This is a genomic window from Noviherbaspirillum humi (assembly GCF_900188095.1).
Lineage (GTDB): Bacteria > Pseudomonadota > Gammaproteobacteria > Burkholderiales > Burkholderiaceae_D > Noviherbaspirillum > Noviherbaspirillum humi.
This window is the reverse complement of record NZ_FZOT01000009.1, coordinates 1-56262: the sequence shown is the minus strand read 5'-3', so window position 1 is coordinate 56262 and position 56262 is coordinate 1. Positions and strand designations below refer to the sequence as shown.

Below are 56262 nucleotides of genomic sequence, written 5' to 3'. Positions count from 1 at the left end.
CGAACTGGAGGAGTTGCTCGGCATGCCGGTGCATCTCCTGGCGCCGAGCGACCTGCCCCCGGAGGAAAGAGAACGCATGGCGACACGCGCGAAGCTGCTCTAGAACCCGCTCCAGTAATTGAATTGATTACAGGCTAAAGGAGAACCCACATGCCCAAGTTACACCACCACTCGCTGCGGTGCATGCTTGCCGGCGCCGTCTTGCTCGCCTCGCTGCAACCGCTCGCGGCCGCCGCGCAGGGCAATCATCCGCCGCAGGGGCGGGCGCAGAGCAGCGCCATGACCGGCGCGGACGAGGACAAGGCCCAGATCTCCAATGCGGACAAAAACCTGATGCGGGAAATGACGCAGGCCCATCTCTTCGAAATCAAGATGTCGGCCCTGGCCACTGCCATCTCGCGCAATGACACCGTGCGGACCTACGCCGAAAAGATGCTGAACGAACATGTCGATGCGCTGGAAGACCTGCGCAAGCTGGCGGCGAAGAGCCGGGTGGTGCTGCCCGGCGGCCTGGAGAAGGACCAGGCCGGCGCGCTGCACAAGCTGGCATTGGCGGCCGGCGATGAATTCGACAAGATGTACCTTACCCAAGCGGGTCCGGAGAGCCATCAGCAATCGCAGCGCCTGTTCCAGGAAGCGAGCGGTAAGGCGCAATCGGCCGACCTGAAGGACTATGCGGCGAAGGTGCTGCCGGTCGTCAACCAGCATTTGCAGATGGCGCAGAAGATGACGGCCGATCCCAACTCGGCGGCCGCCACGGCGAAGGCCAATGTGAGCGCCGGCAATGCCATGAACGCGCCTTCGCCAGCGGGCACCCAGCCGCCCTCCGGAGCTGCGCCGGCTCCGGCGAAATGATATGGCGGCCGCCAAGCGCGGCCGCCATGGGGCGGGTCTCGGCGAGGCCAGGGCAGGCCGCTTGGCGCTGCTCTGTTTTCCGCTGCGCCGGGGCTTGCGGGAAATTCTCGCGAAAGCGCTCAGGAGGCGCCGGCCGCGCCCCTGAACTGTCTGGTCCTTCGATAGCGAACCAGCGCCTGCGCCAGGCAGGCCCACTCCCACTCCTCGCGGTAAAGCTCGGCGCTGCGCTCTATATAGTGATAGACCCACCCGCACTCGCAGCATTCGGGGCAATCCAGATCGGGGATGGCTTGCGCCATGTAGGCCGCGAGCTGATGCAATTCTTCCAGCGTGATTTCTTGCTTGTCCATAAGCATTCCATGATGGTTCGCGTGTCGCCCATGCCTGTCAGACACCGGCAAGTGGCAGTAATTCATTGCCAACCTTTGTGTAGATCAAATAGGGACGCAAGGCCCGGCTTCAACTGAAATCTGCGCTTTGTAATTGCTGGTTGTGTTGTGGGGGCCTGACAATTACAAGCCGAGCCTGGATATCGACGCGAATTCGACTGACGCGCAATTTCCCCGTGTTAAGATCGCGAGACCTCCGCATCTCCCTCTCTTCCATCTTCATGATCGTCGGCGCAAACGCCAGAAGTTTTCAACGCAACAGCCTCATTCTTCTGTGCACCATCATCGGATTCAGCCTGGCGCTGCTCGTGGCGATCTGGCTGACGATTCATGCCCACCTGCTCAGGGAACGAGAGCGCACGATGCTCGCCACCTTCGCCGGCCTCGACAAGATCGTGCGCACCTACGAGAAGCAGACTCTGCTCTCGCTGCGCCAGTTCGACCAGGTGTCGAAATTCCTGAAATACGAGTACGAGCAATCCAACGGCAGCGTCGACCTGGGGCGCACGGTGCAACGGGCGGTGCTGGCGTCGGATGCGGTGATCCTGGCCTCCATCGCCAACGAGCATGGCGATATCGTGGCGGCCACGGCCGGCAACGCCTCGAAGCCGGTCAATATCCGCGACCGGGAGCATTTCCGCGTGCACTTGGGCACGAACAGCGACCGCCTCTTCATCAGCGCGCCGGTGATCGGCCGGGTGTCGGGCGAAGAAACCCTGAACATGAGCCGGCGTCTGAACCACGCGGACGGAAGCTTCGCCGGCGTCGTGGTGGTGTCGGTGAAGCCGTCCGTGCTGACGGACTCCTACAACGAGACCGACCTCGGGCGCGAGGGCATGCTCAGCGTGCTTGGCAAGGATGGCATCTATCGCGCGCTGCGGATCGGCGCGGCAAACCGGCGCAGCATGAAAATCGATTTCGACCGCTTCGTGGCGGCGCAACAGGATGCGGCACGCCGGTCGGCAGCCCTGACCCTCCCGGAGCTCGACCCGGTCAGCCGCTACTCGGTGATGCTGAATCTGAAGGAGTATCCGCTGGCGATCAGCGCCGCCATTCCGGAGGCGGACGTCATGCGGCAGATCGGACACGAGGCGGACAGCGAATACCGCTGGGGCCTGCTCGCCTCCGCGCTGACGCTGCTGTTCATGCTGGTGGCGATCACGCTCGCGCTCAAGCTGAACAGCCGCCAGCGGATGATGGAGCGCCTCGCCACCCACGATCGGCTGACGGCCCTGCCCAACCGCAGCCTGCTCAACAGCCACCTGGCCCGGATGATCGAGCGCACCGAACTGCGCCAGGAACAGGCGATCGCCGTCATGTTCATCGACCTGGACCGTTTCAAGGAAGTCAACGACACGCTCGGGCATGCAGCCGGCGATGAACTTCTGAGCGAGGCGTCGCGGCGGCTGCGTCGCGTCGTGCGCGATGCCGACCTGGTGGCACGGCTCGGCGGCGACGAGTTCAGCGCCGTCGCCTTGTGCTCGCATGGCCGCGAATCGGCCAGCGCCCTGGCGGAGAAGCTGCTGGCCGCGCTGGCCGCGCCCTTCAGCGTCGCCGGCCAGGAAATGTTCATCAGCGCCTCCATCGGCATCAGCCTCTTTCCCAGCGACGGCAGGGATAGGGAAGAGCTGTTCAAGAACGCCGACACCGCGATGTACCAGGCCAAAGCAGCCGGCCGCAACCGCTATGCCTTCTTCACGCCCGAGATGAGCATGGAAATGAAGGCCCATCTGTCGGTGGAACAGGCGCTGCGCCGCGCGCTTGAGCGGCATGAATTCGAAGTGCATTATCAACCGCGCATCGACCTGCGCAGCATGCAGATAGTCGGCATGGAAGCCCTGCTGCGCTGGAACCATCCCGAACTGGGGCGGGTGCCGCCGATGCAGTTCATTCCGATCGCCGAAGAGCGCGGCCTGATCGAGCCGATCGGCCGCTGGGTGCTGCAGGAAGCCTGCGCCCGTACCCGTTACTTCATCGACCGCTTCGGCCGGCCGCTGCGGGTGTCGGTCAACATTTCCGCCTGCCAGCTGCAGCGCTTCAGCCTGGTGGGCGATGTAAGGGCGGCGCTGGACGCGGCGGGCCTGCCGCACGGCCTGCTGGAACTGGAACTGACCGAAAGCGCGCTGGTGAACGACATGGAGCTCTCGGCCCGCATGCTGGCCCAGATCAAGAAGCTCGGCATCCAGATCGCGCTCGACGATTTCGGCACCGGCTACTCGGGGCTGGCTTACCTGCAGCGCTTTCCGATCGACGTGCTGAAACTGGACCGTTCCTTCATCAACCAGCAGGAGGGTGCCGAGAGCCGCAAGGTGATCGAGGCCTTCATCCGCCTGGCCCATGTGCTCGACCTGAAGGTGGTCGCTGAAGGGATCGAAACCGCCGACACCACCTCCATGCTGAAGGGCTTGGGCTGCGACGAAGGGCAGGGATACTTCCTTGGCAAGCCCATGCCGGCCGCCGAGTTCGAACGATTTCTGATGCAGACGCCCGGCTTGCGCTGCGCGGCCCCTGCTTTGGCGCATGGCGAAGCCCTATGACGCAGCCGCTTGCATTCCTTCCTTCGCCTTTAATTTTTGCAGCCAGGATTTGAACGGCATCGGTGGCGCCAGCAAATATCCCTGCAAGAAATCGCATCCCGCCGAATAGAGAAAGCGGGATTGTTCCGGCGTTTCAACGCCTTCGGCCACGACCTTGAGATTCAGGTTTTTGGCCAGAGACAGGATGGACTGGACGATGGCGGTGCCGCCTTGGTCGTCCGGCGTACACCGGACGAAGCTGCGATCGATTTTCAATTCATACAACGGCAATCGACGCAGGTAAGCGAGGCTCGAATAACCGGTCCCGAAATCATCGATCGAAAACCGGATTCCCATGTCGACCAGCTCATCCATCCGGGCAATCGTTTGATCGAGGCGGTCGATCAGAAGGCCTTCGGTGACTTCGAAAATCAACTGCGATGCGGGGGCGCCCGTTTCCCTCAGGATCTTGCCCACCATCTCGACGAATTCCGTCTCATGGAACTGGCGAGGACTGACATTGACCGAGACCGTCATCGGTCGCTCTTCGGTATGCAGCCTGAGGAGTGTTTGACATCCTTCCCTGATAGTCCATTCTCCCAGGCGGCAAATGAGGTCTGATTCTTCCGCAACCGGAATGAAGGCCGCCGGAGAGAGTATGCCTCGAACCGGATGCGTCCAGCGCACCAGCATCTCGCATCCCACCGGCCGGCCATGCATGGTGAACTGGGGTTGCAGATACATTTCAAGTTGCGATGTGCCGAGCGCATGAGCCAGCTCGTTTTCGAGCGATAGCCGCTCTTCCACCTGCATCTGCATCGAAGGTTCAAAAAACGCGATCCGATTGCGCCCCGCATGCTTGGCTCGGTACATGGCGGTATCGGCTTCGCGCAGCAAGTCTTCAGTGGTCTGGTCTGCTTTCGGGAAGAGAGTCACCCCTATGCTTGCCGCCGCGCCGTAGGGCTGGCCGTTGATCTGGAAAGGCAGCGTCAATTTTTCCTGAATTTTCTCGGCAGCCGCCATCGCCTGCTGCGCGCCTGCGAAGAGGTCGGTGGCGAGATCGGGCATCAGGATGACGAACTCATCGCCCCCGATTCGTGCGACGGTGTCTTCACTGCGCATCAGCGATGAGAGTCGATCGGCAACCTGCTTCAGCAATTCGTCGCCGATGGCATGCCCCCGCGCATCGTTGACGTTCTTGAAGCGATCGAGGTCGATGAACATGACTGCCCCGATCTGCTTGAGGTGCTGCGCCACCGCATGAAGCAGCGCCAACCGATCCATTAAAAGCCTGCGGTTCGGGAGGTGGGTCAATGCGTCGAAAAAGGCCAGCTGATGGATGTTTTGTTCTGCCTTGATTCGTTCGGTGATATCTCGCAATATCAGGCTGCAGATGGGTTTGCCTTCATCATCCTTATACACCGAGGCGGCCAACTCGGCTTCGAAACGGGTTCCATCGCCGCGCTTCATGGTCAGTGTGCCGCGGGCCTGCCCCGTTGCGTCACGTTCCTCGAGCAATGGCTGGAGTCGGGCATCCTCGGCAAACACTACATCATCCCGCGTACACTTGATCAGCTGGGCTTCGCTCATGCCAAAAATACTGCAGGCTGCGGGGTTGGCCTTGATTATTTTTCCAGCGCCGTCGGTTTGCAGAATCCCATCCAAGCTGTTTTCAAAGAGAAGACGAAAGCGATTCTCATTGGCGCGCTGGGCCTGCTCAGCCACCTTGCGATCGGTGATGTCCTGAATTGCACCGGAATAAAGGATAGGTGTTCCCTGCTCGTTTTTCTGCAGAAATCCATAAGCATCAATCCACCGGATCGTCCCTCCGGGCTGAACGAGCCGGTACTGCAAGCGAAGCGGTTCCCCGCCTGAGAACAGCCGTTCGCGATGCTTTTTCACGAGCTCCCGGTCATCCGGGAAAATCATCGATTGATATTGTTCGACGGTCAGCGGACCAACGGCGGGATCCAGACCCAGGATTTCGTAAACGATCGGAGATGCCGTGTAGAGCCGGGTTTGCAGGTCAAGTTGATAAAACCCCACGCGAGTGATTTGCTGTGCTCTGATCAATTGCTGCTGATTTTTTTCCAGCTTGGAAAGCATGCTGGAAAATCCTTCGTTTAACTCCATGAATTCAAGATTCTTGGCGACGGGTGTTGAACAGGCATTAAAGCTTTGCCCCTGTTCCACGCAACGCATGCGTTCGAGTAACTGTGCCACCGGTTTCGCCAAGCAGCGCTGGGCGAATAACCAGGCTGCCAGCAATCCTGCGAGAGATGCCAGCGTCATCAGTATCAGCTGCTGCCTGAAATGCCCATTGGCGACGGAAACGATATCTTCTTTACGCACGCTGATGGCGACCATCAGCCCATCCGGGCCGGTTCCGCCAATGGGTTTTAATGTGTGGAGCCATGCGTTACCCTGCTTGTCCGAAGCCATGAAATCGGCAGGAGCGTGGCGCAGGATCGCAGACTTCAACATCGGGTTCGAGACGGGCACGCCAAGCTTCTCCGTTGTATTGACGCTCGTCGCCAGGACGTTTGCATTGGCGTCCACGACACTGATGTGAAAGTATTCAGGCAAGGCGATCGACTGAAGCTGACGGTTGGTGTAGTCGAGGTCAAGCAAGCCGACCGCCACGCCGATCAGGTTGTCGGCATAGTCGTAGACTGGCATCCCGAAACCGATCGAATTTTTTCCGCTTGCCAGCCGAACAACATCTCGTCCCAAAGAAAATTCCTTGCCCGCGATGGCGTTCAGAAAGTAGCTGCGGCTAGCGGTCTGGGCATGGGGTAAAGATTCATTCGCTTGGCAAACCACATTCGCATGCATGTCCAGCAAGGATATGTTTGCATTGCCGGGCGATGCCACCAGGACATTCTGCAAAAACTCGATGCACAACGAATGCAGGTTCGAGCGCCTGAGCGATGGTCCGCTGGCGACAGTTGCCAGAATTTGCCGCTCACCTTCCACCAGCTGCTGTTGATTGGCAACGACCAGCTTACCGACAGATTCCAGTTCCAGCTTCGCCTTGCTCAATTCATCTTGTTGGATGGTGCTGGTGGTATAGATGAACAGCAGCAAGCCTGGCGCCAGGGCTATTACCGCCAGCAGGATCAGGAGCGACTGTAAGCGAAGCCTTCGATACGATGCCAGTCGGTCAAGAGCCGGGAAAAATGGGAGCTTACGCATTGTCGAGTACTTTCTGGCCTATCAGCTCTCCAGTCCCGTGAAAATCGCTACCTACGGTAAGAGGGTAGTGTGTCGCATTTCGTGATGAATCCGGGCAATGGCAAATGTTTTTTTATTGTCAGGGAGGAATGCAGACCGCTGGTGTGGCTTGCCTATCAAGAGGTAGCCAGCAGAGTGGTGCAGGGTAGTGCAGCGTGGCCCCGATTCATGTCGGCGTCTTAACGCAAATGTCTTGAATGCGCATAGGGGAGCGACAGCAGGTCGAGATACACGCTTTGCTGTCTGTTGCAGGATGGAAGCGATCCGGCTCATGGGTTTCAGAAACGAATGTCAGCGCGATCCGTCCACGGGGAATTAGTCTACCCCTTTAAGGCTGCATATACATAGGCCTCGCAACAGGCCCGAGGATAAAGTTTTGATGGAAGTCAGATTTGGTGAATACCGACCAACAATTTCGTGAGGCAATGCTTGAGGCGGATAACTGCTTCTCCCTGTCGTCGGCCGGAGCGGGCGATGGAATGCTACGCTCGATAATGAGCGGAAATGGATCGCCAAGCCAACGCTAACCGAACCCTATCTCCCACCCATGACGATCAAAACGGGAGTCGGCTTTTGGCCTGAAACCGCAAAGACGGGCAGCACCCGAGCCCAACCAGCGGACCTTGACGGAAAAATGATGAATGCATCTTTTCGCGGCGGGCGCTCTTCCGGTTTGTCATCCGGACAGGGACGCCGGAACAACGGAAAGATTGCCGCATTCGGTCCCTTCTTAGATCAGGCGGCCAGTTTGATCGGCTTGGCGATGATTTCCGGCACGTCGTTCGCCGGCACCGGGCGCGACACGTAGAACCCCTGGATTTCATCGCATTCGAGGCGCTTCAGGATGCGCGCCTGCTCCGGCGTCTCCACCCCTTCCGCCACCACCCGCATCCCGAGCGAATGCGCCATGGTGACGATGGCGGAAAAGAAGATTTCGCCCTGGCGGGTCTTGCCGAGTTCGGAAGTGAATGAACGGTCTATCTTCAGACCGTCCATTTCCAGTCGCTGCAGCTGCGAAAGCGAGGAGTAGCCGGTGCCGAAGTCATCCACCAGCACCTTGATGCCGAGCTTCTGCAGCGAGATGAATTCCTCGCTGATGGCATCGCTGTCGCCCATCATCGAACTCTCGGTGACTTCCACTTCCACCATGTCGGGCGCCAGGCCGTGGCGCTGCAGCGCCGCCGACAGTTCCGCCTGCAATCCGCCTTTCTGGAACTGCTTGGCCGACACATTGATCGACACCGGAATGCCCTTCGCCTGCTGACGCGACCACTGCTCGATCTGCGCGCAGACCTTGCTGATCACCTGGCTGCCGACATTGACGATCAGGCCGGTCTGCTCCGCGATGTCGATGAACTTGTGCGGCTCAACCAGGCCGGTCTCCGGGTCTTCCCAGCGGATCAGCGCCTCCAGGCTGGTCACCTGGCCGGTCTGCATGTCGACCCGCGGCTGGTAGTACATCACGAACTGGTCGAATTCGATGGCATCGCGCAGGCGCCGCTCGATATTCAGGCGGGCGCGAAGGCTGTCGTAGAAGTCCGGGCTGAAGAAGCGCCACTGGCCCTTGCCAGCCTGCTTGGCGGAGTACATGGCGACGTCGGCGTTCTGCAGCAGCTCCTCGGCGCTGGCGCCGTCCTTCGGATACAGGCTGATGCCGACCGAGGCGCCGATGCTCTGCATGCCGGGATCGAGCTTGAACTTCTCGCTCAGCAGCTCCACCACCCGCGCCGCGATCTGCGCCGCCTCCGTCTCGCGGATGTCTTCCAGCACCAGCAGGAACTCGTCGCCGCCGAGCCGCACCGCCTTGTCCTTGGGCCGAATGACCGATTCCAGTCGCGCCGCCGCCAGTTGCAGCAGCTGGTCGCCGGCAGCATGGCCCATGGTGTCGTTGACCGCCTTGAAGCCGTCGATGTCGATATAGAGCAGGGCGACGTGGCAATGCCCCTGGCGCGCCCGTTCGATGATGCCCGGCAGCGAGGCATGCAGCCAGTGCCGGTTGTGCAACCGGGTCAGCGCATCTTCATTGCCCTTGCGTTCGAGTTCATAGATGTGGCGCTTGGTATCGCTCACGTCCCGCAGGGTGACGGCAATGCCGTTGGCCGACTTCACCAGGCGCCGGTGCACCCAGCGGGTGGTCGATCCATCGCTCGAGTGGATGCAGAACTCATCCTCTGCCACGCCGCGCTCCATCACGCCATGCAGGATCGCCATGAAGCGGCGGAAGGCCCTGGCGGGATAAATGTGGGACAGCGGCTTGCCGAGAAAATCGCGGCGCTGCTTCCACAGGATGGCGGCGCCGCGTTCGTTGCAGTCGGCGACATGGAAGTCGACGACGGCGCCGCGCCCGTCCAGCACCGGTGCGAGGATATAAAAGCCGTCGCTCGACGCTTCGGTGGCCACGCGGTACACCTGACGGATGTCGGCCGCATGGCGCCGGCTGCGCGCCAGGCGGATGGTCGACATGGTGCCGGACGCGGTCAGCAGCAACAGCAGCAGGCTGAGCAGGACGCCGGTCTTGATGGTGATGGCGCGCTTGCCATAGTAGGCGCCGAGCTGTTCCTCTTCATCCAGCGCCACCATGGCCATGAAGGGATAGTCCGGAACCCGCTGCCAGCCGCCGAAGCGGTTCCTGCCGTCGGTGAACCATTTGTTTCCGTCGAGCGGCATGCTGCCGGCATAGTCGGTGATGCCGGGCGCCTGCTTGAAAATCGTGTCGGCATCCGCGCTGGCGTGGGCGCCCATGCGCGTGGCGCGCACCGCGGCGTCATCGCCCACCACCGCCAAAACGCCGTCGGCGCCCAGCGGGCTCGATTCGAAGGCCGAGACGAAGTAGGCAGGATTGATGGAAACCACCACCACGCCGGCGAAGTTGCCCTGGCGATCCAGCATCTTGCGCGAGAACTGGATCACCTTCTGGCCGGACATCCGCCCGACCAGCGGCTTGCTGATGAAAAGCCGGTCGCCGCCGCTGCTCCGCTGCACCTGGAAGTGCTCGCGGTCGCGAATGCTGACCGGCCGCTCCAGCGGCTGCGTGCTCGAAATCACCTCGCCCTCGGCATCGGCCACGGCCACCAGGATCAGGCTGGTCGACGGGAACAATCCCTTCTGCGCCATCTGCTGCAGCGACACCGCGCCGTCGGCCAGCGACCAGGCGAAGCGCACAGTGAGGGCGATCTTGTCTATCGATTCGAAGGTGCGGTTGAGGTGGTCGGCGTAGGCCTGCGCCAGGATGCCGCTTTCCTTCAGCGCGAAGCGCTCCATGCTGTGCCGCTCGTTGCCGAGATGGTTCAGCAGCAGCGACCAGCCGAGCACCAGCACCAGCAGGCAGCATATGGGCCAGCTGGCGATGGACAGGAGGTTGTCAAATTTCGGCTTTTTCGTCCCGCCGACCATGGACAGTTTGTTTTTGGAATCGTGCGCCATCCTTCTCCCCATGACGTCGCTCCTGCAACCATGGTTGCAAAAGTTGCTATTAAATAACGGCACAGAATGGGCTTTGGAGGGGCAAGCGCCGAAGAAGTTTTATGGAAACGGCGAGAAAGTGAAATATTTACATGCTTGCGGGAAAAATTTCTGTTTCGTCAATTTTTCCGCTTTGAGCTTGCTCAATGCCCGATGGCAAAGCGTCGAGACTTGCTGAACCGCATGCTACATTGGCACCCGGAAATGCGGCACACCGCGGATTACAGGCAGGTTCATTCACGAATTCTTCGAGACTTCCATGCCCGGTCACAACAACATCGCCAGCAACGGGACGACGTTGCCCGCCTTTCCCGCATCGACTTGGGAAGAGCAGAAGCTCGACATCGAAACTTTCGGCGATTGGCTGAAGATCAACACCGTGGATTACTTCATCCTGCCGCCGGTGACGATACTCGGCGCCGACGGCAGGGAGCGGATGGTATTCGTGCTGCGTCAGGCGGATGAAGTGGTCGGCGTGTTCGAGACGCCCCGTCAGGCGCTGCATGCGCTCGGCCGCAACACCCGGGCCTTCAGCGCCTTCCGGCTGCACAGCCAGCAGCAGAAAACGCGGGGCGCATGAGGCGCTTCCTCGCCGGAGGTGCGGCGCTTATTTCTTTCCGGCTTCCCTGATCACCTGATAGTGGATGCCGCTGGTGAGGCGCTTCAGCTCGGCGTAGGGATGCCTTTCCCAGACCACGCGCGTGGCGCCGTTCTGCTTGAGCGTCAGCATGATCAGCACTTCATCGCTGCCGCAGGTGATGGCGAAGACATTCTTCGCCACCGGCTCCGTCGGCGGATCGCAGGTCTCGCGCACCAGCACCGCCGGCTCGCTGCTCTTGCCTGCCGGCTTGCCTTGAGCAAAAGCCAGAACGGGAAGCAGCATCAGCAGGGCGGACAGGCGTTTCATGGCGTCCTCGCGGTCGAATTATCGGATTGTCGGCATGACGGGCAGATGCGGCACCAAGTACGGGCACCGCAGTGGAAAGCATGCGCCGCGGCCGCAAGGCCGGTTTGATCGCGGGTAAGCCGGATAAGGGAAGGCACTGCGCCAGCTCATGCGCCGGCAAGGCGGGGCAGCGGGCGCGGCGAGCCGGCGGGAACGCCTGCGCCGCGCCGCACAGGGGCGGGATTAATGAATGGCGGAGCTGAGGGGCGCCTGCAGCGGAACGAAGACGCGGTCACGCTGGCCGGTCAGCCCTTCGAAAGCCTGCTGGTAGCCGGTATGGGTCTGGGCGCGCTCGAAGGGGCGGGCCTGCTCTTCATTCAGTTCGGTATGGTCCCAGACCAGCGCTCCGTCGTGGGCCTGAACATAGATGCTGAGGATGTATTTTTTGTTCATCGGATGCCTGTGCAATGAAGGAAGAAAGATGCTTAGAGGCAGCCGGTGGCCCAAGTTCCCGGGGGAAATCGTTTTTTGCTGGCATTTTTTCGTCCGCATGACAGACGTACAAGACTTGCCCGGCGCGGCGAAGCGGCGATCAGCCGAAACGCCGTGCCGCATCAAGCGCCAGCCCGGCGCCGATGGACCCGAACAAATCGCCCTCGACATGGCGTGCCTCCGGCAGCAGTCCGCTGATGCGCCGGCGTAGGTAAGGCACGGCGCTGGAGCCGCCGGTGAAGAACACGGTGGCAATTTCCTTGCGGTCGATGCCGGCATCGGCCAGCAGGCGCAGCACGGTTTGCTCGATGCTGCCCACCAGCTGGCCGATGGCGTGGTCGAACTGCTCACGCTCCAGCAGCACGGTCTGCGGCGGCGACAGCCGTTCCAGTTCGAGCTCGATGCGCGTCGCTTCCGACAGGGCGATCTTGCCCTGCTCGACTTGAATTGCCAGCCAGTGGCCGGCGCGTTGGTCGATCAGATCGAGCAGGCGGTCGAGCTTGTCGCGCTCGACGGCATCGCGGTAGATGTCGCGCAGCTGGTTCTCCGCCTGGCGGGTATAGGCCAGGTTGATGGTATGCCAGGTGGCGAGATTGAAATAGAAGCCGGACGGCATCTCGCTCTGATTCTTCAGCCGGCTGCCCAGGCCGAGCAGCGGCATGACGTGGGACAGGCTGAGGTACTTGTCGAAGTCGGTGCCGCCGATGTGCACGCCGGCATAGGCCAGCACGTCGCCGCGGCGATCCGTTTTCCCGGCCGACTGCGGCGACAGCTTCACCAGCGAAAAGTCGGACGTGCCGCCGCCGATGTCCACCACCAGCACCAGTTCCTCGCGATCGATCTGCGACTCATAGTCGAAGGCGGCGGCGATCGGCTCGAACTGGAAGGCCACGTCGCGAAAGCCGGCGGCGCGGGCGATGTCGGCCAGCGTTTCTTCCGCCAGCTTGTCTGCCTTGGCATCGTCGTCGACGAAAAACACCGGCCGGCCGAACACCGCCTGGTCGAAGCCGCGCCCCGCCGCCTGCTCCGCCCTGCGCTTGAGCTCGGCGATGAACTGCGACAGCAGGCTGCGGTAGGACAGGGCGCGGCCCATCACCTCGGTCTGGCCATCGATCAGGCTGGACCCGAGCAGGCTCTTGAGCGAGCGCATCAGCCGCCCTTCATGGCCGGCGAGATAACCGGCCAGCGCCGCCCGGCCGAAGCTGACCGCGTTTTCCTCGGCGTTGAAGAACACGACCGAGGGCAGGGTCGCCTTGCCATCCTCCAGCGGCAGCAGGCTGGGTTGTCCGGGCCGGCGCCAGCCGGCAGTGGAGTTCGACGTGCCGAAGTCCACGCCTAGTGCATTGGTCATAAGCTTTGTCACGGTTCGGAAAGCCGGCAATCTTAGGCCAAGGCGGGCGGCGTGGCGAGACAATTTTCGCGCCGGTTGGGCTTTCCCCACGCTATCGAAGAAAGGCTTGACGCGGCCGCTTGCCGCCTCAGGCAGGCGCGGCTATACAGCAAGCTGGCAGGATAAGGGACCGGGTGATTTCATGCGAAAGCGGCAGCGATGATCGTGCGGGAAAGGCCGACGGGGTGGAAGCTGTTCCTCATCATGCGGGGATCGGTGCTGCCGCGCATCCGCAACGTGCTGCTGATAAACCTGGCGCTGTCGATCGCCGTGACTCTGGCGCACGGCGTGCTGTTCGCGCACAAGATCACGCTCACGCCCATCCCGTTCACCCTGATAGGCCTGGCGCTCGCCATCTTTCTCGGCTTCCGCAACAACGTCTCCTACGACCGCTACTGGGAAGGGCGCAAGTTGTGGGGCACGCTGGTGTATTCCTGCCGCAATCTGGCGCGCGAATGCCTCAGCCTGATCGACCCGACCGGACATGAGAGAGCCGGCGCTGCGCCGCTGGACGAGGTCGGCACGAGAATGATTTACCGCGCCATCGCATACGTCCACGCGCTGCGCCAGCGCCTGCGCGGCACGCCCGATGCCGGGCAGCTGCGGCCTTGGCTGCGGGAGGCGGAATGGCGGCAACTGAACGCGGAAGCGCCGGACCCGAATCAGCTGATGCTGGCGATGGGCCGCGACCTGCAGCAGTGCCTCGCCGACCAGCGCATCGATCCCTGCCTCGCTGCGAGCATCAATGCGACCCTCAACGACATGGTGGCCGCCGCCACCGGCTGCGAACGCATCCGCAATACGCCCATCCCGTTTTCCTACACCCTGCTGCTGCACCGCACCGCCTACCTCTACTGCTTCATGCTGCCCTTCGGCCTGGTGGACACGATCGGCTTCATGACGCCGGTGGTGGTATCCATCGTCGCCTATACCTTCTTCGGCCTGGATGCGCTCGGCGACGAGATCGAGGAGCCGTTCGGAACATCGCCGAATGATCTGCCGCTGGATGCGATCTGCCGTGCGATTGAATCCGAACTGCGCGCGGCCGTGGGCGATCCTTCTCCGCCACCGCCGCTGCAGCCGGTGAATTACTGCCTGCTTTAACAGAGCTCCTCTTCGCCTCTTGGCGGATCGAGAGCCGCCCATGGAGGGTGGAGGTGCCCAATGGCGAAAACCGGACGTTGCAGCGGCCAGGTTTTCGCCATTCGTATCGCCGGCTCAGGTGCCGAGCGCGCCCGGTTCAGTATTGTCGGGATTGGTCGCGCTGAAGCTGTCTAGCGCGGTTGGCTCGGCGGTGTCGGACGATCCCGCGATCAGGGCGGCGACGGCGGCGAAGAATCCATCGCTGCTGCTTGCTGCCGTGCCGTTGTTACGCCCGCTGGCATTGCCCGACGCCGAAGCGCCCGCACCATTGCTTGCGACGGCGGTGTCATCGCCGCCGCAGCCGGCCAGCATCAGCGCCAGCAAGCCCGCCGTGGCAAGGTATCGTTTTTTCATGATGTGTTCCTTATGAATCAGGGTTGCGCTCATTGACCGGCCTGGTTGCCGGGGATGGGCGTAGTCAGATAGGGGAAACGGTTCAGGTAGTCCTGCGCCGTCTTGCGCACGCCGTCCGTCAGCGCCAGTCCGCCTGCGGGGGCATCGGCGGGCTTGCAGCCGACCTGCAATGCGTCATTGGCGCCCGTCAGCACGCATAAGGCGCCCATCGACACGCGCAGGGACAGATCGACCACGTCGTCCGCCGGGCGCCTGCCGTTCGGGAAGCCGGCGTTGTCGCCAGCCGCGACGCCGAGCGGATTCTGCTGACCCTGTGCCGTCGGTGCAATTGACGTATTCAGGCGCATCATTTCCGAAGCGACCACGTTCTTCGGCTGGTTGACGCCGGGCAGCCCTTTCAGGAATGCGGTGACCAGATCGGTGCGGGGGAAATTGGTCGGCGCTTTCGCGGATGGGAAGAGCGTCTCGATCAAAGCCGGCAGGGCCGGGTTGGTGACGTAGTCGGCAAACTGGCCGTCATTGCTCGGACGGGAGCTGTTGAAGCGGTCCTTGTCGTCGGTGCCGATCACCACTTCGTTCACCAGGGGCATGCCCAGCCGCGATACCTGAGTCCAGGCGCCGCCTTCCTTCGTCGCATTGTTCAAGCCGGATCCGGGATTGGGATTGATCAGCCGGCCCTGCCGCACGCTGGCGGTGGTCCAGGCGCCCACCACCGGATCGGATTGGCTGGCAACACAGGAAATCGGAACCTCCATCGAGATCGAACTCACGTTCTTGCCTTCCAGGTTGTTTTCATTGCCGCCGACTTCGGCGCCCAGCGGGTTGAGGTTGAACAGGTCGAAGGTCTTCCCGACGGCAATGTAGAACGGCTCCTTGCGCTGTCCCACGAAGACGCGGGCCGGCGTATCGCAGCTGGGGATGTTGACGTTGTAGATGTGCTGGTCGGCGTATTTCGCGTAGCCGTCGGCGCCGCCGAATGTCTTGTCGCCGATGTTATCCACCGGCTTGTCGAATTCCGTTGCGCCTCCGGACGCATTGGTCACCGATGCCCGGGTACCGCTGCGCCTGTCGCCGCGCACCAGGTCGATCGTATAGGTTTCCCGGTTGTTCAGGGCAGCGTCGTTCACGCTGCTGATGGGCCCTGAATTAATCAGGGGAATCGGTATCTGCTTGTTGCCGATGGTGAGGGCGGTGCGCTTCGAAGTGTTCTTGAACCGGAACTGGAAGGTCAGGTCTTCCTTGGCGTCGCCATTGGTGTCGAAGTGGATTTCATACAGGGCGTTCTGATCGAACTGATAGAAGTTGGGACCGCCGAAGGGATCCTGGAATGGGATGTAGTTGGCCACGACCGTCACGTAGCCTTCGCGTCCCGGCTCATAGCTTCGGAACAGGTAGAGGTCGGTGGCGTCCACCTTCGGCTGGCCGGTCAGGAATGGCGCCTCGCGGTGGCTGGAAGCGACCGAGACCGATGGCGCCGCGATGAGCGTGCTCGTGGCGAGAAGCATGAGGCTCAATGCGTTGGTTCTTTTCGAAAGCATGATGACTTCCTTTGAATAGGCAGAGACGAATGGCGTTTAGGGGAGGGATCTGCAGCCTGCGGTCAAGCGGCGTGACAGATTGATGCAATACGCAAGAGCGTTTGCATGTCGGGTTGGCGCATGGTTTAGCAGGCGGCCATTGGTTTGTACGCAAGGAGCGTTCCGCTTGACTGGCGGAAAATCTGCCGGGTAGAGCAGGGCTGTCCAACCCGAAAAGCCGAAAATGAACCGTGTTCTCGGCAATATTCTGAATTTGTCTATGTAATGTCCATTACAAATTTAGAAAATTTTTCAATCTTCCTTGCGTGTACCGTCAGTCACCGATTTGCCATCCTGGCGCTGCGTATTTTCGCCTTGAGGCAAGGAAAAGGTCAGGTTGCCCCAGAAGCTGTCCCAATCGGCTAGCTCCTTCTGCTCGGCCGGGATCATGTGGACGACGCTGATCATCCAGTCGCCCGTGAAGGGAAGCATGAAGCTCGCGTTGCCCCCGTTGTCGGTTCGGGCGCGCAGCATCGTCGTTTGCCGCGGGGATCGGTGCCATGCCTTCACGAGGGCATTCTGCAGCGGCTTTCCATCGAAACGCACGGCCAGCCGGAGAGAGGAGGGCGGCTGGCTTTCGAAGGGGTCGTTCTGCGGCACGATCTCCAGCCTTTGTCCCGTCTGCAGCGCATAGGTCTTGTCCGTCACCCCGCCGATGCGGATCAGGTGCTTGACGTTCCGCCGGTATCGTTCCCGCCCGGGGCGGGCTTCCTGCCCCGCGTCCTTGCGCTGTTCGATGATGCGGTCCAAGCCTTCATCATGAAGATAGGCGTGGAATTTATCCGCCGGCAGTTCGATGAAGCTCGGCTGGCTGTCATAGGAGACCAGATGAATGCCAGCGGGCAGGGCAGGCAAGGGGAATGTGCCCAGCACGCCTTGCTGGGGAAGCTTTTGGCCAAGGTCGGCGCCGCCGTTGAGGGAGTGCAGCTTCAGGTCGGCAAGATACTGGCAGCCGAAGCCGATCCGGTCGCCTTCGAAATTCTCTCCGACGAAGAGCTGAAGGCCCATCTCCTGTCCCGGCCCGGCACCTGGGGAAGACTGCATCCAGAACTCATGCGCGTGAGCCAAGGCACCGAGCATCATCGCGGCCAGGCCGCACAGTTTGAAGCAGCGTTTCATAAGAGGGGATGGAAGTTGGTCGGAAATTTGAGAACGGAGCAAAAGCCGTGACAGCTCGATGCGATAGTCTCCCTCAGGCAATGCGTTCAGCGTAGCGGCTGTTTCGACACGCATGGTCCTGTTCCAGCAAGCTTCTCTCATTAAGGGCCGCTGGCCATATCTACATTGGTTCCGCTAACCAGGGATCGTTATCGCAGTTCCTCAAATTTCTTTCGTGGGGCTGCTTGTACTGCTAGTCGCCTAGGCTCTTTGACCCTGGCGGCCAGCTTGTCGATGTCGAACGGAATCTCCAGAATCGGGATGCCATGCGCGCCGCCGGCAATGCCTGCATGCAGCATGATCCAACTGCCCCTCACTTCCACCACCATCCCCCGCTGGTGGCTTTCGGCCGTGCCGTGCAGGCGGTGGCGAAGGAGACGGCGCTGTCGAAGCCGACGATGGTGAAGGTCTTGTCGAGGTCGTTGTCGATGGTCTTGGGCACGCCGACCACGCGCAAGCCCTTGCGGTGCAAGGTATTGGCGATCGTCAGCGAGCCGTCGCCGCCCACAGATGGCGGAAAATCTACCCCAACGACCGTCCGCGGCCGCGGCGGAGAAGATTGAAACCGGTCAGGGGCTCGCGGTCGTTATTGCCAGGTCGGCCATTCGACGAACTGCTCCAGTTCCTGCGCACTCAGGGGCAAGGCGGCGCCGCCCTTGTCATGGCCGGGGATGAGCAGGTACATCACGGGCGTGTCGGGCTGGGCGGCATTGCCAGCCGGGCCGGCCGGCTCAAGCGCCATTTCGGTACGAATTTCCATCGCTGCTCTCCTTGAGTCGATCGAACGATTGTCTCCCTGCCATGGAAACGCCGGTCCGGGAAAGAGGCGGCTTTTGTCCCCACATTTCCGTGCTTTGCGATGGCAACAAAAAAATGCCCGGCTCATGGCCGGGCGAAGTTCGACTTCCTGGGAGTCCCTGCGGGGACAGCGCATCATACGAGATGCAGATTAAGCCAATCTTAAGGGTTGGCTGGTGATACGGGAATAAACGTCACGGTACGACGTCAATGGATTAAAGGACGTCGGCCGGCAGCCGAGCCGGTTTCCTCCAGGTTCAATCGGCTGCGGTTCACCATTCAATCGATGACGCGATCGGCGCCTTTCAGCAGCGCGGCCAGAACCGTGATGCCCAACGTGCGGGCGGTCCGCTGGTTGATCGCCAGCACACGGCGCGACACTACCTCGAAAGGCGTATCGGCCGGCCTCGGGCCTTTCAAAATCTTGTGTTCGGTCGCGAAGCCGGGAAGGCGTTCGAGCTGGCTGTACGGAAAGCGCGCTTCATGGGCGACATCCGACCCCTCGACACAGCCGGATTGCGCCATGCCCTTGCGCAGCCCTTCGAACGCCGGATTGGGTTTCCCCTCGACAGTTGCGGCTCCATTCATCAGTACGCCGATCCGGTACACCTTGCCGATCTGCTGGGCATGCGAAGTGCCGCTCGTTAAGACGAAGCGTGCAGCAATAACAGCGGCACCCCTGCCAAAAGTGTGCGTCGGTCCATGGTATTGCTTCCACGTGGCTGCTGCATTGTCGGCCCACCATGTTCATCTTGGAGCGCTTGCCGCAGTTCGCTTGGAGACCAAGCAAAGGCTGTTCAACCCAAATCAATCGGCGCCGACTTTCCGCCTGTCTGCAACCGGTGCCGATGCCAGTGGCGACCGTTCCACCGCCGGACCGACGCAGCGAACCCTGGCGCGCAATGGGGAGCAGCGTGCCGGCGCAAGCGAGCGGCTGACCGCTTTTGCGGGGGACGTGTTGGAACTATCTCGCCGGCGCGATTACAAACCGGTTTTCTTCATCGCCAAGGAGACAGCCATGATGCCGGTAGGACAGATCAGGGAACGCCTGGTGAAGATAGAGACGGTGATCGATGATGCGGCGCGCGCCTGCCAGACCGGGCAGAACGTGCCGGACGAATTACGCCGCACCATCGATGAGCTTGAACGGGAATCGGACAGCGCCAAGCAGATGGCGCAGACGGAAAGCGCGGAAGACCGCTTTCTCGATTGCGTCGACCGTCTGGAAGAAATTGGCGACCGCGCCAAGCGCTACTGCAACGAGGCCCGGGTGCTGGACCAGCGGGTGCAGCAGGCCGTGACGCAGGCGCACGACATGATTTCCACGCTGAAGCACGAACTGCATTGAGGCGATCCGGTTCGGACCTGCATTGCGCAGGGATGAATCGGGTCATTACCGGGTTGAAGGGCCGACGGTGATTCGCCGGCCCGTCGTCGTGCCCATCGATCCGGCACGTCGTCTTGGACAGGAGAATCTCCATGGCAGAACAGCAGCCGGATGCAGCCAGCCCGTCGCGGACCGGCGGCGACTTGCCCATGCAGGAGGTGCCGCCGCAGCCGGTCAGCCTGCGCATCAACGGCAAGACCTACTCATTCATGCTGGAGCCGCGCGTCACGCTGCTGGATGCCTTGCGCGAGGTGGTCCGCCTGTCCGGCACCAAGAAGGGATGCGACCGCGGCCAATGCGGCGCCTGCACCGTGCTGGTGGACGGCCAGCGCATCAATGCCTGCCTGACGCTGGCCATCATGCAGGAAGGGCGCGAGATCACGACGATCGAAGGCCTGGCCAATGACCATGGCCTGCATCCCATGCAGCAAGCCTTCCTCGACTGCGACGGCTTGCAGTGCGGCTATTGCACGCCGGGACAGATCTGCTCGGCAGTGGCCCTGCTGGAAGAGGTGAAGGCAGGACAGGCCAGCGCGATCGATCCGCGCAAGGCCGCCGATGCGGCCAGCTTGTCCGACGAGGAAATCCGCGAGCGCATGAGCGGCAATATCTGCCGCTGCGGCGCCTATCCCAACATCGTAGCCGCCATCCGCATGGCGGCCGGCGCCAGCCGCTGACGGAGGCCAACATGCATGCCTTCCACTACGACCGTGCGGCCGACATTGCGCAGGCCCTGCGCCTCGGCGCGCAGCCGGGCGCGAAGTACATCGGCGGCGGCACCAACCTGCTCGACCTCTACAAGAGCGGCATCGAGCGGCCGCTGCGGCTGGTGGACGTGAGCCGCCTGCCGCTGGCCGGGATCGATGTCCTGCCGGACGGCGGCCTGCGCATCGGCGCCATGGCCAGCAACACCGCCGCCGCCAATCATCCGCTGGTGCGGGAGCGCTATCCGCTGCTGGCCGAGGCGCTGCTGGCGGGGGCATCCACGCAGCTGCGCAATATGGCGACCGTCGGCGGCAACCTGCTGCAGCGCACCCGCTGCTACTACTTCACCGACCCGGCGCTGGGGCCGTGCAATAAGCGCACCCCCGGCGCCGGCTGCGCCGCGCGCGACGGCTACAACCGCATCCACGCGATCCTCGGCGCGAGCGAGACGTGCATCGCGGTGCATCCCTCCGACATGGCGGTGGCGCTGTGCGCGCTGGATGCGGTGATCCAGGTCCGGAGCGAGTCCGGCGAGCGCGCCATCGGCATCACGGATTTCCATCGGCTTCCGGGCGACGCGCCGCAGCAGGACACCACGCTCGCGCCCGGCGAGCTGATCGTCGCCATCGACCTGCCGCCTTCGCCCTTCGCGGCCCATTCGCACTACCTGAAGGTGCGTGACCGGGCCAGCTATGCCTTCGCGCTGGTCTCGGTCGCCGCTGCGCTCGACCTGCAGGATGGCAAGGTGCGGGAGGCGCGCATCGCGCTCGGCGGCGTGGCCCACAAGCCGTGGCGCGCCGCGAGCGCCGAAGCCGAGCTGCGCGGCCAGGCGCCCACCGATGACGTCCTGCGCCAGGCGGCGCAGCGCGCGCTGGAGGGGGCCCAAGGCTTCCGCCACAATGCCTTCAAGATCGAACTCGCGCAGCGCGCCATCGTGCGCACGCTGCGCCTTGCCGGAGCCAGCGCATGAGCATCATCGGCCAACCCATCAACCGCACCGACGGCATCGCCAAGGTGACGGGCAGTGCAGCCTATGCCGCCGACCATGCGCTGCCCGACCTGGCGCACGCGGTGCTCGTCACCAGCAACATCCCCAGCGGCCGCGTCAGTCGGATCGATGACGACGCGGCGCGCCAGGTGCCGGGCGTGCTGCTGGTGATGACGCATGAAAACGCGCCGCGCCTGCCGGACCGAACCAAATCCGGCAAGCTGCAGCCGCCGATCGGCCGGGTGCTGAGCCTGCTGCAATACGATGCGGTGCACTACAACAACGAGCCGGTGGCGGTGGTTGTGGCCGACACGCTGGAGCATGCGCGCGAAGCGGCGGCGCGGCTGGCGATCGACTACGAGACCGCGCCGGCGCTGCTCGATTTCGAGCAGGCCAAGGAAAAGCTGCATCCGCCGGACAAGGTGCTGTCGGAAAGCACAGACACCCGGCGCGGCGACCTGCAGGCCGGCCTGCTGTCGGCCAGCGCGAGCATCGACGCGTACTACACCACGCCCTACGCCAACCACAACCCGATGGAGCCGCATGCCACCATCGCGTCCTGGGAAGGCGAGCGGCTGACCCTGCATGATTCCACCCAGTACATCATGGGCGTGCGAAACATCGTCGCCGACACGCTAGGCATCGGCCCGGAAAACGTCTGCGTGATCTGCCCCTATACCGGCGGCGGCTTCGGCTGCAAGGGCTCGGTCTGGTCGCATGTGGTGCTGGCGGCAATGGCGGCGAAACTGGCGGGCCGGCCGGTGAAGCTGGTGCTGGACCGGAACCAGATGTTCGGCCCGGTCGGTACGCGGCCGATCACCGAGCAGCGCCTGCGCCTGGGCGCGCTGTCGGACGGGCGTCTCAGCGCCTCCAGCCACGACACCATCGCCTATACCTCGGTGATCGAAGACTGGATCGAGCCCTGCGGCCTGGCGACCCGCATGCTGTATCAATGCGCCAACCAGGAAACCACCCATCGCCTGGCCCGCATGAACCTCGGCACGCCGACCTTCATGCGGGCGCCGGGCGAAGCCACCGGCACCTTCGCGCTGGAGGCGGCGATGGATGAGCTGGCCGAGAAGCTGGGCATGGATCCGCTGCAATTTCGGCTGCAGAACTACGCCGAGCAGGATCCCGGCAAGCAGCTGCCATGGTCGAGCAAGTCGCTGCGCCAGTGCTACGAGATCGGCGCCGAACGCTTCGGCTGGTCGCGCCGCGATCCGCGTCCGCGCTCCATGCAGCGCGACGGCAAGCTGATCGGCTGGGGCATGGCCACCGCCACCTATCCCACCAACCGCTCCGCTGCCTCCGCCATGGCGCGCATGCTGCCGGACGGCACGGCGGTGGTGCGTACCGCGTCGCAAGACCTCGGCACCGGCACCTACACCGTCATGACCCAGGTCGCCGCCGATGCGCTCGGCTTGCCGCCGGAACGCATCCGGTTCCAGCTCGGCGACAGCAGCTTCCCGGCCGCGCCGGTGTCCGGCGGCTCCACCACCGTGGCCAGCGTCGGCCCAGCGGTGCATGCGGCGTCAGAGGCGCTGCGCCTGAAGCTGATCGGCATCGCCCTGGCCGATGAATCCTCGCCGCTGTTCGGCGCCAGCGCCGACCAGATCGATGCCGAGGATGGCTGGCTGTTCCTGCGCGCCGATCCGGCCCGGCGCGAGGCCATGGGTGAAATCGTCCAGCGCCACGGCGGGCACCCGGTGCAGGCCAGCGCCGACGCGGCGCCCGGCGGGGAGAAGCAGAAGTACTCCATGCATGCCTTCGGCGCGGTGTTCGTGGAAGTCAGCGTGGACGAGGCGCTGGGCGAGATCCGCGTGCCGCGCGTGGTGGGCGTGTACGGTGTCGGCAGGCTGATGAACCGCAAGACCGGCTATAGCCAGCTGATGGGCGGCATCGTCTGGGGCATCAGCCTGGCGCTGTTCGAGGAAGCGGTGATGGACGGGCGCAACGGCCGCGCGGTCAACGGCAATCTTGCCGAATACCATGTGCCGGTAAATGCCGACATCGGCAGCATCGATGTCAGCGTGGTCGACGAAGACGATCCGCACGTCAACCCGCTCGGCGCCAAGGGCATCGGTGAAATCGGCATCACCGGCGTCGGCGCGGCGATCGCGAATGCCATCCGCCACGCCACCGGGCGGCGGGTGCGGGACTTGCCGATCACCCTCGACAAGCTGCTGTAGCGCGGCAGGCAGGCGATTGGCCCGGTCCGTGCCGGACGGCGCAGCGGCTGATCACGCCTTCAAGCGCCGCTCCAGCATGGACAGCAGCCCCTTGCGGTTCTTGTGCCGGATTTCATAGGCGCGGATCTTGCGAATCTCGCCAGCCGAAAGACCCTCCAGCCGGCTGGCGATCTGCGGGATGGTCAGTCCGTCATAGTCCGGCAGCGGCAGCTTCCTGTCGGGAGAATGGCCTTGCCGGTCCTGCTGGCGGGCCTGCCTTGTTTCGCCGAACTTCGCGCGCTGCTTGTTGACGATGCGGGCAGCCACTTCTTCTTCCCGGCCGGGATAGCGGTGGCTCTGCCTGAACTGCTGCTTGAGCTCCTCGAATTCGCGTTCACGCTTGGTATTGGTTCCTGCGGGCATGCGGCACTCCTTTCGTTGGCAGCCATGGTTCATCGTCCGCGGGGCTGCACTTTCTCCGGATTGCGGCGCGGGCGTGATCATGACGGGTTCAGGGGGCAGGGAAGAAGCCCGGCCTGGTAGCGTTCACGGCGGACTCGCCGGTGGAACGGCAGCATCGCTGCCGGCGGGCGGAAAAGCCTGGGCCATCCCTGCGCATGACACTGTGATCGCTGCGGTGAACCCGGGTTCCGGAGGCTGCGGCCCATCCCCCAAACCGGGTATGGCGAACGCGAAGAGCAGGAAATAATATGGAAGTTCGGGCGCCGGCGTCGGCACCGGCCGTCATCCGGCCGCGTCGGTCGACGAGCTCGCTACTTTCATTGACAGGGTTATCGGAAACATGGAACGCGCGGACATTTTCATCCTGACTTCTCTCCTGCTGCTGGTGCTGGCGACGGTCATCGCCGTCGTCGCCATTCCTTTCTGAAAAGCGGGAGCGAAGTGGTGAAGCGTGGCCGCGCTGCGCGGCCTGCCACGCCTCAGGCAGCGTACTTGCGGCTCGGCTTTGGCAACAGCGCCGGCGCCTCGTCGCGGCTGCCGAGCTGCAGGGCTTGCCTCACATAAGCGATCATCTGGTCATTCGACATGTCGCTCACGCCTTCCAGGTGCGCCAGCATCAGACGGATGAGGCAAGCCATTTCGGCGACCGCCGCCGGATCTACCGAAGAGCGCAGCATGAGATGCAGCCTCGGGTAGCGGCTTTCCAGAGCCTTGAAACAGGCGGCTTCGATGTCGGGAAGGGAGTGCATGCTGGGGCGGGGGAATTGTGTTGCCGCCCATTATCGCCTGCATGGTGAATCTTGGAAATGCCCGGCCGGCAAATCCCGACGAGCGGCATCCGGCGAAGTTTTCGTCCTGATAACGGCATGGCTGCGGGCATCTTGTCGCCTGGTTTCCATGGCGCCTTGCATGTTGCATCGCGTCGCAAATGAACCGGGTTTTTACGTCACGCTGGAAACCCCGATGGCGGATCGAGGTCGATCAACCATGACATGGGGAGACAGCGCAGGCCATGCAAATCGATGTCTATCTTACAAGGGATATGTCCGGACAGTATCTGGCCATCATTCCATCGGAGCCGATGCTGTGCGCCAAGAACGTCACGCCGGCCAAGGCGGTGGCGGACGTGAAGATCATGCTGATCGCGCGCTGGAAGGCGATGCGCCAACTGCACCGGGACCTGACCCTGTTCCTGCCGGCGAGGGAATTGCTCGCCGAGCTGTATCCGGGCGGACGCTGGATAAGGACGGAACTCGTCCCCTACGCCGAGGGCGAGATGTCCGGCATCGCCATGGTCACGCAAGACCGGCGGCGGCGGGAGGACCGGCGCGGACGGGTCGGGAGCGAAAGCGCGATGGAGCAGCCGGGTTCTGGCAGGCGCAGCGGCGACCGCCGCCAACTGAATTGATGGCGGCCGCGGCGCAGGCCCGGCACGGTTTGCCAGGCCCGGGGCCGATCACCAAATGCTAGCTGCTGGCGATGCCGACGGCGTTTTCATCCGGCTTTCCGCGCAGGTTCTCCTGCATGCGGGCGGAAACCGCCTCGATGAATCGCCGCATGAAGGCATCGATGTCGCCCGCTTCTCCGCTGACCAGATTGCCGCCGGACGCCAGCTGCGCTGCCTCGCCGACGGCGCCTATCGTCTTGCCATCCTGCGAGAAATTCTGAACGAAGCGCGCGGCTTCCTCCCGGTCCGCCTGCGTGATTCCATTCACGTCGCCGCCCAGCAGCAGCAGCGCGTCGAAGGCCTTGGCATCGGCCTTGTTCAGCAGCAGGTCGGTCGCGATGTCGCTGCCAGGCTTCCCCTGGTCCATGCTGGCGACGCTTTCGGGCTTGTCGGAGATCAGCCGCGGCAGGGCGCCCTCGACTTCGAGGGCCTTGCGGCACTCGGCCAATGCCTGCTGCTCGACACCGTTGGTGACGAAGATCGCGACATTCATGCCGCTCAGTGCGAGGTCCATGAACTCTCCCATCCAAAAACTGGTTGATTTGCCATGGCGGGAAAAGTTCGATGCCTTGCGGCAGGCCTGGCCCGGCGTTCAGGTATCGGCCAGCAGCGCGCCGCCCAGCTTCATCGCCGCTTCGACTACCTTCTCGATGGGCGGCGCATAGTCCTGCTGGATCCAGTGCAGCGCGATCTGGCTGATGCCGCCGACGATGCCCAGCGCCAGCAATTCCTGCGCCGGTCCCGGCGCGGCGCCGAGAATGCGCATCACTTCCTGCGCGATGCCGCGCAATGCGGCATTGAAGGCAGCGTCCACCGCCTGTCCGGCGCCGCGGATCTCCACCAGAAAGACTTGGGCCGAGCGCGGTTCCCGCCTCAGCGCCGAGAAATAAGCGTGCAGCATGGCGCGTGCGCGCGCCTGCGGCTCGCCGTCGTTCTCGGCCGCCTGGCTGATTTCGCGAAACACACCATGCGTCACCGCCTGATAGCAGGCGATCAGCAGTTCCTCGCTGTTGCCGAAGGATTCATAGAAGTAGCGTTCCGTCAGCCCGGCCGCTTCGCACACCGCCTTGACCGACGACTGGCGGTAACCCCGTTCGCCATACAGCTCGACGGCCGCGGTGATCAGGCGCCGGCGCCGGTCGGCGCGGCGCTCTTCCTGCGACAGGCCGCGGTAGGCGCGGGCGGATGCGGTTTTTGGAGGCATCCTTCTATTCTGACATGAATCCTTGTCATAACTTATGTGACAAGCTACAGTGTCAGATCATTACCTCCCTCGTGTGTCGCTATGTCATCTGAACGGATCGCTGTGGAACAGGAGTTGCTGGACGTGCTGATCATCGGCGCCGGCCTGTCCGGCATCGGCGCCGCCCGCCATCTGCAGCGGCACTGTCAGGGCAAGCGCTACGCCATCCTGGAAGCGCGCGATGCCATCGGCGGCACCTGGGACTTGTTCCGCTATCCCGGCATCCGCTCCGACTCCGACATGTACACGCTGGGCTATGCATTCAAGCCCTGGACCGATGCCAAGGCGATCGCCGACGGGCCATCCATCCTGAAATACGTGCGCGAAACGGCCGAGGAAGCCGGCATCACGCGTCACATCCGCTTCGGCAGGAAGGCGGTCGCCGCCGCCTGGTCGAGCGACGAGGCCTGCTGGACGGTGGAAGTGGCCGACAGCGCCGGCGGCGCGCGCAGCACGCTGCGCACCCGCTTTCTCTACGCCTGCAGCGGATACTACAGCTACGACGAAGCCTACCGGCCCGAATTCACCGGCGAGCAGGATTTCCGCGGCGAAGTCGTACTGCCGCAGTTCTGGCCGAAAGACCTGGACCATGCCGGCAAGCGGGTGGCCGTCATCGGCAGCGGCGCCACCGCCGTGACGCTGGTGCCCGCCATGGCGGAGACTGCCGCCCACGTCACCATGCTGCAGCGCTCGCCCACTTACGTCGTTTCCCGGCCCGCACGGGATTCGATTGCGCTCTGGCTGCGCAGGCGCCTGCCGGCGCGGATCGCCTATGGCCTGACGCGCTGGAAGAACGTGCTGGTCGGCATGTTTTTCTACCGCCTGGCGCGGCGGCGCCCGGAACCGGTGAAGCGGCGCATCGTGCAGATGGCGGCGCAGGAGCTCGGCGCCGGCTTCGACGTCGCCACCCATTTCACGCCGAGCTACAAGCCCTGGGACCAGCGCATGTGCGTGGTGCCGGACGGCGACCTGTTCCGCGCCATCCGCGCCGGACGCGCCTCGGTGGTCACCGACACCATCGAGCGCTTCACCGCCGGCGGCATCCGCTTGTCGTCGGGTCGGGAACTGCCGGCGGATGTGATCGTCGTCGCCACCGGCCTCAAGCTGCAAATGTTGGGCGGGATGACGCTCATGGTGGACGGCAAGCCTGTGCAGCCGAGCGAAGCCCTGACCTACAAGGGCATGATGCTGGCCGACGTGCCGAACTTCGCCATGGCCTTCGGCTACACCAATGCCTCCTGGACCCTGAAGGCCGACCTCACCGCCGCCTATGTCTGCCGTCTGCTGCGCCACATGGACCGCCACGGCGAGGCGATCGCCGTGCCGCGCCGCGAGGCGGATGTGCAACCGCGCCCCTTCCTCGATTTCACCTCCGGCTACGTGCAGCGCGCCAAGGACATCCTGCCCAAGCAGGGATCGCGCGCGCCGTGGCAGGTGCACCAGAACTATTTCCGGGACATGTCGGTGATCCGCTTCGGACGCATCGATGATGGCGTGATGCGTTTCGGACCGAAGGGGGCCTTGCCATGAGATTGAAGGACAGGGTGGCGGTGATCACCGGCGCCGGCAGCGGCATCGGCCGCGCCATCGCGCTGTCGCTGGCGCGGCGGGGCTGCCACCTCGCGCTGGCCGACATCAGCGAGGCCGGACTGCGCGAAACGGCGCAACTGGCCGCCGGTTCGGGCGTGCGCACCAGCTGCCATCGCCTCGACGTCGCCGACCGCGAAGCGGTGCGGGCCTTCCCGCAAGAAGTGCTGGCGCGGCACGGCGCGGCGCACCTGCTGATCAACAATGCCGGCGTCGCGCTCGGCGGCACCTTCGAGCAGGTGAGCGAGGAAGACTTCGACTGGCTCATGAACATCAATTTCCACGGCGTAGTGCGCATGACGCGCGCCTTCCTGCCGCATCTGCATCAGGCGGACGAAGCGCGCATCGTGAACCTCTCCAGCCTGTACGGGTTGATCTCGCCGCCGGGGCAGGCCGCCTATTCGGCGAGCAAATTCGCGGTGCGCGGCTTTTCCAACGCGCTGCGCCATGAGCTGGAGGGCAGCCGCATCGGCGTCACGGTGGTGCATCCCGGCGGAGTCGCCACTGCCATTGCCCGCAGCGCCCGCGCGCCGGCCGGCGTACCGGAGGAAGAAGTCCGGCGGCGCAAGGCGCTCACCGAAAAGCTGCTGCGCATGCCGCCGGAGAAGGCCGGCGAGATCATCGTCGGCGCGATCGAGCAGGATCGGGCGCGGGTGGTGGTCGGGACCGATGCGAAGATCGTGTCGCTGCTGGAGCGACTCTCGCCCGTGCATTACTGGAGGCTGCTGAAGCACAGGGTCAAGGAATGAGCCCCCCTTACGGCGAGGCCAATGAATCGAACAACCAAGGCAACAAGGAAAACTGCAATGACTGACCTGGTGGTAAGACGCCTGCTGATCAACCTCGAAGCGCCGTTCGCGCGCCACTGGTGCGGCGGGGATGCGTTTCGCAGCGCCTTCTTCAATGCGCTGTCGATGAGCTTCCCGGTCGGCGAGCAGTTCTTCATCGACTCGGTGCGCAACGGCCTCAAGGAACTGCCGCCGGATCAGCAGGAGCGCTTCGCGAAGGAGGTGCAGGGCTTCATTGGCCAGGAAGCGACCCATCGCCGCATCCATGCGCTGTTCAACGCGCAGCTGGAAAAGCAGGGTCTCGTCAACGCCTGGGAAGGCCGCGCGCTGAAGGCGCAGAAGCTGCTCGACGGCGAGGACGTGCGGCACTGGCTGGCGATCACCGCGGCGAACGAGCATTTCACCGCCATCTTCGCCGAATGGCTGCTGAGCCACCCGGAATGGCTCGCCGGCAGCGAACCGCGCCTGCAGACCATGTGGCTGTGGCACAGCGCCGAAGAGTCGGAGCACAAGTCGACCGCCTTCGACTTGTACCAGGCCCTGGGCGGCAACCATCAATGGCGCCTTACCTGGATGCGGCGCATCACCATCGTCTTCCTCGGCGACGCGCTGCGCCAGACGGTGCTCAACCTGAAGCGGGATGGCAGCCTGTGGAAGGCCAAGACCTGGACCAGCGCCGCCGGTTTCCTGCTGGGCAAGCGCGGCCTGCTGCGCTTCAGCTATGGCCGCTGGCGCGAGTACAAGCGCCGCGATTTCCACCCAAGCCAGCATGAAAGCCGGTTGTCGGCCGACTGGCTGGCGCAGAACGCGCAGCAGTATTCGGTATTGGGAAGCCGATAGCGCGCTATCGATTCAGCAGCAGCTGCCAGTAGCCGACATCGATCCAGCGGCCGAACTTGTAGCCGACTTCAGGGAAAAGGGCGACCTGCCGGAAGCCGAAGCGCTCGTGGAAGCGCACGCTGGCTTCGTTCGGTTGCGTGATGCCGCCCATCACGGCGTGAACCCCCTGCGCCCGCAGGCGCGACAGCAGCGCCTCGTACAGCGGCCGCGCCAGTCCCTTGCCTGCTGCGTCTTCGCGCAGGTAGATGCTGCTTTCCACCGAATGGCGATAGGCGGAGCGCTCCTTCCATTTGCTGGCATAGGCATAGCCCATCACCTCGCCAGAGGTCTCCACCACCAGCCAGGGGAGGCCGGCTTCGAGCGTGTGCTCGATGCGACGCGCCATGTCGTCGGCCGCGACTTCGATTTCCTCGAAGCTGATGGTGGTGGTGGCGACATAGGGGTTGTAGATCGCCGCGAAGGCGGCGGCGTCGGCAAGGGTGGCGGGGCGGATGAGGAGGTTTGGCATCGCAGTAGAGGGCGCGTATGGAAAAAACCGCTGCAAAAGCAGGAGCGCTCCAATTCTACCTGCGGGAAAAGGAAGCAATGTCCATGATGGCGCTTCGGTGCGGATAGCTCTCCGCAAACCCACAAGTGTCGGCAGCGAAAAAACAGGCTTAGCGGAACCCGGCTCGATTGCGCGCATATCCACCTGAAACAGTCACGCTGACTGCCTCGTCAGGAAGGGCGACATGGCGCAATACTAGCTTTGCATTAATTTACGTTGGCTTGACGGCGCTTCACATTCCGGAAAAGCAGAATGAGCAGCAGCGCTTCTTAGCAATGAGCGCAATACCGGTCCATGGCCAATCCGCTTGAAGACCGGTCCGCAAAGCAAACCAAACCGCGACAGGAAAGGTGGCAATCATGCATCCGAAACGGGCAGCGCTTCGTCAGACGACATCGAGCACACGGGACGACATGCCGACGCTGGCGAGTTACCACGATCGCGACCTGGCCAGACAGATTCTATTGTGCGCGGCCGAACGTGATCCCGGCAATGCGCTTCATTACCTGGGACTTGGCGATCTCTGCTTCTCCGAAGGCAGACTTCCGGAAGCAAAATTCAATTACCGGTTTGCCATCCTCCTCGCGCCCCGGGATGCACGAGGCTATGCCCGATTGGGGATGGCCTATGAGCGGAGCGGGCAATATCGCTTTGCCCGCACCTACTACCGGAAAGCCCGATTCCTTTCGCCGGGTGTGACGCAATATGGGTTTGCCATACAGCGGGTTGCGCTCAAGTGCAGGGAAGACGTGGATAATGAGCCGTACTAAGCTGCTTGCACAGTACGGCTCACAGGACCATGGGAAACGTATGGTTGAGTCATTCTTAAGCGAATTAAATTACTGTGTTTCCACAGCACTGTGTTAATTGTCCGATACCACTGGATTGGCGTTCGTCCTATCGCACGGGGAAAAATCTTTGGGGCCAAAAATCATTTGTTCCGCACGAGCTATATCGAAGATACGAGTACAAATTTAGTCCAGTGGTTTGAGTCTCCCCTTGAAGCGAGCCTTGAAACGGCCTTGTCCAGATGTTTTCCATCCTGATCGTAGTCGCGGCCTAGGCCAAACAATATTTTCCTCCAGCGGCGGCAGGCCCTACCAGCCACCATCCCGCTCCAGCGGGCGCATTCAAGCGAATCAAAATCATGCGGATTTGCAAATGGCATGGACTTTGCAAATTGGAATGGCGCAGGTTCGACTTTACTCAACTAAAAATATGAATTCGAACTGCGCCGGGTTGAGCTCTCTCATGGCTTGGCAGATGGCGTCACGATTTGCACATCAGCCATTCACCATCGGGACTTTATCGTCCGATTAGTGACCCAGCGTTGTCGGGGAAGGGGAAACTCAAGTTGGACTTGATCCGTGGTTGATCCAGCTGCTTAGCTATAAGGGAGCCAAAAATGACGTCAGGAATTGAAAAAAGCCTCGTAAGCTTTACGGATGGATCGGTCGCAGGCGCCTCGCCGTCCCTTGCACGTTCACTGCCAACGGTCGGCGTCGGTGCGCTTTCAAATGCGGAGCTGCATGAGGCGCTGCGCGGGGCAGCTCTAGCAAATAACCTGTCGCCGGCTGTCGGGGAAGAAATTCTTAAAAGCTTGGGTGGCTCGGCATTACGCAACCAGCCTGGTTGGCTTCTCTTTCTGGAGGGGATAGGCGCGAAGATGCAACCGATTGCCAATGCGCTCAAGGGCGGGCTGAGCAGAACGGTGTTCGGGCTGATCATTGAAGGCGTGTTCGCAGAAACCACCAATGACGAGAGTCAGGCAATGCGCACCATGACGCTACGCCAGGCGCTCTCCAGGAAATCCAATTCCACCCTGGTCGCTGCGCTCGCTAGCATGATCAGCGAGCCGGCAAAAGCCAAAGGCGATGTTTCCTTTGCCGAGAAGCAGGCCGCGCTGGACCGCCTCAAGGCTTCCCTCGCAGCCACGGACCGCGAAGGGGCTTACGTGGCGATGGCCCGCCTGCTGGGCGGATTGCAGATACCGCACTTGTTCAATGAAGCTGCTGCGGTGATCGATGGCTTGCTCAAGCAGGAGACCCGTGCGCGGAGGAACCAGACCGCGACAACGGGCGATCGGGAGCGTCAGAGTTCTGCCGATAAATCTGCTGCTGAAACGCCCGAGGCCGAAACACTCCCGGTTCCCGAAAGTCTGCTTGCCGGAACAGTGTCTTCCGCCACGTCTTTCCCGGAAATCGCGCTGCCCAGAGGAGAGGGCTTGTTCTCGGGAATAGACAGAAAAATTGCCTCGCTTGAACATCAGATCAGGGAATCGGACAACCGCTTCGCTGCCTATGAAAGGCTAGCAGCAGCGGAAGAAGAACTGCAGCAAGCAATCATTGTGGCCAGCCCACCGTATGAACGGAGTTACTCAAGATTGACTGACCTGATGACGCGCCTGCAGGACTTTCAGAAAGCCATGGCTGCCGATAAAACCATGACGGCGGACCAAGTCAAGCAGAGGAATGATCTAGTCGATCAGGCGAAGGTCGTCATCAAGACCCTGAGGAGCGAACTTGCCGCCACCTACAGCGCCATGCGCGTAAAAGTGCTGGCTTGGGCCACAGCATCCGACAAGCAGCGGCTGACGTTTCAAGTCAAGCCGAATGATTTCGAAGACACCCTGCGCCGGCTTGAGCAAGCCTATCCTCCCGCTTCTGCACAAACCGACGCCCTGCGGGCGCACTACAAGCAAGAGCTTGGCGAACTGGCGCGCTCGTTCAAGGACGGCAGCCTCGATCAAGGGGAGCGTAATATGGCCAGCAACGTGTTGGCCGACCTCGCCGGCGTGGATGCCCGGTTCCAGACAAACTACCGTGGCGCCCTGCCTGCGAATTTTGATCTGGCGACCGCGCGCGCCGTAATGCCTCAGTCACCAGAGAATCTTGTAGTCACACCGAAATCCGGAAGCAATCCGGTGTCCTCGCAAACCGGGCCGAAAGCGACTTCGCAACTCACTATGCAAGTGGATCAGTCCGGCGGAATTGGCGGCACCGGCGGCAAGCCCCCTATCTCACCAACAGGCATGACGCCACCGGACGACGCCGCGCCCGCTGCCAAACCCAAAGCCTCCGACTGGACCAAGGTCATGGGCGACGTGATCGAGAAGACGGCGACTGTCGGCACCATTGCCGGGCTCGAGTACATGGGTGTCAAAGCTTTCCTCGGCGAGGTCGGCGTTTTTCCGGACGAATTCACGGTGAATGGCCGCAAGCTCCAAGCCAGCCAATTGGCCAATGAATTCGGCGAATCCAATGTGCTCGGCGCGCAGCAAACGGTAACCATAGCCACGCTCAAGCCGGGAACCAATGAGCCTGACGGGCATTTTTTCCTGGTCATCAATGCTTCCGTTGGGGGTGGATCGAAAGTATTCAAGGTGAAAGAGTTAGCGGAGGACGTGCGAGCCGGAAAATTCAATCTCCAGAATTTGGGCAAGTATGTCGATACCAACAAGCTGAACTTCATCATGCAATCCCTGGAGAAGACGAAACGGAGGGGCGCCGGTGTCCGGGGCACGATTGCCAATGTGGCAGCCATCTCGGCAACGGTTATGTTCGGTCCCTCCGAACTAGGCACCGTGCAGAAGCTTTCATTCATGATCGGGTCCGCCAACCTGACGGTTCGCGCGCTTGCTGCGAACACCGCAGTCGATTCGAACAAGGGCCGATTGGTCGTACAAAGTAGCCTGAATGTCTATGGCTTGCCTCAAGAACTGAAAGAGCATCCAATTTCGGCCTCGAGTGGCTTGCGGTTCGGACCTGCTGCGGTTTCGCAGATATGGGTGGCCCCTATCAAGGCGGAAGCCAATCTATGGTTCGGCTTGATGGATAAAGGTGCGAACCGGGTTGAGTTGAAGTCCGTTGACCCGTCGGTGGGGCCGACGGTAACTGCCACCCTCAACGGTAACAAGTACTCCAGCTGGTTCGACAATGAAAAAGTCAAGATAGCCAGATTGCCTGCCCTTCTTCAAGGCCGTGCGTCGATCGCGGAGGTGTTCCGGGGCGATCTGATCGCCATCTATGGAAAGGAAGGGCTGATGGGAATCGCGCGGTTCTTGCAGGATGAAATCGATGCCCATGCGCGGGCATTCGCCAAAGTCGGCGGGGACCTTGGCAGGGTATTTGAAGGGCAAGCGCCCGAAGCCATGGACATTCAGCGTCGCATCAAAGCTGAAACGCCTTGATCGACGTTGCTCCCGCCTGCCGTCCAGTCCCTGAAGCGCTATCCATGCCCCGCACGGTGGTCATGGACCTGCGCCCATCCTGTAACGGCGCGTATATGTTGACCTTTTATCAACGAGTTAGGTAGGCCATGAACGGTACGGCTGCCGGCGGCGGCGTTGCCGGCAAATATGTCGCGTTCGCGTCCGTCTCCTCGAGTTTTCCCGTGACCTTCAGGTGGTTTGCCATGGTGTCTCGGATGGATGGCCGCCGGCTTGGCGCCGCGCGGTGTGGCCGCGTAATCACGGCAGCCGCGGGCCGCTAAAAAAATCTCTTTCCACCTGGAATTTAACGGGCATGCTGGTTCTATAATCCCCTAACCCATCGAATCGCTTGCTCATCATCATGGAACACCACCAGTCCTCGCAGATTCCCACCCTGTCTTACATCGAGAACGAAGACCACCCGGTGTTCGGCACCCTGGTCGAGCAGATCCTGCACCTGCTGAATTCGAAGCTGGTGTTCTCTGACATCATCATCCACCAGAACAGCCCGCTGACGCTGCGCCAGCCGAAAGGGCTGGTGGCGGTCACCGATTCGCCCATTACCAAGGAAGAGCTGGAAGAGTTCTTCGACGTGATCCAGCCGAACTGGGCCGAGCGCATCAACGAGCGCGCCTTCGACCGCGCGATCGATCTGCACACGGCGCGCATCCGCGCCAACTGCTTCAGCTTCCAGGGCAAGAAGCGCCTGGGCTGCGTGATCCGCCGCTTCCCGAAGGAGCCGCTGTCGCTGATGGAACTCGGGCTGCACGCCGACGAGCAGGAATTCGCGCGGCTGACCAGCGGCCTGGTTCTGATCATCGGCGACACCTGCCAGGGCAAGTCGACCACGATCGCTTCCCTCCTCGACGAGATCAACCGGCAGCGCTCCGGCCACATCATCACGATCGAGGATCCGGTCGAGACCCTGATCCCGCAGCGCAAATGCATCATCACCCAGCGCGAGGTGGGCGAGGACGCCGACGTCGGCAGCTACTACCTGGGCGCGCTGGACGCCCTGCGCGAGCGGCCGGACGTGATCGTGATCGGCGAGATCCGCGACGCCCAGACTGCCCAGGAAGCGCTGGCCCTGGCCGAATCCGGCCCGCTGGTGCTGGCGAGCCTGCACGCGCGCTCGACCGAGCTCGGCCTGCAGAAAATGCTGCGCCTGCTCGGCAATTCCGACGCCCAGAGCCAGGCGCTGGCGCACGCGCTGCGCGGCGTCCTGTGCCAGGCGCTGCTGCCGTCGAAGCAAGGCAACCGCTATCACCTGGCGACAGAATGCCTGACCATCAGCCCGGCCATCGCATCCATGATCGAAGAGGGTGATCTGAGCGCCATCCGCGCCCACATGAACGCCGGCCGCGGGCTCGGCTGCCACACCATGAACAGCGTGCTGGAAGGCTTGCTGGCATCGCACAAGGTGAGTCTCGAAGATGCGCGGGCGGCCACGACGGATCGGATCGGGTTTGCGGAGATGGTGTGAATGGCCTGGCCGGCCTCGGCTAAGGCTTGTCCAAAAACAAGATGATTACATTGAGCGCATGCTGCTCAACGTGAGGCCATACTTGAGCGGCTAGTACAAGCCAAGTTTACCCGTCGCGGCGGCGTAAAGGCCTACCGCACGACCGCATGCGCTGACCTTCGCCCGCTCGGCAGCATCCAAACCAGAGGGATCAGCGCTGCGTTGCCAGGACCAAGGAATCGACAATGTACGTGCCTGCCCATTTCGATGAATCACGCCCCGAGGTGCTGCACGACCTCATCAAGCAGCATCCGTTCGGCATGTTGGTTACCCACACTTCGGGCGGACTGGATGCCAACCATCTTCCATTTGAACTCGATCCCGCGTCCGGCAAGCTGGGTCTGCTGAGTGCCCATGTCGCACGCGCCAATCCCTTGTGGCGGGAAGTGGCGAGCGGCGAAGAGGTGCTCGTCGTGTTTAGTGCCGGCGATGCTTACATATCGCCGAACTGGTACCCCTCCAAGCATGAGTTCCATCGGCAGGTGCCAACCTGGAACTACATGGTGGCGCATGCCCATGGGCGCATCACGATACGTGACGATGAACGCTTCGTGCGGAGCGTCGTGGCGCGGCTGACCCGGACCCATGAAGCGTCGCAGCCGACGCCATGGAAAATGGGAGACAGTTCCCAGGAATTCATCGATTCGATGTTGAAGGCCGTTGTCGGTCTAGAAATCGAGATCACGCGGCTCGTCGGCAAGTCAAAGCTGAGCCAGAACAAGGAAGTGCGTGACATGCGCAGCGCCGGCGAGATGCTCAAGACTCTGGGAGAGCCAGTGGTTGGCAGTGCGATGCTGGCCTGTGCTGACGCCAAATCAATCGAACCACCTCAATGACATCATCCAGCAGGATGGCGGAATCGCTGCACCCGACTACCTACCGGTACGCGCATGGCGGCGAGATGGCCGACAGAAACGGCTGAGCTGTCTGCCGCTTATCCCGCGCGGCGGCGCTGGAGCGCGCGCTCCGCAAGTTCGAAGCATAGCTGGGTCAGGAGCGCGAGCGCTGCCGATGGAATCGCTCCGGCCAGCAGCATGGCATTGTCGTTCAGCGCCAGGCCGGCGGCGATGCGCTCGCCATAGCCGCCTGCGCCGATCAGGGCGGCAATGGTGGCGGTACCGACATTGATGACCGCTGCGGTCTTTATGCCGGCCAGGATCACCGGCATGCACAGCGGCAGGTCGATATGCAGCAAGCGATCCGTGGCGCCCAGGCCGAGTGCCTGGGCGGCTTGCCGCAGGCCGCTTGGCACCTGCTCCATCGCGATGCAGGTGTTGCGCACGATGGGAAGCAGTGCGTAGACAAACAGCGCAATCATTGCCGGGAGCGCGCCGATCATCCCAAGCACCGGAATCAGCATCGCGAGGAGGGCGAGCGACGGGATCGTCTGCAGAACGCCCACGAACCCCATGATGGCATGCCGCAGCGGCGGAATGAATGCTGCGGCGATGCCGAGCGGAATGCCAACCAGCGAGGCCATCAACACCGACACCAGCACCAGCCAGACATGTTGCCGCGTCAGGCGCCACAGGTTGCCGTCGAACAGTTTATCCTGCAATCCGGGCGGCTGAACCTGCTTCTCCTGGTCCGGAGCCAGAAACGCGTGCGCGATGGCCGAAAAGCTTTTGCCCTGCAGTTCCGCCTGCGCATTCAAGCTGATCATGTCGGCAGCCGATATGCGTCCCTGCAGATGTTGCACCGCCTGCCACGCCCTGGGGAAGCGTTGCCCGACATCGAGGCGATACAGCAGCACGGCATCGTAGCGGGGGAAATAATGCTGATCATCCGTCAGCACGCGCAAGCCCAGGTGTTCGATCCTGGCGTCGGTCGCATAAATATCGATGGCATCCACCTGACCTTGCAGGAGTGCGTCGTAGGCGATGCCGTGATCCAGTCCGGTCGCCCGATTGCGCAAGGCATACCGCTGCCTTAATCCAGGCCATCCATCTTCGCGCGCCATGAATTCATGCGATAGTCCAAGCCGCAGTTCAGGGTGGCGCACCAGGTCGCTGAGGGTATGGATGCCATAACGCTCCGCATCGGCCGCGCGCATGGCAAGCGCGTAACTGTTGTTGAAACCCAGTGGCACGCCCATGCCGATGCCGAGCGCGGCCAGTTCGCGCCGCATGACGTCGGCCGGCACAGGCGTGGCGTGCTTCAGGATCTCGCGTTCGATCGTTCCGGTGTATTCCGCATAGACGTCTATCCGGCCGGTTCGGAGCGCTGCAAATACGATGGCCGTATTGCCCAAGCCCTGCTCATGCACCGCAGCGGAATAAGTGGCGGCAGCCTGCGCCACGATCTCGCCGAGGATATAGGATTCGGTGAACCGTTTCGACCCGACCTTGAAAGCGTCCTCCGCGGCGGCGTTATGCGTCAGAACCGCGCAGGCAATGGCCAGCGAATACCAGCCCAGGCTGAAAATCGTGCGCAGCCAGGCTACGCATTTGGCGGCAAGCGCGGTCGGCATGGTTCGAATTGGCCCAGAGAGGCTCATTTGACTCGCATGAAATAGGAAGCGGAAATGGTTGCATATTAACCCCGTTGCCTGTCGGCTCGAAAAACGGGATCTGCCGGCTTGGTTTTCCAATGTGCGGCGGAAGCCGAAAATGTCGGAACTGACCGGTTTCCATCGTGGGGCAATACGGCTGACGGAGGGAGCCGAATCATTGCCGCTCGGCGCTTAACCGGCCAGAGGAGTCCAAGAGTCGCCACTCCTTTATCGGCTTGATCGCATCAAGCCCGCCGATGAGCGGCTATCTCGTCGCGCGGGACGTCTGCTGCAACGGTCGACAGAAGCTTGACCTGCTCAACCAGGTAACTGTGCAACGCCATGACATCCAGTTCGGCGCCCGCAAAGCCGATATGACCATCGGGTCGCAGCAGAAAGAACGAAGGCTTGGAAATGCTGGCGCGGGCAAGTGCTTGGTCATTGACAGGATCGTCCGGAATTACATGGGTGGTCATCAGCTTGGGAAGCCGGCTCAGCGAAGCGCCGGCCGGAGCGGATTGTCCGAACAGGAGCAGGTTGAAGCGCGTGTCATCCAGCTGCTCGAACAGATCCCGGACAGGGGTGTGAGGGCTGGATTCCAGCTGTAGCCAGGGGAATCGATCGCCTGGCTTCGGCGCCCCGTCGGTTGAGCGGGATTGTGTTTTGGACAGCGGGCTGTTCCGGTAACGGATGCCAATCTGCGAGATGGTGCGAAAAGCCAGCTGCCGGGTACGCTCCCGGCGCATGGCCAAGGCGATGATCCGCTGGACAATCCGCATGCGAAAGGCTTCGGCGGGCCACCGCTCCGAGATAAGAAATGTGAAGGCCCGATCAGTCGTCGCGAGCAGGCGTTGGGCGACCGGGATGCGTTCGATCTCGTACGTGTCAAGCAAGCTTTCCGCCGCCTGCCCTGATGTGACGAGCGCCATTTTCCATGCGAGGTTGTACGCATCCTGCAATCCGGTATTCATGCCCTGCGCGCCAACGGGGCTGTGAACATGGGCCGCGTCGCCAAGCAGAAAGCACCGCCGATCGCGAAAGCGCTCGGCGCGCCGGTGATGTACGTGATAAGTGGAAAACCAGCTGCAGGCTTCAAACGAGAGCGCGGTGCCGGCTTGCGCGTTCCCCACCTCCTTGCGCACGAAGGGAGCGACGGCGTCGAAGTCCAGGGTATCGCGCGAACGCAGCTCCGGCGGAACGATCCCGACCACTCTCCAGTGATTCGCGCCGCGCAAGGGGAAAAACAGATGAAAACCGCCGCGCCACAGATACACGTTCAGTTCATCGGGCGCCATCGAGCCGATCGCGCGCGTATCGGCAACATAAAATACATGCTGGTAGGGCGCCCCGGAAAAGGGGATATTGCACAAGTCACGCACCGTGCTTCGTGCGCCGTCACATCCGGCCACCCAGCCAGCGGCGATTTCCACGATCGATCCATCGGGGCGCGCCACCTTTGCCAGCACCCCTTCGGGCGTTTGCGAAAGATCGACGAGCCTGGAATCCCACTGTACCTGCACGCCCTGGTCCTGAAGCACCGCTCCGAGCAGCCTTTCGTTGTCGTCCTGGCCCAGGATCAGCAGGAAAGGATACGGACTCAAGTCCGAACCGATATCGCCCAGCGGCACGCGCGCTACCCGCTTTCCGTTGACCCACATGCAGGCGCCCGTGGCACGCTTGCCCAACTCGACGGCGCGCTGGGCAATGCCAAGGTGCGAGTAGATTTCCAGAGTGCGGGCCTGCACGCCGAGCGCCTTGGTCTGGACGGAGGGGCCGGGATTCCGGTCGATGATCATGACCCGGGTATTTCGTTTCGCGAGCTGGCAGGCGAGCATCAATCCGGTCGGGCCTGCTCCGACAATGAGCACATCGGTCTTCATGTGGGGTTCCAGTTTCATTCGATTGCCGGCGCCGAGGATGCCTTCGCGGGCAATTTCGCGGCGCGAGCCATCCAGCCGCCACCCGTCGCTTCATGCAAGTTGACCGGAGAGCGGCGCAGGCATCCGGCGTCCGGGAATGGGGCATCTCCGCATCGAACAGGCTGCGCTCGGCATCGCGTGCTTCGAATGAACGCTATAGCCGCTTTCGTGGCGCAAGCGCGCAAGCCTAAGATGGCTGGATGGGCCGTCGAATCGCGCGGACCGGCCCACGCGCGGCGCGGCCTTGCCTCCGTCTGCCTACGGTGTCTGCCGGTGCCGGCAATCCGGTGCCCGGATTCGAGGACGCCAACTCAAAGCCGGCCCGCGCTGCGCATGAACCGGCAAACGCAACCGGCATCAGCGAGCGCGGATTGCGCCGCGCACGACAGTGTTTCGTCAGGATGCCGCCAAAAAGCGCCTATGAAGCCATCTGTTCGTTGCTTGTCGAACAGAAAGGCCAGCCATGCAAACAGATTCTTGCATCGGGCGCTTTTGGTTCATTCTAGGAATTGGGTAGGGGTGGTCCGGGATCGAGCCGAAAGGACCTTTGATAATGCTCAGGCTTCGTTCAAGAATGCGCGCTCCCCAATCGGCGGATTCGCGTCGCGTTATCCCCTTGGATTGCATGCCCGTAATCCGCTTCACGCGGGATAGCCGATTTCGTTCGAATGTACTTATTGTCTTCGGGGCGCATGCGCCGGCCTAAAAAAGAAACGCCCCGTCCGTGCGGCAAGCCGCATCGGACAGGGCGTCGAGCGGACATGGCTTAACCATGTCCGCATCAGCCAATCAAATTGGTATTAATCCGCCTTTATCTTCGCCGTCTTGATCACCTTGGTCCACTTGACCGTCTCCGCCTTCACGAAATTGCCGAAGTCGGCGGGCGTGCCAGGCGTGACCACCGCGCCCAGTTCACCCATGCGCTTGACCACCGCCGGATCCGCCAGCGTCTGGCGCAGCGCGGCGTTGAGCTTGTTTACCGCGTCGGCCGGCATGTTCTTCGGGCCGACTAGGCCCCACCATACCGAGGCGTAGCTGCCCGGCAGCTGCAGCGACCGCGCCGACGGCACGTTGGGCAGCAGCGGAGTCGGGTCCTTGTCGAGCACCGCCAGCGCGCGCAGCTTGCCGGACTGGATGTGCGAGATCACTTCCAGCGGATTGATCGACATGAAGGAGATGCGGTCGCCCAGCAGATCGGTGATCGCCGGCGCACCGCCCTTGTAGGGAATGTGCAGCGCATCGAAGCCGCCTTCCGCCTTCAGCAGCTCGCTCGCGAGGTGGCCGGAGCTGCCGTTGCCGGCGGAGCCGTAGGACAGCTTGTCGGGATTGGCCTTGCCATAGGCGATGAGGTCCGGCAGGGTTTTGAAGGTCGAGTTCTGCGGCACCACCACCACCAGCGGCGCATAGCCGATGCTGCCCACCGGAATCAGGTCGCGCGCCGGATCGAAGCTCAGGTTCGGGAACAGTGCGGCGTTGCTGGCCAGGGTGTTGGAAGCGGTGAGCAGGGTGTAGCCGTCCGGCTCGGCGCGGACGGTGGACTCCATGCCGATGTTGGTGGCGGCGCCCGGCTTGTTCTCCACGATGATGGTCTGCTTGAGCAGGACGCTCATCTTCTGGGTCACGAGGCGGGTGACGATGTCGACGCCGCCGCCCGGGGTGTAGGGAACGATGACGTGGATGGGCTTGCTCGGGTAGTCGCTCTGCGCCAGCGCCGACGACAGCGGCAGGCCGGCGGCCACAGCGGCCACAGCGGCCAGGGCCATGCATTTCACGATAAGGGCAAGGCGGCGTTTGCGGCTTTGCAGGCCGGCGCGTTCAAGCTGCATCGGGCGGGTGGAATGGGGCATCTGGTAAATCTCCTTGAATGAGAAAGCGGGGCGCACGCCCGGGTGCCGGCTGGATTGCCGTGCCGGCTTGCGTTTATCGCAGGCATGCAATTGCGCGCCTATTATGCGGAGGGCATGTCGAAAAGGCCACGGGCGATAAGCAAATTCGGTGCTTCATTCAGGAAAAAGCGGGGAGACATCCCGTGCCGATCCTTGAAAGCTTCCAATTGACGCCATTGTCCTTGCATCAATCAGTTTCGGGAGCCGTCGGCGATAGGGTTTTCGAAAGCAGGGCACCAGAGAAAAGCCTTCCCGCGCTGCCTTTTTCCGCCAGCCAATAAGCGCATTCCCCCGTAAGCGCATTCCCCTGTAGCCGCCGCGCATTGGCTATAATCTGCCGCTTCGCCTGATCGGATCCTTCCCATGTCCCTCCTCGATCATCAGCTCGAATTGCTGTCTCCCGCCAAGACCGCCGAGATCGGCCGCGAAGCCATCCTGCATGGCGCCGACGCGGTGTACATCGGCGGCCCCGCCTTCGGCGCCCGCCACAATGCCAGCAATTCGCTGGAAGACATCGCCGCCCTGGTGGAATTCGCGCACCGCTACCGTTCCCGCATCTTCATCACGGTGAACACCATCCTGCACGACGCCGAGCTGGAGCTGGCGCGCAAGCAGATCTGGCAGCTGTACGAGGCCGGGGTGGATGCGCTCATCATCCAGGACATGGGCATCCTGGAAATGGATCTGCCGCCGATCCAGCTGCATGCCAGCACCCAGTGCGACATCCGCACGGTGGAAAAGGCGCGCTTTCTCGGCGCGGCCGGCTTCTCGCAGCTGGTGCTGGCGCGCGAGCTGACGGTGGAGCAGATCCGCGCCATCCGCGCCGAGGTCGACACGCCGCTCGAATACTTCATCCACGGCGCGCTGTGCGTGGCCTTCTCCGGCCAGTGCTACATCTCGCATGCCGACACCGGCCGCAGCGCCAACCGCGGCGACTGCTCGCAGGCCTGCCGCCTGCCCTATACCCTCACCGACGGCCAGGGCCGGGTGGTGGCTTACGAGAAGCATTTGCTGTCGATGAAGGACAACGACCAGAGCCGCAACCTGGAAGCGCTGATCGACGCCGGCATCCGTTCCTTCAAGATCGAGGGACGCTACAAGGACATGGGCTATGTGAAGAACATCACCGGCCACTATCGCCGCCTGCTGGACGATATCCTGGCGCGGCGGCCGGAATTCGTGCGCGCCTCCAGCGGCCGCACCCGACTCCTGTTCGAGCCGGACGTGGACAAGAACTTCCACCGCGGCCATACCGATTATTTCGCCCAGGGCCGCCAAGACGACATCGGCGCCTTCGATTCGCCGAAGTATGTCGGCGTGGAGCTGGGCACGGTCAGCCGCATCGGCACGGATCATTTCGACCTGCTGGCGAACGCGCCGCTGGCCAATGGCGACGGCCTGAATTACATGCACAAGCGCAGCACCGTCGGCATCCTGGCGAACAGGGTACAGAAGCTCGGAGACGAGGCGGAAGGCCAGCGCTGGCGCGTCTTCCCGAACGAAATGCTGCAGACGCTGGCGGGATTGAAGCCGGGCGTGGCGATTCACCGCAACCGCGACCACCAGTGGGAAGCGGCGCTGCAAAAGAAATCGGCGGAGCGGAAGGTGGCGCTGCAGCTGACGCTGTCCGAGCATGCCGGGGGGCTGCGCCTTGCGATCCGCGACGAGGATGGCATCGCCAGCACGACTGACGCTGCGATCGCATTGCAGCCGGCGCAGCAGGCGGAACAGGCCGGGGCCGCCCTGCGCGCCAGCCTCGCCAAGCTCGGCAACACCATGTTCGAGGCGGAGTCGGTCACGCTGTCATTGTCGCAGCCTTGGTTCGTGCCGGCGGCGGCGATCAATGCGCTGCGGCGCGATGCGGTCGCCGCGCATGAGGCGGTACGGCTGGCTGCATGGCAGCGGCCCGCGCGCAAGGCGCCGGCCGATCCGCCGCCCGCCTATCCCGAGGCCCAGCTGAGCTATCTCGCCAACGTCTACAACGAAAAGGCGCGGGCCTTCTACCACAAGCATGGCGTGCAGCTGATCGACGCCGCCTACGAGGCGCACGAGGAGCCGGGCGAGGTGTCGCTGATGATCACCAAGCACTGCCTGCGCTTTTCCTTCAACCTCTGTCCGAAGCAGGCCAAGGGTGTGCAGGGCGTTCAGGGCCAGGTCAAGGCGGAGCCGATGACGCTGGTGAGCGGCAATGAACGCTATACCCTGCGCTTCGACTGCAAGCCGTGCGAAATGCATGTAGTCGGCGCCATGAAGCCGGGCATCCTCAATTCGCCGCCGCCATCGGCGGTGCCCTACAGCCCGCTGGTGTTCCACCGCCGGCGCCCGGCCGCCTAAGGCGACGACGCGCCGGCGACCGCCTTACTGGCGCGGAATGTTGCCGCGCCAGGCGCCGGTTTCGCTGCCGCGGCTCTCCACCAGTTCCTTGAAGCGCTTCAGGTTGGACTTGGTCTGCATCTTGACGAAGCCGAGCGCGTCTCCGATCTTTTCGTCCACGCTCATCGGGTCGTAATCCATCTGCAGCATGACGCGGGTCTTGTTCTCGGAAATCTTGTGGAAGGTCACCACGCCGGCATTGTGCACGCCGCCGATGCTGCGCCAGGCGATGCGCTCGTCCGGAATCTGCTCGGTGATCTCGGCATCCCATTCTTTCTCCTTGCCGGCGATGCTGGCGCGCCAGTGCAGGCGTTTGTCATCCAGCTGCTTCACTTCATGCACGCTGTCCATGAATTTCGGCAGATCCTCGAACTGGGTGAACTGGTTGTAGGCGGTGCTCAGCGGCACGTTCACCTCGATCGCCTCCTCGACCGTGGATTCCATGTCCGAACCGCGCGATCTCATCATCTGTCGGGAAATCAGGTAACCGCCGGCGGCAATCGCCGCCACTGTCGCGATACGACTCAGCATTTTTCTTCCTTTCCTTGGGTTATGAATGGGCGTTCGTTCCGCCGGCATCCGGCGGACTTGATCGCTAGACAAGGAAAAGCCATGAATGATTCCGGAGAAATCCGTGCGGCAATTTTCACACCGGGTCAGCATTGAGGCGATGCCGGCGGGCTGGAGCCTGTTCCCGTGCTGAGCCGATGGCGCATGTTCGGCATGCGCCAGAACCCGGCATTCGGCAATCCCTCTAAGCGGTTGCAGGCCCTTTTCAAGTCGAAGAAGGGCGCCGCCGGCAAGAGTCCGAAACATCCGGAGGGAAACGTCATGGCAAACCAATCCACCCTCGATGCCATCCGGCGCGAGGCCAGCGCGGTCGCGGCGGACGATGCGCATGATGCCCTGCTGCGGGAGATCGGCGATGCGTCCATCGTCCTGCTCGGCGAAGCGACCCACGGCACGGAAGAGTTCTACCGCGCCCGCGCGCGAATCAGCCAGCGGCTGATCGCGGACAAGGGCTTCGATGCGATCGCGGTGGAAGCCGATTGGCCGGACACGGTGCGCGTCAGCCGCTACATACGCGCCATGCAAAGCGCCGCCCAGGACGATGACGCTGAAGCGTCCCTGCGGAATTTCCGGCGCTTTCCGCTCTGGATGTGGCGAAACAGGGAAACGGTGGCGCTGATCGACTGGCTGCGCTCGCATAATGCCGGCCGCCAGGCGCTGCAGGACCGCATCGGATTCTACGGCCTCGATCTGTACAGCCTGCGCAGTTCGATGGAAGCGGTGGTGCGCTACCTGCAGCAGGTCGACCCCGAGGCCGCCAAGCGGGCCCGGGCCCGCTACAGCTGCTTCGATCATTTCGCCGACGATCCCCAGCACTACGGCTATGCCGCCAGCTTCGGCATGAACAAGGGCTGCGAGGAAGAGGTAGTGCGGCAGCTGCTGGCCATGACAGCCGATGCGGAGAAAGGATTGAATCTGGATGCGGCCGCCGCCGACGAGCGCTTCTACGCCGAGCAGAATGCGCGCGTGGCGCGCAACGCCGAAGCGTATTACCGCGCCATGTTCCTCGGCCGCGACGAATCATGGAACCTGCGCGATACCCACATGGCGGATACGCTCGATGCGCTGCGCGAGCACATCGGCCGGCAGAATGGCCGGCCGGCCAAGATCGTGGTGTGGGCTCACAACTCCCATATCGGCGATGCCCGCGCCACCGAGATGGGCGACCACGGCCAGATCAATCTCGGCCAGCTGGTGCGCGAGCGTCATGGCAAGGAGGCGTATCTGGTCGGCTTCACCACGCATGCCGGCACCGTCACCGCCGCCTCGGAGTGGGACACCCCGGCGGAACTGAAGAAGGTTGTGCCATCGCGGCCCGACAGCATCGAGCGCCTGTTCCACGACGCCGGCATCGGCAACTTCCTGCTGCCGATACGCGGACGCAAGGCCATCGAGGCGGCGCTTCAGGAACGCAGGCTGGAGCGGGCCATCGGCGTGATCTACCTGCCGGACACCGAGCGCATCAGCCACTATTTCCATGCCGACATCGTCCGTCAGTTCGATGCGGTGATCCACATCGACCATACCCGCGCGCTGCATCCGCTCGACCGCACGAGTTCCTGGCAGCATGACGAGGTGCCGGAAACTTTCCCGTCAGGGATTTGAGGCGTCCAGCGTCGTATTCTGCTCTACCCACTCCGCCGCCTTGGCGACTTCATCGAGCTTGGCGGCGGGCGTTTCGTCGTCCTGCCGAGGCAAGGCGTCCAGGCGCCGCTGCTCCGTGTCCAGCGCCTGCTGCAGCCATGTCGCGTAGCGCAGCAGGTCGCCGTGCGACATGATCATGCCGGCCCGAAAGCCGAGCTGGGTCTTGATGTCGGTGCGTTCGCACGGCTCGGTGCTGCGGCCGTTGCGCACTGCCTTGTCCAGTTGCGCGGCCAGGGCCGAAAGCTGTTTTGCGGTGATCGCCATGTGGTGTTCCTCATCGAAGCCATAAGCACTCCACCGATAGAGGGATGAATGCGGCCAGCGTTCCTTCGGGCGATTTCGGTCAATGCATGGACGAAGCGCAGCCTGCCCATGGCGGCGCAGGCTTGCCATGGAGGCGAATTGCAGAAAGAAGAAACCGCAGAGAGGGCCGCAACCCTTTGCGCCGCACGCATGCGCTTCTCGCGGGGTAAGATTTAATCCTGAGAAAACCGACCACGCACCCCATTTTCCTTGGCAAACCTGAATTCGCGATCCGTCGGCCTGCTGTGCCTCGTCGTCACCTCGGTAGGCTGGGGGATGAATTGGCCGGCGATGAAGCTGCTGCTGCAGGAGTGGCCGCCGCTGTTCGCGCGCGGAATGTCCGGCCTGTGCGCCGCGGTTCTGATCTCCTGCGCCGCATTGAGCGCCAGGCAAAGCCTTCTGGTGCCCCGCCGCTTTTTCGGCAGGCTGGCACTCGCTGCCTTCCTCAACATTTTTGCGTGGATGGGCTTTTCCACGCTTTCCATGCGCTGGCTGAACGCGGGGCAGGGCGCGCTGCTGGTTTATACGATGCCGGTCTGGGCCACCTTGCTGGCCTGGCCGTTCCTCGGCAAGCGGCCAACGCTGCTGACCGCTGGCGGGCTGGTCCTCTGCCTATCCGGGATCGCGCTGTTGTTTGCGGGAGCAAACTCAGGCATCCGCCCGGACCAGGCGCCCGGCGTCCTGTTTGCGCTCGGGGCCGCCTTGCTGTTCGCCTGCGGCACCATCGTGTTGAAGCCGCTTCCCATTGAACCGTTCTCCCTCGTCGCCTGGCAGCTCCTGATCGGCTGCCTGCCGATGTTCCTGTTTGGCGTGCTGTTCGAGCATCCGGACCTGCATGCGCTCAGCGGCAAGGGAGCGATGGTGATGGTGTACATGACCCTGGTGCCGATGGGACTGTGCTACATCACCTGGTTCGCGGCGCTCCATCGCCTGCCGCCCGCATCGGCCTCGGTGGCCACCCTGCTGACGCCGGTGGTCGGCGTCCTGGCGGCGGCAGCAAGCCTCGCCGAGCCTCTCGGCGTGAAGGAGATCGCCGCCATGTCGCTGACCCTGGCCGGCGTCGCCTTATCGTTGCGCGCCGGCAGAGGATGACCAGCCATCAATCCGCCCGGATGCCGTTGGCGCGGTCGAGCTTGCCTCGATGCCCGCTTTCCGCCTTGGTGCAAGCCGCCATCTGCTGCGGCGTGCGGCGGCAGGGCGAACGGTATTTCGTGTCGTCTCGCAGATGCAAACGTCTTTGCTCGGATGGCCACCCGGATCGTGATCGAGCCGCCGGCATTCATGCGATCACGCCATTTGTCTTTGCGGATGGCAGGCCGGCGCATGCGGGCTGGCGCAGGCTTGGCTCTGCAGTGAGAATCCGGTTTCCTTGTCGCCCGCCGCCGGCATGTCGCAGTCACCTCCCGTCAGGAACGGCCGCCGCCCATGCATCAGGAACGGCCGTCGCCCATGTATCAATGATCACGAACTGGGGGAATGCCGTCCGCCTTTGTGGTCTGGCGGCTTCATGCCGCTCGCCTGCGTGGCCACGGCCGTGTCCTCCAGCATACAATGAGTCCCGTCGGCGAAAAGCGCTCAAAGATTCAGCTCGGTGTTAAGGGAATGGCAATGCATTTGGAAGTAAGAACGGTGTATTTGATGCTCGCCATCGCGGCGCTGGCGGCGTCGGGGTCGCTCTTCCTGGCTGAACGGATGAAGCTTTCGGTGCAAGGCATCAAGCATTGGGCCTGGGGATTCGCCATCGCCGGCCTCAGCGGATTTCCGCTGGCGGCGAGAGGCATGATCAGCCCGGCGCTGTCGGTCGTGCTGGGCAATGGCATGCTGCTGCTCGGCTATTCCCTGATCTGGACCGGGACTCGGCAGTTCGTCGGCGCCGCCGTCCGCACCTGGTCGATGTTCGCCGTGCCGCTGATGGCCGTGCCGGTTCTGTATTTCCATTTTCTCGATGACAGCGACGTTCCCGGGCGGCTGGTCTTGCTGTCTTCGCTGATCGCGCTGCTGTCGGTGCTTCCGGCCTGGGAGCTCCTGCGGAGGAACAAGGAGCATCGCCTTGGGCAGAGCTGGGTTGCCTGGATTCTGCTTGCCCATGCCAGCTTCAACATCTACCGCGCGGCCTACAGTGCGGCTGCCACAAATGTGGGCGATGGCTATGCGATCGGAACCATGCCCACGGCCACCGGCGTGGAAGCCTTTCTCTTCATGATGCTTCTGGTGCTGGGCCTGATCATCATGATGAGCAATGCGCTCCAGATGGAGCTGAACCGACAGGCCAGCCGCGATCCGCTGACCGATACCCTAAACCGGCGGGCGTTCCATGTCATTTTCGAAAGCGAGCTGTCGCGCTCCCGGCAAGCGGGCCAGCAGCTTTCCGTGCTGCTGATGGACATCGACAACTTCAAGCAGCTCAACGATACCCACGGCCATGCGGTCGGCGACCTGGCGCTGAAGCACTTCGTCACGATGACTTCCCTTTGCCTGCGCAACCAGGACATCCTGGCGCGGTTCGGCGGCGAGGAGTTCATGGTCCTGCTGCCGGATGCGAACATCGATGCGGCGCAGATGGTGGCTGAACGCATCCGGTCCAGGCTGGCCAGCTGTCCCCTGATCGCTCCCGCAGGCGAGATTCCATTTACGGTCAGCATAGGCGCAACCGCCGTGCTGGCGCAGGCAAGCGATCTGAAGGAAATATTCAACCGCGCCGATGCCGCGCTCTATCAGGCGAAGCTGGAGGGCCGCAACCGCATCGTCGTCGGTTGAGCGCCGCTCCGCCTGTTCCGCTTCACGGCGCCGCCGTCTCCTCAGTGCATGGCTTCCCGAAGCGTGGCGCTTGAAGCCCGCATTCGGGCTGACAGGGCCGAACCCCGCTGCATGAGGAAGGCAGCAAGAAGATCCTCGTAATCCCGGCTGACGGCTGCCTTGACCGAGTCCCTTGCTGCCAGGGCGGCCCGCCAGGCTTGAACCCGGGACAGGCCGTCCAGAAAGCCGAAGTTGCCGATGCGGTCGAAGACATCGAAATACCGGAACACCGGGCCGAATGCGGCATCGACGATGGAAAAGCAGCCGCCTGCGAAGTAGGGCGCCGAATCCAATGCCGCTTCCAGCTGCACGAACCTGCGCCGGAGTGCCGCTGCGGCGCGCTGCAGCCCGTCCTCATCCGGCGCGGAATAAAAGCCGGCGATGGCATTGAGCATGGCGGACCCGAACTCCACCCAGGCGCGGTGCCGGGCGCGTTGCAGCGGATCTTCCGGATGCAGGCGCGGGGCGAACACCTCGTCGAGATAGTCGCAGATCACCGCCGACTCGAATATCGGCGTGTCCTCCACCAGCAGCACCGGAGTCTTGCCGAGCGGCGAAACGTCGAGGAACCAATCGGGCTTGTCGGCAAGATCGATGTCGCGCCGGATGAAAGGCACTCCCTTCTCCTTCAACACGATGGCGGCGCGCTGCACATAGGGGCACAGCGCGTGGCTGACGAGAACCGGTTGCGTAGTCATGACCGCCTCCTCATGCGAAAGTGAAGCGGGCGCTGCGGCGCAGGGCGAAGGAACCATCTCCGATCAGCCACAGGGCGATGGAAGCGGCGATCAGAAACACCGGGTATTCCCATCCGCCGCCGGCGCTGGTATGCACCCAGCCGTTGGGGGCATGAACCCAGGCCGCGACCGCCATGACAGGCACCAGCAACAGCGTCGTCTGACGGGCATAGAAGCCGATAACCAGCGCGATGCCGCCCAGAACCTCGGCCATGAACACCGGATAGGCCACCCAGCCGGGAAATCCGATGCTCTCGAAATAGGCGGCCGTGCCGGGCAAGGTGAAGACGAACAGCTTGAGCAGCGCGTGGGCGAGCCACATCACGCCCAATGAAAGCCGGAGCAGCGCGGCGCCGTGGGCAGCGGATCCGGTCGAGGCGGACGCGACGAACGCCGAATCGGCGAAGGAGGAAACAGCGGAAGTCGTGGTGTAGGCATTCATGAGAAGCTCCTTGGAAGATAGGGAGCCTCAGTCTATGATTGTAAAAATACAAGGTAAATAGGCGAAACCGCAAACCATGACTGCAAAAACGCAATACAAATTGACGACCTCCGATCTGGAGACGCTGCTCGCCCTGGTTCGCGGCGGTACCTTGGCCGATGCCGGGGAACGCCTCGGCGTGGACAGCTCGACCGTCTTCCGCAATTTGCAGCGCATGGAAAGAGGCCTGGGCCAGACGCTGTTCGAACGCACCCGCAACGGCTATCTCGCGGGCGATACGGCGCTGGAGCTTGCGCGCCATGCGGAACGCCTGGAAAGCGAGATCGAAGCGGCGCGGTCGCTGCTGCAGGCCAGCCCGGAACAGGTCTCGGGCCAGGTGCGCATCACCACCACCGATACCCTCCTGCATGGCCTGGTCGCGCCGGCGCTGAGGACGCTGCATGAACGCCATCCGCAATTGCGCTTCGATCTGCAAGCGGCGAACCAGCCGGCCAATTTGAGCAGGCGCGACGCGGACATCGCGGTGCGCGCCACCCGCAAGCCGCCCGAGCATCTGGTGGGCCGCAATCTCGGCCCGATCCGGGTGGCGCTGTTCGCTTGCCGGAAGAGCCGGCTGCGTTCGCTCGACGATGCGCTGGCGAAGCAATCTCCCTGGATCGCGCCGGATGACGCGCTTCCGGATCATCCCTCGGTGGTCTGGCGCCGCAAGCATTTCCCGAAGCTCGTTCCGAGCTATCAGGTGGACAGCATCCTGTCGGCGGCGGAGTGTGCCGCGCTCGGGCTCGGCGTCGCGGTGCTGCCGCTGTTTCTGGCCGCGCCGCGCTCGGACCTGCGGCAGATATCGCCGGAGATCGCCGAATGCACCACCGAGCTCTGGCTGCTCGCCCATCCGGAATCGCGCCACCTGCGCCGCATCTCGACCGTGCTGCAGCATCTCGCCGAGCAGATCCGGCTGCAATAGCGTGCGAAAGCGTGCAGTAGCGGAAAGGGCGCTTACTGCTCCGGCGTTAGCTTGTTCCGCCGGATCACCTGTGCCCAGAGTTCACGCTCCTTCTTCAGGTCGGCCGCAAAGCCGGCGGGCGTATCGAATACCGGGATCAGGGCTTGCTGTTCGAGCCGGCTCGCCACCTCGGGCTTCTTCATCGCCGCGTTGATTTCCCGCGACAGCCGCTGCACGATGGACGCCGGGACCCTGGCCGGCGCCATGACGCTGAACGAGGTGAAGAAGTCGTTGCGGCCATACGCCGTGCGGTCGAAGCGCGGCACGCCCTCCAGCTGCTTGATGCTGGTGTCGTTCACCGCCAGCGGTATCATCCTGCCGGAGGCGATGAAGGGCAGGGAACTGGCGGCGTCGGCCATCATGAACTGGATCTGGCCGCCCATCAGGTCCTGGTAGGCGGGCCCGAGGCCCTTGTAGGGCACGTGCTCGAAATGGGCGCCGGTGACTTCCTCGATCATGCGCATGGCGATATAGGGCGGGCTGCCGACCCCGGCGGAGCCGAAGAACAGGGAGCCGGGCTTGCTCTTGCCTTGCGCCACCAGGTCGTCGAAGCGCTTGATGCCCAGGGACGGCGAGGCCACCAGCACCATGGGCGCCATCACGCCGCGCGCCACCGGGGTCAGATCGCGGTCGATGTCGAAAGGCATCTTCGGGTACAGCCCGGGATTCACCGCTAGGGACGCGTTCGAAGCGACCAGGATCGTGTAGCCATCCGGCGCCGACTTGGCCACCGCATCGGCGCCGATGTTGCCGCTGCTGCCGGGCTTGTTCTCCACGATGAAGGTCTGCTTCAGCTGGTCGCCCAGCGCCTGGGCCAGGATGCGGGCGAAGACATCGGTGCCGCCGCCCGGCGAAGAGGGCACCACGATTTTTACCGGCCGTTCCGGCCAGCGTTCCTGGGCGGCGGCGCCCAGGCCGAATGACAGGCCGGCGACGGCGATGCCCGCCTTCAGGATGAATCGTCTCATGGCAAGCGGTTCCCCGGCCCGGCCGGTTGGCGCTGCGGCTCGGCAGGGGGAAATGTCGGCGTTGTCCATCATGTGCCCTCGTCTCCTGGTGTTCGATATCGTTCGGGCAGGATAGTCCTGCCGGCGGCCAGCCTGATTGCGGTGCAGGCTGGTCCGCCCATTCTCTCCCAAAATCCGCATGCGCGACTTGCAGGACGCCGAACCGTCCGCCTTCCGCTTTAGTCGACGAACAGCTTGGCAATGACGGACCGCAGCCACATATTGGCCTCGTCCTTGTGGAACTTGCGATGCCAATGCTGCTTCAGGTCGAATTTCGGCACTTCCAGCGGGGGATGGATCAGGCGGATGTTCGCGATCTTGGTGAAGGACTCGCCGACGGCGTAAGGCACGGTGACCAGCAGGTCCGTCGAGGCGATGATGAACGGAATCGACATGAAGTGCGGGGTCGAGAGCACGATGCGGCGCTCGATCTTGTGCTTGGCCAGCAACTGCTCGAAGATTTCCTGGCTGCGTCCCTCGGCCCGGATGACTGCATGGCCCAGCCGGAGGAATTGTTCCATGGTGAGCCGGCCGCCCTTGATCGGATGTTTGGCATTGAGCAGGCTGATGAAGGTATGGGAGAACAAGCGCTGCTGGAAGAAATTGCGCTTGGTCAGGTCGGGAAAATAGCCGACGGCGAGATCGATATGGCCCTGCTCCAGGCCGGCCACCGTCTCCTCCGGTCCAAGGGTCACGGAAGACACCGATACCTGCGGCGCGTGTTTCTGCAGGTAGGCCATCAGCTTGGGCAGGATGGTCATTTCGCCGATGTCGGACAGGGCGATGGTGAACTTCCGCGTGGCCACGGCCGGATCGAAGGCGCCGCCGGCCAGCACATCGTTCCGGATGCGCTGGAGGATGTCCTTGGTCGGCGCCACCAGCGCCAGCGCCCGCGGCGTCGGCTCCATGCCATGCGAGCCGCGCACGAACAGCGGATCGCCGAGGGAGGCGCGCAGCTTGTTGAGCGCGATGCTCACCTTGGGCTGGCTCCAGCCGAGGCGCTGCGCCGCCCGGCTGACGCTTTTCTCTTCGGCAATTGCAAGGATGACCGGCAGCAGGTTGAGGTCGAGATCGAGGTCGGCTTCCCGCATCTATCTAAAAATCAAATAAATGTTATACGCTAAATTGCGTTGATATATAACACCGATTGACTATCATGTCATCCAGATCGCTGCCAAATACGAGCAGCCTATCCAATTCAGACAGGAGACAACACATGATCCGCTTGAACGCGCTTTCAGGGTGCCTCGCACTGGCCTTATCCGCATTCGCCGCCACGGCGCACGCCGACGGCAACACCATCAAGATCGGCATGATCGCTGCGCTGACCGGCGAGAACGCGCCCAGCGGCGAGCAGATGAAGGCAGGCATCGAGACCTATCTGCGCGAGCACAAGGGCATGCTGGGCGGCAAGAAGGCCGAGGTGATCTACCGCGACGATTCAGCCCGGGCCGAAGAAGCCAAGCGCATCGCCACCGAGCTGGTCACCCGCGACAAGGTCGATATCCTGACCGGCTTCCAGTTCACGCCGAACGCGATGGCATCCGCCGCCGTCGCCGACCAGGCGAAGAAGCCGATGGTGGTGATCAATGCCGCCGCTTCCGCCGTCACCACCCGTTCGCCTTACGTCACCCGGGTGTCCTACACCATCGCGCAATCGGTCAAGCCGCTCGCGGACTGGGCTTACAAGACCGGCTCGCGCCGCGTGTTCTCCATCGTCTCAGACTATGCGCCGGGCGTCGATGCCGAAACATGGTTCACCAAGGTATTCACCGCCCAGGGCGGCCAGGTGATCGGCGCGGTGCGGGTGCCGATGAATACCCAGGACTACAGCGCCTACCTGCAGCGCATCAAGGATGAGAAGCCGGATGCGATCCATCTTTTCCTGCCGAACGGCCAGCCGATGATCACCTTCATGAAGGCCTTCCGGCAGAAGGAGCTGGACAAGTCGGGCATCCGCGTGCTGGCCGGCGAAGGCTGGGGCGACGAGGAAGTGCTGAAGCCGGCCGGCGACGCCGCGGTCGGCATCTACACCGCCGGCTTCTATTCGTACACGCAGCCGAACGCGGAAAATCAGAAGTTCCTGCAATCCTTCGCCAAGACGGTGAACGACCGCGTCAAGCCCAGCTTCATGGGCGCGGCCGCTTATGACGCCATGGCCCTGATCGATGCCGCCCTGACCAAGACCAACGGCAATCCGAGCGGTGAAGCGTTCATGAGCGCCGTCAAGGGCTACAGCAACAGCAGCAGTCCGCGCGGCGTGGTGCGCATCGACCCCGAGACCCGCGACATCGTGCAGAACATCTATATCCGCCGCATCGAGAAGAAGGGCAGCGAGTATGTGACGACCGAGGTTGCCCGCTACGAAAACGTCAAGGATCCGGCCAAGGAAAAGTAAGCGCAGCCGGCACGCCCGGCGCGGCGGGTCGAAACGATAGAGTCCACTCCGAGGAGCGAGTCATGTTTGTTCTGAACCAATGGTACGTCGCCGGTTTTTCCTGGGAACTGCAGGACAAGCCGCTGGCGCGCACCCTGCTCAACCAGCCGGTGGTGCTGTTTCGCACCGCCGCAGGCCAGGTCGCCGCGCTGGAAGACCGCTGCTGCCACCGCTCGCTGCCGCTGTCCTGCGGCACGGTGGAAGGGCCGGGCGTGCGCTGCGGCTACCACGGCATGCTGTATGCCCCCAACGGCAGCTGCCTGGAGATTCCCGGCCAGGACAAGATCCCGGTCAAGGCCAGGGTGAAGGCCTACACCCTGGTGGAGAAGGACCAGATCCTGTGGATCTGGATGCCGCAGGAAGACGGCGCCGCGCCCACGCACGAGGCGCCGAGCTACTGGGTGCACAGCGACCCGCGCTACAAGTTCAAGGGCAACGTGTTCCACTACGATGCGCCGTACCAGCTGATCCACGACAACCTGCTGGACCTGAGCCACCTGGGCTATGTG

50 protein-coding genes and 1 pseudogene (1 of these 51 only partly in view) are annotated in these 56262 nt (G+C 62.9%); 24 read left to right on the top strand and 27 right to left on the bottom strand.

Translation table 11 applies throughout. The annotated features are described in order from the left end of the window. Together CHB88_RS14175 and CHB88_RS14170 are read left to right on the top strand one after the other, a co-directional pair. On the top strand, positions 1-103 hold the 3' end of the coding sequence (locus CHB88_RS14175) for a hypothetical protein (protein ID WP_089399992.1). It extends 179 nt beyond the left edge of the window; 103 of the gene's 282 nt are visible here — the last part of the coding sequence; its start codon lies beyond the left edge, outside the window; its stop codon occupies positions 101-103. Between the two features lie 47 nt (positions 104-150). After that, positions 151-855, top strand: a complete 705-nt coding sequence (locus CHB88_RS14170) for a DUF4142 domain-containing protein (protein WP_089399991.1) — start codon at positions 151-153, stop codon at positions 853-855. Between the two features lie 119 nt (positions 856-974). Here the strand turns inward: CHB88_RS14170 and CHB88_RS14165 are convergent, their stop codons facing one another. Then, on the bottom strand, positions 975-1205 hold the full coding sequence (locus tag CHB88_RS14165) for a hypothetical protein (RefSeq protein ID WP_089399990.1): 231 nt from the start codon (positions 1203-1205) through the stop codon (positions 975-977). A gap of 215 nt (positions 1206-1420) precedes the next feature. Between CHB88_RS14165 and CHB88_RS14160 the strand changes: the two genes are divergently transcribed. Next, positions 1421-3781, top strand: a complete 2361-nt coding sequence (locus tag CHB88_RS14160) for a putative bifunctional diguanylate cyclase/phosphodiesterase (protein WP_143131278.1) — start codon at positions 1421-1423, stop codon at positions 3779-3781. Here the strand turns inward: CHB88_RS14160 and CHB88_RS14155 are convergent. Then, positions 3776-6847, bottom strand: coding sequence for a bifunctional diguanylate cyclase/phosphodiesterase (locus CHB88_RS14155; RefSeq protein ID WP_176442481.1), 3072 nt, complete (start codon positions 6845-6847; stop codon positions 3776-3778). The genes CHB88_RS14160 and CHB88_RS14155 overlap by 6 nt on opposite strands. 882 nt (positions 6848-7729) lie before the next feature. Continuing rightward, on the bottom strand, positions 7730-10417 hold the full coding sequence (locus tag CHB88_RS14150; RefSeq protein WP_176442480.1) for a bifunctional diguanylate cyclase/phosphodiesterase: 2688 nt from the start codon (positions 10415-10417) through the stop codon (positions 7730-7732). Between the two features lie 298 nt (positions 10418-10715). On the opposite strand from CHB88_RS14150, the gene CHB88_RS14145 reads away from it, so the two are divergent. Next, positions 10716-11036 carry a hypothetical protein gene (locus CHB88_RS14145; protein ID WP_089399986.1) on the top strand — a complete coding sequence of 107 codons (321 nt, stop codon included), beginning with the start codon at positions 10716-10718 and terminating at the stop codon, positions 11034-11036. A 27-nt stretch (positions 11037-11063) separates the two neighbouring features. Here CHB88_RS14145 and CHB88_RS14140 read toward each other — a convergent pair whose 3' ends face one another. The 3 genes from CHB88_RS14140 to CHB88_RS14130 form a co-directional block, all read right to left on the bottom strand. Next, the gene (locus CHB88_RS14140) at positions 11064-11363 is read right to left on the bottom strand and encodes a hypothetical protein (protein WP_089399985.1); all 300 of its coding nucleotides are present in this window, start codon (positions 11361-11363) and stop codon (positions 11064-11066) included. A 222-nt stretch (positions 11364-11585) separates the two neighbouring features. Beyond that, positions 11586-11795, bottom strand: a complete 210-nt coding sequence (locus CHB88_RS14135; RefSeq protein WP_089399984.1) for a hypothetical protein — start codon at positions 11793-11795, stop codon at positions 11586-11588. Positions 11796-11934: 139 nt separating this feature from the next. Then, positions 11935-13185, bottom strand: coding sequence for an Hsp70 family protein (locus CHB88_RS14130; protein ID WP_089399983.1), 1251 nt, complete (start codon positions 13183-13185; stop codon positions 11935-11937). A 198-nt stretch (positions 13186-13383) separates the two neighbouring features. Here CHB88_RS14130 and CHB88_RS14125 point away from each other — a divergent pair, with 198 nt between their 5' ends. Beyond that, positions 13384-14328 carry a bestrophin family protein gene (locus CHB88_RS14125; protein ID WP_089399982.1) on the top strand — a complete coding sequence of 315 codons (945 nt, stop codon included), beginning with the start codon at positions 13384-13386 and terminating at the stop codon, positions 14326-14328. Between the two features lie 114 nt (positions 14329-14442). On the opposite strand, the gene CHB88_RS14120 is transcribed toward CHB88_RS14125, so the two are convergent. The 6 genes and pseudogenes from CHB88_RS14120 to CHB88_RS14100 form a co-directional block, all read right to left on the bottom strand. Beyond that, entirely contained in the window at positions 14443-14721 is a 279-nt protein-coding gene (locus CHB88_RS14120) for a hypothetical protein (protein ID WP_143131277.1), read from the bottom strand. Between the two features lie 29 nt (positions 14722-14750). Continuing rightward, on the bottom strand, positions 14751-16259 hold the full coding sequence (locus CHB88_RS14115) for a DUF4331 domain-containing protein (protein ID WP_089399980.1): 1509 nt from the start codon (positions 16257-16259) through the stop codon (positions 14751-14753). Positions 16260-16550: 291 nt separating this feature from the next. After that, on the bottom strand, positions 16551-17531 hold the full coding sequence (locus CHB88_RS14110; RefSeq protein WP_176442479.1) for a DUF4198 domain-containing protein: 981 nt from the start codon (positions 17529-17531) through the stop codon (positions 16551-16553). Positions 17532-17605: 74 nt separating this feature from the next. Then, positions 17606-17907, bottom strand: a pseudogene (locus tag CHB88_RS14105) (6-phosphofructokinase). Between the two features lie 135 nt (positions 17908-18042). Next, complete coding sequence (locus CHB88_RS25185; protein ID WP_176442478.1) at positions 18043-18216, bottom strand: hypothetical protein; 174 nt, start codon at positions 18214-18216, stop codon at positions 18043-18045. A 317-nt stretch (positions 18217-18533) separates the two neighbouring features. Further along, the gene (locus CHB88_RS14100) at positions 18534-18842 is read right to left on the bottom strand and encodes an ABC transporter substrate binding protein (RefSeq protein WP_089399978.1); all 309 of its coding nucleotides are present in this window, start codon (positions 18840-18842) and stop codon (positions 18534-18536) included. Positions 18843-18972: 130 nt separating this feature from the next. On the opposite strand from CHB88_RS14100, the gene CHB88_RS14095 reads away from it, so the two are divergent. The 4 genes from CHB88_RS14095 to CHB88_RS14080 all read left to right on the top strand — a co-directional run bounded on the left by CHB88_RS14095 (position 18973) and on the right by CHB88_RS14080 (position 23523). Further along, positions 18973-19602 carry a hypothetical protein gene (locus CHB88_RS14095; RefSeq protein WP_143131276.1) on the top strand — a complete coding sequence of 210 codons (630 nt, stop codon included), beginning with the start codon at positions 18973-18975 and terminating at the stop codon, positions 19600-19602. Between the two features lie 131 nt (positions 19603-19733). Further along, positions 19734-20318, top strand: coding sequence for a (2Fe-2S)-binding protein (locus tag CHB88_RS14090; protein ID WP_089399976.1), 585 nt, complete (start codon positions 19734-19736; stop codon positions 20316-20318). Between the two features lie 11 nt (positions 20319-20329). Beyond that, on the top strand, positions 20330-21316 hold the full coding sequence (locus CHB88_RS14085) for an FAD binding domain-containing protein (protein ID WP_089399975.1): 987 nt from the start codon (positions 20330-20332) through the stop codon (positions 21314-21316). Next, the gene (locus CHB88_RS14080) at positions 21313-23523 is read left to right on the top strand and encodes a xanthine dehydrogenase family protein molybdopterin-binding subunit (protein ID WP_089399974.1); all 2211 of its coding nucleotides are present in this window, start codon (positions 21313-21315) and stop codon (positions 23521-23523) included. The genes CHB88_RS14085 and CHB88_RS14080 overlap by 4 nt, the downstream gene beginning before the upstream one ends. A 51-nt stretch (positions 23524-23574) precedes the next feature. On the opposite strand, the gene CHB88_RS14075 is transcribed toward CHB88_RS14080, so the two are convergent. Continuing rightward, positions 23575-23925 (bottom strand): DUF8129 domain-containing protein, encoded by a 351-nt coding sequence (locus tag CHB88_RS14075; protein WP_089399973.1) that lies wholly within the window; start codon positions 23923-23925, stop codon positions 23575-23577. Positions 23926-24443: 518 nt separating this feature from the next. Continuing rightward, a complete protein-coding gene (locus CHB88_RS14070) occupies positions 24444-24713 on the bottom strand; it encodes a hypothetical protein (RefSeq protein WP_089399972.1) in 270 nt (89 codons plus the stop codon). A 263-nt stretch (positions 24714-24976) separates the two neighbouring features. On the opposite strand from CHB88_RS14070, the gene CHB88_RS14065 reads away from it, so the two are divergent. Then, positions 24977-25372, top strand: a complete 396-nt coding sequence (locus tag CHB88_RS14065; RefSeq protein WP_143131275.1) for a hypothetical protein — start codon at positions 24977-24979, stop codon at positions 25370-25372. A gap of 58 nt (positions 25373-25430) precedes the next feature. Here the strand turns inward: CHB88_RS14065 and CHB88_RS14060 are convergent, their stop codons facing one another. Continuing rightward, complete coding sequence (locus CHB88_RS14060) at positions 25431-25925, bottom strand: DJ-1/PfpI family protein (RefSeq protein ID WP_176442477.1); 495 nt, start codon at positions 25923-25925, stop codon at positions 25431-25433. Between the two features lie 78 nt (positions 25926-26003). Then, positions 26004-26615 carry a TetR/AcrR family transcriptional regulator gene (locus CHB88_RS14055; protein ID WP_089399969.1) on the bottom strand — a complete coding sequence of 204 codons (612 nt, stop codon included), beginning with the start codon at positions 26613-26615 and terminating at the stop codon, positions 26004-26006. Between the two features lie 81 nt (positions 26616-26696). Between CHB88_RS14055 and CHB88_RS14050 the strand changes: the two genes are divergently transcribed. Genes CHB88_RS14050 through CHB88_RS14040 form a run of 3 tightly spaced genes read left to right on the top strand, consistent with a single transcriptional unit; the run spans position 26697 to position 29869 of the window. After that, positions 26697-28184, top strand: a complete 1488-nt coding sequence (locus CHB88_RS14050) for a flavin-containing monooxygenase (protein WP_089399968.1) — start codon at positions 26697-26699, stop codon at positions 28182-28184. Beyond that, on the top strand, positions 28181-28990 hold the full coding sequence (locus CHB88_RS14045; RefSeq protein ID WP_089399967.1) for an SDR family NAD(P)-dependent oxidoreductase: 810 nt from the start codon (positions 28181-28183) through the stop codon (positions 28988-28990). Before CHB88_RS14050 ends, CHB88_RS14045 begins: the two co-directional genes overlap by 4 nt. Before the next feature lie 57 nt (positions 28991-29047). Continuing rightward, positions 29048-29869, top strand: a complete 822-nt coding sequence (locus CHB88_RS14040) for a metal-dependent hydrolase (RefSeq protein ID WP_089399966.1) — start codon at positions 29048-29050, stop codon at positions 29867-29869. A 4-nt stretch (positions 29870-29873) separates the two neighbouring features. On the opposite strand, the gene CHB88_RS14035 is transcribed toward CHB88_RS14040, so the two are convergent. Beyond that, positions 29874-30377, bottom strand: coding sequence for an arsinothricin resistance N-acetyltransferase ArsN1 family B (locus CHB88_RS14035; protein WP_089399965.1), 504 nt, complete (start codon positions 30375-30377; stop codon positions 29874-29876). A 398-nt stretch (positions 30378-30775) separates the two neighbouring features. Between CHB88_RS14035 and CHB88_RS14030 the strand changes: the two genes are divergently transcribed. The 4 genes from CHB88_RS14030 (at position 30776) to CHB88_RS14015 (ending at position 36984) form a co-directional block, all read left to right on the top strand. After that, complete coding sequence (locus tag CHB88_RS14030) at positions 30776-31186, top strand: tetratricopeptide repeat protein (protein ID WP_089399964.1); 411 nt, start codon at positions 30776-30778, stop codon at positions 31184-31186. 635 nt (positions 31187-31821) lie between these two features. Next, complete coding sequence (locus CHB88_RS14025; protein ID WP_089399963.1) at positions 31822-34605, top strand: hypothetical protein; 2784 nt, start codon at positions 31822-31824, stop codon at positions 34603-34605. A 382-nt stretch (positions 34606-34987) separates the two neighbouring features. Further along, complete coding sequence (locus CHB88_RS14020; RefSeq protein ID WP_089400065.1) at positions 34988-36109, top strand: type IV pilus twitching motility protein PilT; 1122 nt, start codon at positions 34988-34990, stop codon at positions 36107-36109. A gap of 224 nt (positions 36110-36333) precedes the next feature. Then, positions 36334-36984: an FMN-binding negative transcriptional regulator gene (locus CHB88_RS14015; RefSeq protein WP_089399962.1), complete on the top strand. Its 651-nt coding sequence runs from the start codon at positions 36334-36336 to the stop codon at positions 36982-36984. A 98-nt stretch (positions 36985-37082) separates the two neighbouring features. Here the strand turns inward: CHB88_RS14015 and CHB88_RS14010 are convergent, their stop codons facing one another. The 3 genes from CHB88_RS14010 to CHB88_RS14000 all read right to left on the bottom strand — a co-directional run bounded on the left by CHB88_RS14010 (position 37083) and on the right by CHB88_RS14000 (position 42321). Then, the gene (locus CHB88_RS14010) at positions 37083-38618 is read right to left on the bottom strand and encodes a glycine betaine ABC transporter substrate-binding protein (RefSeq protein WP_089399961.1); all 1536 of its coding nucleotides are present in this window, start codon (positions 38616-38618) and stop codon (positions 37083-37085) included. Positions 38619-38884: 266 nt separating this feature from the next. Continuing rightward, positions 38885-40519: an FAD-dependent oxidoreductase gene (locus tag CHB88_RS14005; protein WP_089399960.1), complete on the bottom strand. Its 1635-nt coding sequence runs from the start codon at positions 40517-40519 to the stop codon at positions 38885-38887. Between the two features lie 839 nt (positions 40520-41358). Continuing rightward, positions 41359-42321, bottom strand: a complete 963-nt coding sequence (locus tag CHB88_RS14000; RefSeq protein WP_089400064.1) for a Bug family tripartite tricarboxylate transporter substrate binding protein — start codon at positions 42319-42321, stop codon at positions 41359-41361. A gap of 486 nt (positions 42322-42807) precedes the next feature. Here CHB88_RS14000 and CHB88_RS13995 point away from each other — a divergent pair, with 486 nt between their 5' ends. Beyond that, positions 42808-44778, top strand: coding sequence for a peptidase U32 family protein (locus tag CHB88_RS13995; RefSeq protein WP_089399959.1), 1971 nt, complete (start codon positions 42808-42810; stop codon positions 44776-44778). A 24-nt stretch (positions 44779-44802) separates the two neighbouring features. Here the strand turns inward: CHB88_RS13995 and CHB88_RS13990 are convergent, their stop codons facing one another. Beyond that, positions 44803-45348 (bottom strand): SRPBCC family protein, encoded by a 546-nt coding sequence (locus CHB88_RS13990; protein WP_176442476.1) that lies wholly within the window; start codon positions 45346-45348, stop codon positions 44803-44805. 300 nt (positions 45349-45648) lie between these two features. On the opposite strand from CHB88_RS13990, the gene CHB88_RS13985 reads away from it, so the two are divergent. After that, on the top strand, positions 45649-46992 hold the full coding sequence (locus CHB88_RS13985) for an erythromycin esterase family protein (RefSeq protein ID WP_089400062.1): 1344 nt from the start codon (positions 45649-45651) through the stop codon (positions 46990-46992). On the opposite strand, the gene CHB88_RS13980 is transcribed toward CHB88_RS13985, so the two are convergent. Then, a complete protein-coding gene (locus tag CHB88_RS13980; protein WP_089399958.1) occupies positions 46981-47295 on the bottom strand; it encodes a hypothetical protein in 315 nt (104 codons plus the stop codon). The two genes, CHB88_RS13985 and CHB88_RS13980, sit on opposite strands and share 12 nt — an antisense overlap. Before the next feature lie 249 nt (positions 47296-47544). Between CHB88_RS13980 and CHB88_RS13975 the strand changes: the two genes are divergently transcribed. Beyond that, positions 47545-48426: a DMT family transporter gene (locus tag CHB88_RS13975; RefSeq protein WP_245844968.1), complete on the top strand. Its 882-nt coding sequence runs from the start codon at positions 47545-47547 to the stop codon at positions 48424-48426. Between the two features lie 7 nt (positions 48427-48433). On the opposite strand, the gene CHB88_RS25885 is transcribed toward CHB88_RS13975, so the two are convergent. Beyond that, positions 48434-48565 (bottom strand): hypothetical protein, encoded by a 132-nt coding sequence (locus CHB88_RS25885; RefSeq protein ID WP_281255022.1) that lies wholly within the window; start codon positions 48563-48565, stop codon positions 48434-48436. A gap of 377 nt (positions 48566-48942) precedes the next feature. Here CHB88_RS25885 and CHB88_RS13970 point away from each other — a divergent pair, with 377 nt between their 5' ends. After that, positions 48943-50091, top strand: a complete 1149-nt coding sequence (locus CHB88_RS13970; RefSeq protein ID WP_176442475.1) for a GGDEF domain-containing protein — start codon at positions 48943-48945, stop codon at positions 50089-50091. A gap of 41 nt (positions 50092-50132) precedes the next feature. Here CHB88_RS13970 and CHB88_RS13965 read toward each other — a convergent pair whose 3' ends face one another. Both CHB88_RS13965 and CHB88_RS13960 read right to left on the bottom strand, forming a co-directional pair. Further along, positions 50133-50828, bottom strand: a complete 696-nt coding sequence (locus tag CHB88_RS13965; RefSeq protein WP_089399956.1) for a glutathione S-transferase family protein — start codon at positions 50826-50828, stop codon at positions 50133-50135. A gap of 10 nt (positions 50829-50838) precedes the next feature. Further along, on the bottom strand, positions 50839-51309 hold the full coding sequence (locus CHB88_RS13960; RefSeq protein ID WP_089399955.1) for a DoxX family protein: 471 nt from the start codon (positions 51307-51309) through the stop codon (positions 50839-50841). 76 nt (positions 51310-51385) lie between these two features. On the opposite strand from CHB88_RS13960, the gene CHB88_RS13955 reads away from it, so the two are divergent. Beyond that, on the top strand, positions 51386-52270 hold the full coding sequence (locus tag CHB88_RS13955; protein WP_089399954.1) for a LysR family transcriptional regulator: 885 nt from the start codon (positions 51386-51388) through the stop codon (positions 52268-52270). A gap of 32 nt (positions 52271-52302) precedes the next feature. On the opposite strand, the gene CHB88_RS13950 is transcribed toward CHB88_RS13955, so the two are convergent. Together CHB88_RS13950 and CHB88_RS13945 are read right to left on the bottom strand one after the other, a co-directional pair. Beyond that, the gene (locus CHB88_RS13950) at positions 52303-53277 is read right to left on the bottom strand and encodes a Bug family tripartite tricarboxylate transporter substrate binding protein (protein WP_089400060.1); all 975 of its coding nucleotides are present in this window, start codon (positions 53275-53277) and stop codon (positions 52303-52305) included. Positions 53278-53495: 218 nt separating this feature from the next. Next, the gene (locus tag CHB88_RS13945) at positions 53496-54407 is read right to left on the bottom strand and encodes a LysR family transcriptional regulator (protein ID WP_089399953.1); all 912 of its coding nucleotides are present in this window, start codon (positions 54405-54407) and stop codon (positions 53496-53498) included. Positions 54408-54532: 125 nt separating this feature from the next. Between CHB88_RS13945 and CHB88_RS13940 the strand changes: the two genes are divergently transcribed. Further along, a complete protein-coding gene (locus CHB88_RS13940) occupies positions 54533-55714 on the top strand; it encodes an ABC transporter substrate-binding protein (RefSeq protein ID WP_176442474.1) in 1182 nt (393 codons plus the stop codon). A 62-nt stretch (positions 55715-55776) separates the two neighbouring features. Next, a partial coding sequence (locus CHB88_RS13935) for a Rieske 2Fe-2S domain-containing protein (RefSeq protein ID WP_143131274.1) occupies positions 55777-56262 on the top strand: 486 nt, incomplete at its 3' end.

What these genes read in the sequence shown, in the direction of transcription:
- CHB88_RS14020 (WP_089400065.1), top strand. Translation starts at nt 34,988, where the DNA reads ATGGAACACCACCAGTCCTCGCAGATTCCCACCCTGTCTTACATCGAG.
- CHB88_RS13995 (WP_089399959.1), top strand. Translation starts at nt 42,808, where the DNA reads ATGTCCCTCCTCGATCATCAGCTCGAATTGCTGTCTCCCGCCAAGACC.
- CHB88_RS13970 (WP_176442475.1), top strand. Translation starts at nt 48,943, where the DNA reads ATGCATTTGGAAGTAAGAACGGTGTATTTGATGCTCGCCATCGCGGCG.
- CHB88_RS14135 (WP_089399984.1), bottom strand. Translation starts at nt 11,795, where the DNA reads ATGAACAAAAAATACATCCTCAGCATCTATGTTCAGGCCCACGACGGA.
- CHB88_RS14110 (WP_176442479.1), bottom strand. Translation starts at nt 17,531, where the DNA reads ATGCGTGTCGAAACAGCCGCTACGCTGAACGCATTGCCTGAGGGAGAC.
- CHB88_RS14080 (WP_089399974.1), top strand. Translation starts at nt 21,313, where the DNA reads ATGAGCATCATCGGCCAACCCATCAACCGCACCGACGGCATCGCCAAG.
- CHB88_RS14040 (WP_089399966.1), top strand. Translation starts at nt 29,048, where the DNA reads ATGACTGACCTGGTGGTAAGACGCCTGCTGATCAACCTCGAAGCGCCG.
- CHB88_RS14145 (WP_089399986.1), top strand. Translation starts at nt 10,716, where the DNA reads ATGCCCGGTCACAACAACATCGCCAGCAACGGGACGACGTTGCCCGCC.
- CHB88_RS14170 (WP_089399991.1), top strand. Translation starts at nt 151, where the DNA reads ATGCCCAAGTTACACCACCACTCGCTGCGGTGCATGCTTGCCGGCGCC.
- CHB88_RS14130 (WP_089399983.1), bottom strand. Translation starts at nt 13,185, where the DNA reads ATGACCAATGCACTAGGCGTGGACTTCGGCACGTCGAACTCCACTGCC.
- CHB88_RS13955 (WP_089399954.1), top strand. Translation starts at nt 51,386, where the DNA reads ATGACTGCAAAAACGCAATACAAATTGACGACCTCCGATCTGGAGACG.
- CHB88_RS14125 (WP_089399982.1), top strand. Translation starts at nt 13,384, where the DNA reads ATGATCGTGCGGGAAAGGCCGACGGGGTGGAAGCTGTTCCTCATCATG.
- CHB88_RS14045 (WP_089399967.1), top strand. Translation starts at nt 28,181, where the DNA reads ATGAGATTGAAGGACAGGGTGGCGGTGATCACCGGCGCCGGCAGCGGC.
- CHB88_RS14025 (WP_089399963.1), top strand. Translation starts at nt 31,822, where the DNA reads ATGACGTCAGGAATTGAAAAAAGCCTCGTAAGCTTTACGGATGGATCG.
- CHB88_RS13965 (WP_089399956.1), bottom strand. Translation starts at nt 50,828, where the DNA reads ATGACTACGCAACCGGTTCTCGTCAGCCACGCGCTGTGCCCCTATGTG.
- CHB88_RS14060 (WP_176442477.1), bottom strand. Translation starts at nt 25,925, where the DNA reads ATGGACCTCGCACTGAGCGGCATGAATGTCGCGATCTTCGTCACCAAC.
- CHB88_RS13945 (WP_089399953.1), bottom strand. Translation starts at nt 54,407, where the DNA reads ATGCGGGAAGCCGACCTCGATCTCGACCTCAACCTGCTGCCGGTCATC.
- CHB88_RS14075 (WP_089399973.1), bottom strand. Translation starts at nt 23,925, where the DNA reads ATGCCCGCAGGAACCAATACCAAGCGTGAACGCGAATTCGAGGAGCTC.
- CHB88_RS14115 (WP_089399980.1), bottom strand. Translation starts at nt 16,259, where the DNA reads ATGCTTTCGAAAAGAACCAACGCATTGAGCCTCATGCTTCTCGCCACG.
- CHB88_RS14140 (WP_089399985.1), bottom strand. Translation starts at nt 11,363, where the DNA reads ATGAAACGCCTGTCCGCCCTGCTGATGCTGCTTCCCGTTCTGGCTTTT.
- CHB88_RS14085 (WP_089399975.1), top strand. Translation starts at nt 20,330, where the DNA reads ATGCATGCCTTCCACTACGACCGTGCGGCCGACATTGCGCAGGCCCTG.
- CHB88_RS13985 (WP_089400062.1), top strand. Translation starts at nt 45,649, where the DNA reads ATGGCAAACCAATCCACCCTCGATGCCATCCGGCGCGAGGCCAGCGCG.
- CHB88_RS13940 (WP_176442474.1), top strand. Translation starts at nt 54,533, where the DNA reads ATGATCCGCTTGAACGCGCTTTCAGGGTGCCTCGCACTGGCCTTATCC.
- CHB88_RS14070 (WP_089399972.1), bottom strand. Translation starts at nt 24,713, where the DNA reads ATGCACTCCCTTCCCGACATCGAAGCCGCCTGTTTCAAGGCTCTGGAA.
- CHB88_RS13980 (WP_089399958.1), bottom strand. Translation starts at nt 47,295, where the DNA reads ATGGCGATCACCGCAAAACAGCTTTCGGCCCTGGCCGCGCAACTGGAC.
- CHB88_RS14090 (WP_089399976.1), top strand. Translation starts at nt 19,734, where the DNA reads ATGGCAGAACAGCAGCCGGATGCAGCCAGCCCGTCGCGGACCGGCGGC.
- CHB88_RS14000 (WP_089400064.1), bottom strand. Translation starts at nt 42,321, where the DNA reads ATGGCCCTGGCCGCTGTGGCCGCTGTGGCCGCCGGCCTGCCGCTGTCG.
- CHB88_RS14065 (WP_143131275.1), top strand. Translation starts at nt 24,977, where the DNA reads ATGCAAATCGATGTCTATCTTACAAGGGATATGTCCGGACAGTATCTG.
- CHB88_RS13960 (WP_089399955.1), bottom strand. Translation starts at nt 51,309, where the DNA reads ATGAATGCCTACACCACGACTTCCGCTGTTTCCTCCTTCGCCGATTCG.
- CHB88_RS14150 (WP_176442480.1), bottom strand. Translation starts at nt 10,417, where the DNA reads ATGGCGCACGATTCCAAAAACAAACTGTCCATGGTCGGCGGGACGAAA.
- CHB88_RS14120 (WP_143131277.1), bottom strand. Translation starts at nt 14,721, where the DNA reads ATGAAAAAACGATACCTTGCCACGGCGGGCTTGCTGGCGCTGATGCTG.
- CHB88_RS14035 (WP_089399965.1), bottom strand. Translation starts at nt 30,377, where the DNA reads ATGCCAAACCTCCTCATCCGCCCCGCCACCCTTGCCGACGCCGCCGCC.
- CHB88_RS14100 (WP_089399978.1), bottom strand. Translation starts at nt 18,842, where the DNA reads ATGAATGGAGCCGCAACTGTCGAGGGGAAACCCAATCCGGCGTTCGAA.
- CHB88_RS14030 (WP_089399964.1), top strand. Translation starts at nt 30,776, where the DNA reads ATGCATCCGAAACGGGCAGCGCTTCGTCAGACGACATCGAGCACACGG.
- CHB88_RS25185 (WP_176442478.1), bottom strand. Translation starts at nt 18,216, where the DNA reads ATGGAAATTCGTACCGAAATGGCGCTTGAGCCGGCCGGCCCGGCTGGC.
- CHB88_RS13990 (WP_176442476.1), bottom strand. Translation starts at nt 45,348, where the DNA reads ATGCTGAGTCGTATCGCGACAGTGGCGGCGATTGCCGCCGGCGGTTAC.
- CHB88_RS14010 (WP_089399961.1), bottom strand. Translation starts at nt 38,618, where the DNA reads ATGCCGACCGCGCTTGCCGCCAAATGCGTAGCCTGGCTGCGCACGATT.
- CHB88_RS14165 (WP_089399990.1), bottom strand. Translation starts at nt 1,205, where the DNA reads ATGGACAAGCAAGAAATCACGCTGGAAGAATTGCATCAGCTCGCGGCC.
- CHB88_RS14050 (WP_089399968.1), top strand. Translation starts at nt 26,697, where the DNA reads ATGTCATCTGAACGGATCGCTGTGGAACAGGAGTTGCTGGACGTGCTG.
- CHB88_RS14015 (WP_089399962.1), top strand. Translation starts at nt 36,334, where the DNA reads ATGTACGTGCCTGCCCATTTCGATGAATCACGCCCCGAGGTGCTGCAC.
- CHB88_RS14055 (WP_089399969.1), bottom strand. Translation starts at nt 26,615, where the DNA reads ATGCCTCCAAAAACCGCATCCGCCCGCGCCTACCGCGGCCTGTCGCAG.
- CHB88_RS14005 (WP_089399960.1), bottom strand. Translation starts at nt 40,519, where the DNA reads ATGAAGACCGATGTGCTCATTGTCGGAGCAGGCCCGACCGGATTGATG.
- CHB88_RS13950 (WP_089400060.1), bottom strand. Translation starts at nt 53,277, where the DNA reads ATGAGACGATTCATCCTGAAGGCGGGCATCGCCGTCGCCGGCCTGTCA.